Consider the following 42008-nt stretch of genomic DNA (forward strand, 5'->3'; position numbering starts at 1 on the left):
GGATCGACGGATGAGCGACACGAGCACCGACCGGCGCCCGGGCCTGCGGGACATCACCCGCGACGCCGTCCGGGCGCGCATCGCCGCCGTCGCCATCGCCCGGTTCGACGCCGACGGGTTCGACCGCGTGACCGTCGAGCAGGTCGCCGCAGAGGCCGGGATCTCCACACGGAGCTTCCACCGGTACTTCCCCGCGAAGGAGGACGCGGTGATCGGCGAGCCCGCGCGGCACCGCGAGGCACTGGCTGCGGCGTTCGGTTCCCGTCCGGCCGACGAACCGGTGTGGACCGCCCTGCGGGAGGCGTTCGTCGAGATGGTCGGACGCGGTGGGGACGATCGTGAGACCGACCGTCGCTCCATCCGTGTCATGACGAGTGCCCCGTCGCTCCGCGCCCGCAACCTCGAGAAGCACCAGGCGTGGGCAGAGGTGCTGGTGCCGCTCGTCGTGGACCGTCTCGGCGGGCACGACGTGGACCTCCGCGCGCGGACGATCGTGCAGGCGGCGCTGGGGTGCTTCGACGTCGCGATCACCGCGTGGGCGACCGGGCCCGAGCGGGACGTGAGCGGCCTCCTGCGTCGGTCGTTCGACGTGCTCGACGTCCGCTGACCGGAGCCGGTTAGCCTGGCATCGTGACTACCCTGACGATCGCAGCAGCACAGTTCGCCCCGGTCGACGACCCGACGGCGAACCTCGAGACGGTCCGTGCGGCGGCGGTCGACGCCGCGGCCCGCGGAGCCGACCTGCTCGTCACGCCCGAGTACACCTCGTACTTCACCGCCGAGATCGACGACCGGTTCGTCGCCGCAGCGCAGCCGCTCGACGGCCCGTTCGTGCAGGGCCTGCAGCAGGTCGCCCGCGAGACCGGCGTGGCCGTCGTCGTCGGGGTCGCGGAGCGCTCGGACCGGGTCGACCGGTTCCGGAACACGCTCGTCGCGATCGGCGCGGACGGCGCGGTGCTGCAGACCTACCGGAAGGTCCACCTCTACGACGCGTTCGGCTCCCGGGAGTCCGATCGGATCGAGCCCGGTGACCCCGCGCAGTTGCCGGTGTTCGAGGTCGCCGGCGTGCGCATCGGTCTGGAGACCTGTTACGACCTGCGGTTCCCCGAGGTGACGCGGCGGCTGGCGGTGGCCCCGGTCGACGTCGTCCTGCTGCCGGCGGAGTGGGTCCGCGGTCCCGGCAAGGAACACCACTGGCGCACGCTGCTGACCGCCCGCGCGATCGAGAACACGGTCTGGGTCGTCGGCGTCGGACAGGCTCCGCCGGTCGGGATCGGTGGCTCGGTCGTGCTCGATCCCTCCGGTGTCGCCACGGCGGCGCTCGGTGCCACACCCGGTCTGCTCGTGGCGACGATCGACACCGCCGTCACGGACGAGGTCAGGCGGGTCAACCCCTCGCTGGCGTTGCGCCGGTACGACGTGACGGCTCGCTGAAGCCCGCGAGCCGTTCGGCCGCGTCCTCGAGCACGCCGCGCCGCTTGCAGAACGCGAACCGCACGAGCGACCGGTAGCCGGCCGCGCGGTCGGGCCGCACGAACGCGGACACCGGGACGCCGACGACCCCGGCGAGTGCCGGGAGCTCCATGCAGAAGGCACGGGCGTCGTCGTACCCGAGCGGTGCGGTGTCCGCGATGACGAAGTACCCGCCGTCCGGGCGCATCACGTCGAAGCCGGCGGCCGTGAGCCCGGATGCGAGCACGCCGTGCTTCGCCGAGAGGTCAGCGGCGATCCCGGCGAAGACCGCGTCCGGCAGCCGGAGTCCGGCGGCGACCGCGGGTTGGAACGGGGCGCCGTTGACGAACGTCAGGAACTGCTTGACCGACGTGATCGCGTCGACGAGTGCCGGGGGAGCCGTGAGCCAGCCGATCTTCCAGCCCGTGGTGCTGAAGGTCTTCCCAGCGCTGGAGATCGTCACGGTGCGGTCCCGGGCGCCGTCGAGCGTCGCGATCGGGACGTGCGGGACGTCGAACGTCAGGTGCTCGTAGACCTCGTCCGTGACGATGACGGCGTCGTACCGCTCGGCGAGTTCGACGATCGTCTGCAGCACCTCGGTCGGGAGCACCCGTCCGGTCGGGTTGTGCGGCGTGTTCACCAGGACAGCCCTGGTCCGGTCGGAGAACGCGGCACGGAGCGTGTCCTCGTCCGGCAGGAAGTCCGGTGCGGTCAGGGGGACCGTGACGTGCGTGCCCCCGGCGAGCCCGATGAGCGCCCCGTACGCGTCGTAGAACGGCTCGAAGGTGATCACCTCGTCCCCGGGCTCGACCAGGGCGAGGAGCGTCGCGGCCAGTGCCTCCGTCGCCCCGGCGGTGACCAGGACCGCTCGGTCGGGGTCAACGTCGAGTCCGTACCAGCGCTGCTGGTGCTCGGCGATCGCCTGCCGGAGGTCCGGAGTCCCACGGCCCGGCGGGTACTGGTTGACGCCGTCGCGGATCGCCCGGACCGCGGCGTCGAGCACCTCGGCCGGACCGTCCTCGTCCGGGAACCCCTGCCCGAGGTTGATCGCTCCGGTGCTGGCGGCGAGGGCGCTCATCTCGGCGAAGACCGTCGGCGCCGGTGTGCCGTCCGGGCCGAGGAGCATGGCGCCCTCCGCTGCTCGCAACCATGGTCCTGAGTGCCGCATGGGGTTCCCTTCGACGCGCTGTGCCGCTGAACGGACCCCAACCTACTGCGTCCCCGAGGACCGCCCCGGGATCCTGCCCACAGCTGACGCATAAGATCGCCATAGGGCACTCGCAGCCCTGTCAGGATGACCGCCCAGGTGCGTGCGACAGACTGCACGAGCTTGAAAGGAGCACGTCCAGCATGACCGACACCACGCCCAACGGGCACGGCGACGACGACCGTCAGGACGACACGACCCCAGGGGTCGGCGCCGACGACGTCGCGCAGCAGGCGGGCGACGCTGGAGCGTCGACGCCGAGCGAAGCAGAGACCAGCGCGCACCGCGACGCGGACCACACCGAAGTGATCGAACCGGCCTCGACGGTGAGCGAGACGGAGCAGTTCCCCGCCTCGGAGCACCCGACGAGCCAGTACACCGCGCCGTACCCGACGACCCAGGACACCCAGCAGACGCCGGGTGGCTACGGGCAGGACCACTCGGCGTACGCGGCGCCCACGTCCCGGCAGTCGGACGGTGAGACCGGCCAGCAGCCGACGGCGGCGTACGGCGAGCAGGCTCCGTACGGTCAGCAGGCACCGTACGGCCAGGAGGCGCAGTACGGCCAGGAGGCGCAGTACGGCCAGGCAGGTCAGTACGGCCAGACGAGCCAGTACGGCCAGACGAGCCAGTACGGCCAGAACGCTCAGGATGGTCAGTACGGCCAGACAGGCCAGTACGGCCAGACAGGCCAGTACGGCCAGACGAGCCAGAACGCCCAGGATGGTCAGTACGGCCAGACGGGCCAGTACGGCCAGACGAGTCAGTACGGCCAGAACAGCCAGTACGGGCAGGCCGGTCAGTACGGCCAGCAGCCGCGGTACGGCGAGTACGCGCAGCAGGGCTCCGCGCAGGCGCCGACGTCCGCCTACGGCCAGCCGGCGGCGAACACCTCGGCTCCCGCGCCGACCTCGAGCTCCTTCGGCGACACCGACGGCGCGGAGCAGCGCACGAACGGCTACTACTTCGGCGGCGCTGCCGGCGGTGCAGCAGCGGCCGGTACCGACACCACCACGAAGCGGAAGTCGGGCCGTTCCAAGCTCGTCCTGCCGGTCGTCGGCGGCCTCATCGTCGGCGCGCTCGTCGGCGGTGCAGCCGGTGGCGGCTGGGTCGCAGCGACGTCGAACGGCGGCAGCACCACCTCCAGCTCGTCGAGCTCGAACGGCGGCGGCAACCTCACCGTCAACGACTACAACTCCGCGACGGTCGTCACCGCCGTGGCCGCGCAGGCGACGCCCTCCGTCGTGACGATCAACGTGTCGTCCTCGAGCGAGGCCGGCACCGGCTCGGGCGTCGTCCTCAGCAAGGACGGCTACATCGTCACGAACACCCACGTGGTGACCCTCGACGGCGACAGCTCCAGCGGGACCATCCAGGTGACGACGTCGGACGGCAAGATCTACCCCGGCAAGCTCATCGGCACCGACCCGACGGTCGACCTCGCGGTGATCAAGATCGACGCGAGCGGCCTCAAGCCGATGTCGTTCGCGGACTCGTCGAAGCTCAACGTGGGTGACACCGCGGTCGCGATCGGTGCGCCGCTCGGCCTGTCGAACACCGTCACGGACGGCATCGTCTCGACGCTGAACCGCAGCATCCAGGTGACTTCGAGCGACCCGAACGCCGGCGGCGACTCCAACGAGGGCCAGGGCAACAACGGCAGCGGCCCGTTCGACTTCTGGGGCAACGGCGACAACGGATCGAGCTCCGGGGCGAGCACCACGGTGTCCCTCCCGGTCATCCAGACCGACGCGTCGATCAACCCCGGGAACTCCGGCGGGGCGCTGCTCGACTCGAAGGGCAAGCTCATCGGGATCAACGTCGCGATCGCCAGCGCGGGCAGCACGGACTCGTCGAGCTCGCAGTCCGGCAGCATCGGCGTCGGGTTCTCGATCCCGTCGAACCTCGTGAAGCGCGTCGCGAACGAGATCATCGACAACGGATCGGCGACCCACGGGCTCCTCGGCGCGACCGTCGGTGACGCGAACGAGGACGCCAAGGCGACCCAGATGGGCGGACTCATCAAGTCCGTCTCGTCCGGTGGCGCCGCAGCAGCCGCCGGCCTGCAGAAGGGCGACGTCGTCACGAAGATCGGTGATGCGACCATCTCGGACGCGACCGACCTCACCGCGCAGGTTCGCTACTTCGCGGGTGGCGCGAAGACGACTATCACCTACGTCCGCAACGGGGAGACCCGCACGGCGGACGTGACGCTCGGGACCTACGACAGCAAGAGCTGACGCAGGAACGGACGGACGGGAGGCGCGGTGCCAGCTGGCACCGCGCCTCCCGTCCGTCCGTGGTCCGGCCACCGCTCGGCGCGCGTCGCGGGGGCGCGGAACGTCCGCATCCGGTCGAGCGGGCGAAATACCGGGGTGGTGCGCCCGGCGGGCCCGGGTATTTCGCCCGTTCGGTGTGTGCGCGGTCCGCGTTCGGTCGAGCGGGCGAAATACCGGGGTAGGGAGCGGGGTGGGCCCGGGTATTTCGCCCGCTCGGCGCCGGGGTGGTCCGCAGGTGCGCTGGTTGGGCAGTTGATAGGCTTCAGGTCGCTCACCGCCAGGACCCCGAGGAACGCATGCAGACAGACGGACAGCCCCTGCCGGGCGTCTCGTACGTGATGCCCGTCCTCAACGAGGTCACCGAGGTCCGTGCAGCCGTCGCGAGCCTCCTCGATCAGGACTACGAGGGGCCGTTCGAGGTCGTCCTGGCCCTCGGCCCGTCGATCGACGGCACGAACGAGCTCGTCGCCGAGATGAGCGCAGCCGACCCCCGGATCCGTGCGGTCGAGAACGCCGTCGGCTCCACCCCGGCCGGGCTGAACGTCGCCATCCGCGCCTCGGAGCACCCGATCGTCGTCCGGGTCGACGCGCACTCGGTCCTGCCCCGCGACTACACGCGGATCGCCGTGCGCACGCTGCAGGAGTCCGGCGCGGACAACGTCGGCGGCATCATGCGCGCCGAGGGACGGACGCCGTTCGAGAAGGCGGTCGCACTCGCCTACGGCAGCCGCGTCGGTCTCGGCGGGACCCCGCACCACGTCGGCGGCCAGGCGGGTCCGGCCGAGACCGCCTACCTCGGTGTCTTCAAGCGCGACCGGCTGTTCGCGGTGGGGCTCTTCGACGAGGGCATCAAGCGCGGGCAGGACTGGGAGCTCAACCGACGGTTGCGCACCACCGGGGGGACCGTCTGGTTCACGCCGGAGCTCGTCGTGACCTACCGTCCGCGGCCGAGCCTCAAGCGCCTGATCCGCCAGTTCGTCGCGACCGGGCTCTGGCGAGGCGAACTCGCACGCCGATTCCCGGCGGGCAACGGCATCCGCTACTTCGTGCCGCCGGCCATGGTCGCCGGCCTCGGGCTCGGCATCGTCGCCGGGATCGTCGGCATCATCGGCGCTGCGGTGCACAGCGGCGCCGCATGGGCACTGCTCGGGTTCGTCGTCCCCGCGGTCTACCTGCTGTTCGTCGTCGTGGGTGCCCTCGTGGTCGCACGACGCTCCGACGCGGCCACCCGGGCATGGCTGCTCGTCGTGCTGCCGTGCATCCACATCGGCTGGGGGGTCGGGTTCATCGTCGGGTTCCTGACGCGGACCTCCGAGCTGACGACCCACACCGGACGGTGACCCCATGACCGACCACCAGCCCGCCGAGCACGGCTACGCGCACCCGACCTCGATCACGGAACTGCGCGCGGTCGCCCAGCCGGACGAGGTCCGGTCGCGTGCGAACGCCGAGCACTGGACCGCCTCGCTGTACCTGCGTGACGTCTCGCCGTACCTGACCTGGGTGCTCCTCAAGACCCGGATCAGCGCGAACCAGGTCACCGGTCTGATGATCCTGGTCGGGTGGTCGGTCGCGGCCGCCCTGCTCATCCCCGGGATCTGGGGCGCAGCACTCGCGCTCGTACTCGGTCAGCTGCAGATGCTCGTCGACTGCTCGGACGGCGAGGTCGCACGGTGGCGCGGGACACGCTCGCCCGCCGGGGTGTTCCTCGACAAGGTCGGGCACTACACGACCGAGGGACTCATCCCGATCGCGCTCGGCGTCCGCGCTGCCACGTGGCCGATCCACGGCGCCGACTGGATGTGGACGACGATCGGCTGCGCGCTCGGGCTGGTCATCGTGCTCAACAAGGCGCTCAACGACATGGTGCACGTGGCCCGTGCCAACTCCGGGCTCGAGAAGCTCGTCGACCGCCGGGACGCCTCGACCGCTCCGTCCGGGCGTCGTCTCGCGTCGCTCCGCCGGGTCGCACGGTTCCTGCCGTTCCACCGGCTGTACCACTCGGTCGAGCTCTCGATGCTGGCGTTCGTGTTCGCGCTCATCGGTCTGGCCGTCGGGCACCCGCTCGTCGACCGGATCCTCGTTGGTGCGCTCCTGCCGCTCGCCGTCATCGCGACGTTCGGGCACTTCGTCGCGATCATCTCGTCGAAGCGGGTGCGCGCGTGACGCCCGGCACACTCCGACGCCACGCGGTGGCGCACCGCGAACGGCCGCGGGTCGCGGTGGTCAGCCTGTCGCAGGGCACCAGACCGGACGACCTGCGCCGTGGGCTGGAGAGCGTGCTCGCCCAGCAGGGGGTGGAGCTCGACGTCGTCTGCGTCGGCAACGGTTGGGAGCCGAACGGTCTTCCGGAGGGCGTCCGCGCGCTGGCGCTCCCCGAGAACGTCGGCATCCCGGCCGGACGCAACGCCGGTGCCGAGGTCGTCGACGGCGACTACGTGTTCTTCCTCGACGACGATGCGTCCATCCCCTCCGAGACCTTCCTGCGCGATGCGATCGGCCTGTTCGAACGCGACCCGTCGCTCGGCCTCGTGCAACCGCGCGTGGTCGACCCGACCGGGACGGCGAACCCGCGGCGCTGGGTGCCCCGGATCCGGAAGGGTGACCCCGCCGAGTCGTCGCCGGTGTTCTCGGTGTGGGAGGGCGCGGTGATCCTGCCGATGGACGTGTACCGCGTCGTCGGCGGATGGGGAGCGCCGTACTTCTACGCGCACGAGGGCATCGAGCTCGCGTGGCGGGTGTGGGACGCCGGCCGACGGACCTGGTACGCCGGGGACCTGGTCGCGAACCACCCCGCGATCGACCCGGCGCGGCACACCGAGTACTACCGCCTGAACGCCAGGAACCGCGTCTGGCTGGCCCGCCGCAACCTGCCCGCGCCGCTCCGCCCCCTGTACGTCGGGTCGTGGGCGGCGATCCAGGTGGCACGCTGGTGGCGACACCCCGCACGGCTCCGGGTGTGGTTCGGCGGCGTCCGCGAAGGCTGGGCGACCGACTGCGGTCCCGCACGCCCGATGGGATGGCTGACGATCGGCCGGATGACGCTCGCCGGCCGCCCGCCCGTCGTCTGACCCCGCCCGTCGTCTGACCCTGCCCGGCCGACGCGAAGCCCGAGGACCGACGAGACACGACAACCGACTCGACGAGAGAGGCAGCATGCCGATCATCAACGACGCCCGCACGGCCGTCCGACTCGCACGCCGGCTCCTGCGCGCCCGCGGGCACCGGCGGACGCTCGCCCGACGTCTGGCCGCAGAACCGCCGCTGGCGCCGGGGACCATCGAGATCGCGGTGTACTTCGCCGACGGGCCCGTGAACATGTACCAGGTCCGTCAGTGGTACGCCCCGCTCGAGGAGCTGTCGAAGACGCACCCGGTGGCGATCATCTCCCGGAACCCCGGGACGATGCTCACACTGCTCGACGAGGCGCCGGTGACCGCTGTCTACGCCCGACAGGTCGTGGACCTGGAACGCTTCGTCGACGAGCAGGCGCCGAAGGTGGTGCTGTACGTCAACCAGAACGCCCGCAACTTCCAGATGATGCGGTACGGGCGGATGTGGCATGTCTTCGTCAACCACGGCGAGAGCGACAAGATGTACATGACGACGAACCAGTTCAAGGCGTACGACTACGCCCTGATCGCCGGGGACGCCGCCCGTGACCGACTCGCCGAGGCCCTGTGGGACTACGACCTGGACAGCAGGGCGATCGCGATCGGCCGCCCTCAGGCCGACCACCTCGCGGGGAAGCCGCCGTACCCGTCCGACGACCGCACCGTCGTGCTCTACGCCCCGACCTGGGAAGGCGATCGTCCGGCAGCCGCGTACGGGTCGATCGCGAGCCACGGCACGACCATCGCCGATCGTGTGCTCGCATCGCCCCGCCACCGTCTGGTCTACCGACCGCACCCGCGGAGCGGCGTCCTGGACGCCGACTACAAGGCGGCGCACGAGCGGATCATCGCGGCCATCGCCGCCGCGAACACCGCTGACCCGGGCGCGCATCACGTGTACGACGACGGACCGGAGCTGGGCTGGCAGCTCGCGGACGCCGACGTCGCGATCACCGACATCAGCGCGATGATCTACGACCGGCTCGCCGTCGGCAAGCCCCTGATCGTCACGCGGCCCCGTTCCGCGGAAGCCGACGTCGACGAGCGCGGGTACCTGGCAGCGGCGAACTGGTTGACCACGACCGACGCGGAGGACATCGTGGCTCGCGTGGACGCCGCAGCACACGACGAATCGGAGCTCGCGGCCTTGCGGCACTGGGTCGCCCGGTACTTCGGCGACACCTCGCCCGGGACCGCGACCGCTCGGTTCCACGACGCGATCGAGCGGCTCATCGCTCGCTGGCACCGCGTCGCCGAGGAGCACGGCGCGCGCTGACCCGGTCCGGTTCACGGTGCGAGGCCGGGACCGACCAGCGACATCCGCCACAGGTACTCGCTGTGGTCCGGACGACGCCACCGGACGATCACGACGCCGGTCTCTTCCGGGCCGGCGCCGAACACCGCGATCCCGATGCTGCGACCGGGTTCGAGGCGGCGCACGACGAGCGGCGGGCAGTAGCCGGTGCCGAGGTGGGTGAGGCTCAGTCCGTCGACCGGTTCGTCGGACATGTTCGTGAGGTCGTACCGTCGGGGCGCATGCGTGCGGTCGACGACGAACGGGACAGCGTAGGCGGTTGGTGCGGGGTGCATGGGGGTGAGGTTAGGGGGAGGGTCCGACGCTGGGGGCGCCGGAGTGCCCTGTGGGCCCTTGGGTTGTGGAGCGGGGGCGGATCGGCCTGGTTGTTGGGGAGAGGGGGCCGTCGACCGGGCTCAGACGCCGTAGTCGGCGGAGTACTTCGCGAGTGCGTCCTCGATCGGGCCGTCGAGCTGCAGACGACCCTTGTCGAGGTACAGCCCTCGCTTGCAGAAGCGCCGGAGGTCCTTGTCGCTGTGGGACACGAAGAAGAGGGTCCGACCGCCGGCCAGGAGTTCCTCGATCCGCTTGTGGCACTTCTCGCGGAACGCCTTGTCGCCGACCGCCAGGACCTCGTCGACGAGGATCACGGGTTCGTCGAGGCGGGAGATCACCGCGAACGCGATGCGGACCTTCATGCCGCTCGACAGGTGCTTGTACGGGGTGTCGACGAAGTCGCCGATCTCCGCGAAGTCGATGATCTCGTCGAAGCCGTCGCGGATCTCGGCCCGGGACATCCCGTGCAGGCCTGCCGTGAGGTAGACGTTGTCGCGCACGGTCAGGTCACCGACGAACCCGCCGGTGATCTCGATGAGCGGGGCGACCCCGGCGCCGACGTGCACGCGGCCCTCGTCGGGGAGCATCACCTGTGCCACGAGCTTCAGGAGCGTGGACTTGCCCTGGCCGTTCCGCCCGACGACACCGATCGCCTCACCGGGACGGACGTCGAACGAGACGTGGCGGAGCGCCCAGAACTCGTCACCGCGCTTGCGTCGGTTGCTCCCGGCGAAGAGGTCCTTGAAGCTGCGGCTGGCCCGACGGTTCCGCTTGAAACGGATGCCGGCGTCACGGACGGAGATGACCGGCTTCCCGGTCGCAGTCTGGGTCGTGGACTCGGTCGCGGTCATCAGAGCTCCTTGAGGACGCGGTGTTCGCTGCGCCGGAACACGACGAGTCCGACGATGACCACGATCGCGGTGATCACGACGGACGCCAGGACCTCGAACCAGTCGAGCTGTTTCGGGAAGAACGCCGACCGGTAGATGCCGAAGATGCCCGTCAGCGGGTTGATCGCCGCGAGGGGGCGCAGGGCGTCCGGCAGGGCGTTCGTGCCGTAGATGATCGGTGAGGCGTAGAAGGCGAAGCGGAGGACGAGCTTGACGGCACGCTCGAGGTCGCGGAAGAACACCACGAGCGGCGCGACGATGAGCCCCAGGCCGTAGACGAGCGCGCACTGCAGCACGATCGCGAACGGGTAGAGCACGACCTGCCAGTGCACGTGGGCACCGGTCGCGATGACGAAGATCGCGAGCACCGGGATGCTCAGCAGGAACTCGATGCCCTTCGAGGCATCGATCCGCGCGACCCAGATGCTCCGCGGGATGGTCGTCGACCGGATGAGCTTGGCTTCCTTGATGAACGCCCTGGTGGAGTCGGAGACCGCACCGGTGAACCACATCCACGGCAGCAGGGCCGTGAGCAGGAAGACGATGTACGGCTCTTCACCGACGGAACCGCGGTGGAAGACCTGCGTGAAGACGAACCAGTAGATGCCCGACATCACGAGTGGGTCGAGGATCGACCAGACGTACCCGAGCGCGGACGTCGAGTACCGCACGCGGAGGTCGCGCTTGGTGAGCAACCACAGCGCCTGACGATAGCGCCGACCGGCACTGCGCGACGCTGCGGTGGCAGCTGTCACGGGCACGGTCGGCGCACTCGCTGACGTCATGGGGTCCTTCCGGCCGGGATCGCCGAGAGGAGGCTGGCGGCTCAGGCGAACAGGTTGTTCGCGCGCTCGAGGTCCTCGGCGAAGTCGATCTCGACCGCGTAGAGGTCGGAGATGTCGATGGGCGTCCAGCGTAGCCCGTCCTCGCCGATGGCAGCCTCGATGCCGCCCTCGAAGTACTCCTGGTCGTCGACGCGACCGAGGTGGTGGATGAGCGCCTGCTTGTCGGCGGCGGAGACGTAGTTGATGCCGACCGCTTCGCCGAGACCCCCGACGACCTGCTTCGAGAGCTTGTGGATGAAGCCCTCGGCGTCGACGGTGTACTTGACCTCTTCGTCGGACACCTTCTCGGTGTTGACGCTGACGAACGAACGGTCCTGGTCCATCATGTCCGCGGCACGGACGAGAGCGCGGGGGTCGAAGACGACGTCGCCGTTCATCCAGAGGACGCCGCTCTTGCCGGTGGCCTTGAGCGCACGGAGGAGGCTCTTCGAGGTGTTCGTGGAGTCGTACGATTCGTTGTAGACGAAGTTCGCCTCGGGGAAGGCCTCGACGATGTACTCCGACTTGTAGCCGACGACGACCGTGATCCTGGCGCTCGAACCGAAGGCCGCACGGATGTTCTCGAACTGCTGCTGCATGATGGTGCGGCCGTCGCTGAGCTCGGTGAGCGGCTTCGGCAGGCTGCGCCCGAGGCGGCTGCCCATCCCTGCTGCGAGGATGACGATCTGCGTGGTCATGGTGGTCCCTTCCGGTGTCCGCCCGCGCGCCCTGGGGCACGGGCGGGCCTCGTCGAGTCTGCTCGCAGTGCATCCGAGAACGCCGAGAGTCGCCGGCGACCGCATCCTTCGATGTGGCCGGGTGACCCGTCAGGTGTTCGGTCCGAGCAGGTTTCCAAGTGGTGAACACTCCGTCGTGCCCTGGTGAATGATACGGAACGCCCCTCCGTCGGGGTACGTGCTGTGCGTCTTCGTAGTCATTTCGTGACACTGCAGGACGCGGCCCGCCGATGTCCGGACCGCATTGGTACGGTGGGGCCGTGACGCCAGCAGCAGGGGACGACGAGGACGTGTACGCGACGTCCGACGCTGCCTGGCTGACCGAGACGACCGCGCTCGACGAGGACGCCGACAGGGCCGACGAGGACGCGGAAGACGACGACGAGACGGCCGGGGACGACGCGGCCGAGGACGACACGGGGGACAGCGATGCGCACCACCGCCCTGGACAGGACGGTATGAGCGACCACACGACGACGTCGGAGGGGGAGACGGCGGCGGACGAGCGCGTCGAGGAGACCGGCGTGCTGCCGGCCGCCGCCCCGACGAGCACGACGAGCACGTCGAAGAAGCCGCGCGTCAAGCGCCCAGGTCGCGCGACACGCCCGCAGGGCGCCGCGGCGACGAACGCGGCCGCGGCGAGGAACGCGTCCGCGGCGACGAACGCGGACGCGACGGACGCGACGACGAACGCGGCCGCCGCGCCGCAGGCGGACGCTGCCATCGCCTCCGAGCCGACCACGGACGCTCCGCAGGCCGACGACCGGACGGAGGACGAGCCTCCCGTCCGGACCAAGCCAGCACCGAAGAAGCGGACACCCGCTGCCAAGCGGGGTGCGGCCGCGACCGCCCAGCAGCCGGTCGTGCTCCGGGCCAGCGGCCTCGTGAAGCGGTACGGGCAGACGCTCGCCGTGGACGAGGTCGACCTCGAGATCCGCCAGGGCTCCCTGTTCGGCGTCGTCGGCCCGAACGGTGCCGGCAAGACCACCACCCTGTCGATGCTCACCGGACTCCTGCGTCCGGACGCCGGCACGGCGACCGTGCTGGACCACGACGTCTGGGCCGACCCGGCTGCCGCCAAACGCAGCATGGGAGTCCTGCCCGACCGACTGCGCCTGTTCGACCGGCTCACCGGCGCGCAGCTGCTCTTCTACTCGGCGACGCTCCGTGGACTCGACGGCAAGACCGCCCGGTCGAGGAGCGCCGACCTGGCGGAGGCGTTCGGCCTCGGCGACGCGCTCGGCCGGCCCGTCGCGGACTACTCGGTCGGCATGGCGAAGAAGATCGCGCTGGCCGCGACCCTGATCCACTCCCCGCGCGTGCTCGTGCTCGACGAACCGTTCGAGTCCGTCGACCCGGTGAGCGCGACCACCATCACGGAGATCCTCCGGCGCTACACGCAGGGCGGCGGCACCGTCGTGCTGTCGAGCCACTCGATGGAGCTCGTGCAGCGCACGTGCGACTCGGTGGCCATCATCGTCGGCGGCAAGGTGCTCGCATCGGGCACCATGGCGCAGGTCCGTGGGCGCAAGAGCCTCGAGGACAAGTTCGTCGAACTCGCGGGTGGCCGCGTCGTCGCGGAGAGCATGGAATGGTTGCACAGCTTCTCCGGCTGAGGGCCGACCTGCTCGCGGGGGAGATCCGCGGGGGAGCCCGACGCTCCGTGCTCGTCGTCCTCGGGAGCCTCGCCGGCCTCGTCGCTGCCGTCCTCGTCGCCGTGGCGATCACCGCGCTGCGCTCCGCCGATGCCGAGGCGGCGCGCGCCGTCATCGTGCCGGTGGGGACCCTCATCACCGTCGGCTTCACGATCATCCCGCTCGCGGTCGGCGGCGCGGACCAGTTCGACCCGCGGCGCTTCGCGGTGTTCGGCGTGACCAGGAAGGACCTGGCGATCGGCCTCGGCGTCGCCGGGCTCGTCGGGGTCCCGGTGGTCGGCGTCGCGATCGTCGCCGTCTCCCAGTCGGTCGCGTGGATGCGGGGCGCCGGCACCGGCGTGCTCGGTGTCCTCACCGCGCTGGTCGTCGTCGCCACGTGCGGGTTGCTCGTCCGCGTCGGCTGCACCGTGGGCTCGTGGCTGCTCGGATCGCACCGCCCGACCCGGGACGCCGGCTGGCTCGTGGCCCTCGTGGTCGTCGTGCTGCTCATCCCGACGGTGTCGCTCCTGGTGGGCGCCGACTGGCTCGACCCGGAGAGCGCCGAGCTGCAGCGCATCGCCGAAATCTCGGGGTGGACGCCGTGGGGCGCGGCGTGGGCGGTGCCGGCAGACGTCGCGACCGGCCACGTCGGCGCTGGCATCGCGAAGCTGGTGCTCGCGCTGGTGGTCCTCGGGCTCCTCGCATGGGCCTGGTGGGGACTCGTCGGCCGCATGCTCGTGACCGTCGACGACCGGACGACGGTGCGTCGCTACCGCACGCTCGGCTGGTTCGACCGGCTCGGCGCGACGCCCGCCGGCGCAGTGGCCGCCCGCGCGCTGACGTACTGGGGCCGCGACCCGCGCTACCGGACCTCGTACCTGATCCTCCTGTTCGTGCCGATCGTCGTCGTGCCGCTCGGCGTCGCCGGTGTCCCGTGGCACTGGACCGCGCTGATCCCGCTGCCGCTCATGGCGGTGATCGCCGGGTTCCTGCCGCACAACGACGTCTCGTACGACAACACCGCGGTGTGGTTGCACGTCGCGTCGGGGGCTCCTGGATGGAGCGACCGACTCGGCCGCCTCACCCCGGTGCTGGCGGTCGGCGTGCCGGTGATCGTCGCCGGTTCGGCGGTGTCGGCGTGGTTGTTCGGTGACTGGATGGCGTTCCCGGTGCTCGTCGGGGTCTGCGTGTCCGCGTTGTTCGCGGGACTCGGGATCTCCAGCGTGGTATCCGTGCTGCTGCCGTACCCGACCGTACGACCCGGGGACCGTCCGTTCCATCAGCCCCAGGCCGCCGGCGTCGTGTCGACGGTGTCGCAGTCGTCGACGATCATCGGCATCGTGCTGTGCTCGGTCCCGGCCGGACGGCTGGCGGTGCTCGCGCTGACGGACGGTGCGGAGCCGTGGGCGATGCTGACACTCGTCGTCGGAGCGGCGGTCGGCGTCGTGGTGCTCGGGGTCGGGGTGCTCCTCGGCGGGCGGTTGTTCGACCGGCACGGTCCGGACCTGCTGGCGGCGGCGCAGCGCAACTAGCGGCCGACGCGACGAATCGTCGCCCGGGCGACCATCGTCGCCCGCGCGACCACACGACGGCCTGGAGGCTCGTGGCGGCCCTGCAACGAGCCTCCAGGCCGTCGTGTGGTGAGCGGACCTGCGGAGTGAGCGGGAGACGTCTCGTGCGGACACGACGTACCCTTGTCCCATGAGCATGACGGAACCGGGTGGCGGCGGACTCGACGTGATGGACCGCGAGCTCGAGAAGCTCCTCGAAGAAGAGGCGATCGAGCCGGGCGACCACGAGCGGTTCTCGCACTACGTCAAGAAGGACAAGATCCTGCAGTCCGCCCTGAGCGGCAAGCCGGTCAAGGCACTCTGCGGCAAGAAGTGGATCCCCGGGCGCGACCCGGAGAAGTTCCCGGTCTGCCCGGACTGCAAGGCCATCTACGAGAAGATGAAGGACGAGTAGTCCTCAGACGATCAGCGTCGGGATCGCCGCGTCACCGCGACCGATCCTGGCCGCATCGGCCGGCAGCTCCGCCTTGGCACCTCGGTGGTGCGCCCGTGCCGCCTCGACCCCGCGGACCCCGAGGAAGGCAGGGTCGACCTCGCCGTTGGTGACGACCGGCACCATGAGCGCACGTTCGTCGGAGCCGACGGCACCGGAGGTGTGTACGACCTCGGCGGTCGCGATCCCGTTGCGGAGGCGTCGGCCGGCTTCCTTCCGGCCGCCGACGGACGCCTTGTCCGCGGACTTCTTCGCGACCGGCACCCATTCCTCGCCGCCGGTGCGGTGTGCGACGAGCTTGAACACCATGCTCGCCGCCGGGTGTCCCGACCCGGAGACGACCGACGTGCCGACGCCGTAGGAGTCGACGGGTGCGGCCCGGAGCGCGGCGATCGTGTACTCGTCGAGGTCGTTCGTCACCGTGATCTTGGTGTTCGTCGCCCCGAGGCGGTCGAGCTGCGCGCGGACGCTCGCCACGACCGAGGGCAGGTCGCCGCTGTCGATCCGGACGGCACCGAGCCGACCGTTCGTCAGGCGGACCGCCGTGTCGACCGCGGCCTCGATGTCGTACGTGTCGACGAGCAGGGTGGTGCCGTCGCCGAGCGCGTCGAGCTGCGAGCGGAACGCGGCCTCTTCGGAGTCGTGCAACAGCGTGAACGCGTGCGCCGCGGTGCCCATGGTCGGGATGCCCCAGGTGCGCCCCGCCTCGAGGTTGCTCGTCGCGCCGAACCCGGCGATGTAGGCGGCGCGGGCGGCTGCGACCGCGTTCCACTCGCCGGTCCGGCGGGAGCCCATCTCGGCGAGGGGCCGGTGGTCGGCGGCCGACACCATGCGGGCGGCCGCGGAGGCGATCGCGGAGTCGGCGTTGAACGTCGACAGCGCGAGGGTCTCCAGCACGACCGCCTCGGCGAAGGTGCCCTCGATCTGCAGCACGGGGGAGTTGGGGAAGAAGATCTCGCCTTCCCGGTACGCCCGGATGTCGCCTGTGAACCGGTAGCCGGCCAGCCAGCTCGCGGTGTCGCCGTCGATCACGCCGCGGTCCCGCAGGAACCCGATCTCCTCGTCGCCGAACCGGAAGTCCGCCAGCGCCGTGAGGAACCGCCCGAGCCCCGCCGCGACGCCGTACCGGCGCCCGTCCGGCAGTCGCCTGGTGAAGACCTCGAAGACGCAGCGTCGGTCGGCGGTGCCGTCCTTCAGGGCCGCGTCGACCATGGTGAGTTCGTACTGGTCCGTCAGGAGCGCGCTGGTCACCTCAACGACACTAGTCACCCTGTCGTCCGTGCCGGTCAGGAGGCTCGGATTGCGTCGAGCCGTCGGCTCGCGTCGGTACGCTGGTCCCGTGACGGATGCACCGATCGGAGTCTTCGACAGCGGCGTCGGTGGGCTGACGGTCGCCCGCGCGATCATCGACCAGCTGCCGCGGGAGAGCATCCGCTACGTCGGCGACACCGTGCACTCGCCGTACGGCCCGAAGCCGATCGCCGACGTCCGCCGGTACGCGCTCGAGGTGATGGACGACCTCGTCGCGCAGGGTGTGAAGGCCCTGGTCATCGCGTGCAACACCGCGTCCTCTGCGGTGCTCCGCGACGCCCGCGAGCGGTACGAGCAGGCGTACGGCATCCCCGTCGTCGAGGTGATCCAGCCCGCCGCCCGCGCCGCCGTCAAGCAGACCAGGACCGGTCGCATCGGCGTGATCGGGACGGTCGGCACCATCGCCTCCCGCTCGTACGAGGACGCCTTCGCCGTCGCGTCCGACATCACGCTCACCCTCGCCGCCTGCCCGCGCTTCGTCGAGTTCGTCGAGGCCGGCGACACCTCGTCCCCGGAGCTCCGCGACGTCGCTGCCGGGTACCTCGCGCCGATCCGCGCCGCCGACGTCGACACGCTCGTCCTCGGCTGCACGCACTACCCGCTGATGTCCGCGGCGATCCAGTACGTGATGGGGCCGGACGTCACCCTGGTGTCGAGCGCCGAGGAGACCGCGAACGACGTCTACCGTCGACTCGTCGAGCACGGACTCGAACGCACCACGACCGCTCCGCCGACGTACTCGTTCGAGGCGACGGGCGACGACCAGGCCGGGTTCATCCGGCTCGCACGCCGGTTCCTCGGACCAGAGGTATCCCGCGTCGGCCACCTCCAGACAGGGGCGATCACGCTGCCCCGCACCGAAAGGACACCATGACCACCCGCATCGACGGTCGCGCGACGACCGAACACCGCCCCGTCACGATCGAACGCGGCTGGAGCGCCCAGGCCGAGGGCAGCGCGCTCATCTCCTTCGGCAACACGAAGGTGCTGTGCACCGCGTCGTTCACGAACGGCGTCCCGCGGTGGATGGCCGGCAAGGGCACCGGCTGGGTCACCGCCGAGTACTCGATGCTGCCGCGCTCCACGAACGAGCGCATGCAGCGCGAGTCCATCAAGGGCAAGGTCGGCGGTCGCACGCACGAGATCTCCCGGCTCATCGGCCGGTCGCTCCGTGCCGTCGTGGACATGAAGGGCCTCGGCGAGAACACGCTCGTCCTGGACTGCGACGTGCTCCAGGCCGACGGCGGCACGCGCACCGCGTCGATCACGGGCGCCTACGTCGCGATGGCCGACGCGATCGAGTGGGGCCGTGACAAGGGCTTCATCGCGAAGAAGGCCACGCCCCTGACCGACAGCGTGCAGGCCATCTCCGTGGGGATCGTCAAGGGCGAGCCGATGCTCGACCTCGCCTACACCGAGGACTCGAACGCGGACACCGACATGAACATCGTCACGACCGGGTCCGGCAAGTTCATCGAGGTGCAGGGCACCGCCGAGCACGCGCCCTTCGACCGCGACGAGCTGAACGTCCTGCTCGACCTCGGTCTCGCGGGCAACGCGTCGCTCGCGGGCATCCAGCGGTCCGCCCTGGGGCTCGCATGACGGGCACCGTCGTCCTCGCGACCCACAACCAGGGCAAGGTCGTCGAGCTGCGTGAGATCCTCGGCGCGGCCCTCGGCGGCGTCGAGCTCGTCGGGTACGACGGGCCGGAGCCGGTCGAGGACGGCGACACGTACGCCGCGAACGCGCTGATCAAGGCGCGGGCGGCCGTCGCGCACACCGGGCTGCCGGCGCTCGCCGACGACTCGGGCATCGCTGTCGACGTGCTCGACGGCGCCCCCGGCATCCACTCGGCGCGGTACGCCGGAACCCGGGTGGACGCCGACAACATCGCGTTGCTGCTGACGAACCTCGAGGGCGTCGTGGAGCGGACCGCGGCGTTCGTCTGCGCCGCCGCGTTCGTGACGCCCGACGGCCAGGAGCACGTCGTCGAGGCGGTCTGGAACGGGGAGGTGCTGACGTCGCCTCAGGGCTCCGGCGGCCACGGGTACGACCCGATCTTCAAGCCGGACGACGCGGATCGATCGTCCGCACAGCTCACGCGCGAGGAGAAGAACGCGCTGAGCCACCGGTCGAAGGCGTTCCGCGGGATCGCCCCGATCGTGCGCGAGTACTTCGGCGCGTAGCCCGGGCAGCGGGCAGCGGGCAGCGGGCGGGGCTACTCCGCGGTCGGCTGCTCCTGCTCGGCCTTCTTCGCCTTGCGGGCGTTGCGGATGTAGGTCAGCGCCATCGGCACCACGGTGACGAGCACCGCCGCGATGAGGATCAGGTCGATGTAGTTCCGCACGAGGTCGGCGACGAACGGGATGTACCCGAGGAAGTACCCGAGGAACGTCACCCCGACGCCCCAGATGACGGCACCGATCGCGTTGTACAGCGAGTACTTCTTGTAGTTCATGCGCCCGACGCCCGCGGCGATCGGCAGGAAGGTCCGCACGACCGGCACGAAGCGCGCCAGGATGACCGCGAGGGGCCCGAAGCGGTGGAAGAACGCGTTGGTGCGGTCGACGTTCTCTTTCGAGAACAGACCGCTCTCCTTGCGCTCGAAGATCGGTGGCCCGGCCTTCTTGCCGATGTAGTAGCCGAGCTCGCCACCGAGGAACGCCGCCGCGCCGATCATCAGCGCCGCCACCCAGATCGGGATGCCGCCGATGGCGCCGCCGCGGTCGAAGGCGAAGAGCCCGGTAATGACGAGCAGGCTGTCGCCGGGGAAGATGAACCCGATCAGCAGGCCGGTCTCGGCGAAGATGATGGCGCACACGACGAGCACGGCGACGGCCCCGAAGTGGTCGAGGATGTACTGCGGATCCAGCCAGGGGATCAGGGCGAGTGCGACGGAGTGCATGCTTCTTCCGGTCGTGCGTGCGCGAGGACGGGAAGGTCACCCGCACGACGAGGGTACCGTGCGGGTGTGACGGGGACGTCCCTCTGCGGATGGAGATGCGCGGGCGCGCATCGGACGGTGCGGAAGGAGGGACTCGAACCCTCACGCCTGGGGCACAGGAACCTAAATCCTGCGTGTCTACCGATTCCACCACTCCCGCGAGCAACCGACAGCGTACCCGGCCCCGTGCGCACCGGCCCCGTGCGGACCGGCCCCGCTCAACGCAGGCGTCGGGGCAGGTACCGCGGGACGTACCGCAGCAGGACGCCGGCGCCGACGAGCCCGAGCACGCCCATCACCCCGCTGGCGATCGCGATCGACGCCACCGCGGTGATCCCGGAGATGAGGAGCGGTGCCGCCGCCTGCCCGAAGTCGCCGGTGAAGCGCCACGCGCCGAGGAACGGCGCCGGGTGGTCCCGCGGCGCCAGGTCCGCGCCGAGTGTCATCAGGATCCCGGAGCCCACCCCGTTCGCCAGGGACATCGCCATCGCGACCGCGACGAACCAGCCGACCCTGGCGTCGAGGTGGTCGCTCCACGCGAGGAGGAAGTAGCAGATGCTCAGGCCGAGCATGCAGGGGAGTGCGCTCGCGAGCCGCCCCCAGCGGTCCATGATCTGGCCGCTCGTGTAGAAGAGTGCGAAGTCGACGGCCCCCGCGATGCCGATGACGAGCGCTGCCGTGGAGTCGTTCAACCCGACGCTGACCGCCCAGAGCGGCAGGATCACCTGGCGCCCGGCGCGCATCGCCCCGATCAGCCCGGCGCCGCTACCGAGTCGCAGCAGGACGCGGTGGTGCTCGCGGATGGTCCGGAACAGTCCGTGGGACTCCTCCTTGACGAACTCCTCGCCTTCGAGCGTGGCCGGTTCGTCCGCACGGGAGGCTCGGCTCGGCCTGCGCAGACCGCGCACGCCCGTCGCGGGGTCGCGGAGGACGAGGAGGGTCACCGCCGCCGCGAGGCAGCAGACGATGTGGATCCAGAAGGCGCTCTGGGTGGTGCCGGTGAGGTGGACGACGCCGGCGGCGATGAACGGCCCGACGAAGTAGCCGAAGCGGAAGACCCCGCCGAGGCTGGACAGGGCTCGTGCCCGGATCGCCAGAGGGATCGCCGTGGTCATGTAGGCGTGCCTGGCCAGGGCGAACACGGCAGTCGAGACCCCGACGAGGAAGACGCCGACGGCCAGCACGACGGGGTTCGGCGCGACGACGCACACGGTCAGCCCGAGCATCGAGACGACCGCGGCGCCGATCATCGCGTTCCGCTCACCGATGCGCGCGACGACCACGCCGGACGGCACGTCGCCGATGAGCTCGCCGACGAGGATGAGGGACGCCACGAACCCGGCGATCGCCAGGCTCGCACCGAGGGAGTTCGCGGCGATCGGGATGATCGGGATGATCGCGCCCTCACCGATCGCGAAGAGCGCAGCGGGGAGGAACCCGGACAGCAGCACGGCCCGGAAGTCGAAGGGCGGGGGCTCTGGGGTGGTCGTCATCGCGACTCCAACGCTACGCCCGGGGCGGAGTTACCCTTGACGCATGCGTGTTCTGGCGGCGATGAGTGGTGGAGTCGACTCGGCGGTGGCCGCCGCCAGGGCGGTCGACGCCGGGCACGACGTCGTCGGGGTCCACCTGGCCCTGAGCCGGATGCCGGGGACCTTGCGGACCGGGAGTCGCGGCTGCTGCACCATCGAGGACTCGATGGACGCCCAGCGTGCCGCGTCCGCACTCGGGATCCCGTACTACGTGTGGGACTTCTCGGCGCGGTTCAAGGAGGACGTGGTCGACGACTTCGTGGCCGAGTACCAGGCCGGTCGCACGCCGAACCCCTGCATGCGGTGCAACGAGCGGATCAAGTTCGCGGCGCTCCTCGAGAAGGCGCTCGCGCTCGGGTTCGACGCCGTCTGCACCGGCCACTACGCGTCGATCGTGACGGGTGCCGACGGCGCGCGTGAGCTGCACCGCTCGGCCGCGTGGGCGAAGGACCAGTCGTACGTGCTCGGCGTCCTCACCGCCGAGCAGCTCCAGCACGCGATGTTCCCACTCGGGGCGACCCCGTCGAAGGACGAGGTCCGGGCCGAGGCCGCTGCACGCGGACTCACGGTCGCGCAGAAGCCGGACTCGTACGACATCTGCTTCATCCCGGACGGCGACACGCGCGGCTGGCTCGCCGACCGCGTGGGGACCGCCCCCGGCGACGTCGTCGAGCGGGACGGCACGGTCGTCGGTTCCCACGACGGAGCGACCGGGTTCACCGTCGGGCAGCGGCGCGGGCTGGCGCTCGGGCGTCCGGCGCCGGACGGCAAGCCGCGGTTCGTGCTGGAGATCCGTCCGAAGGACAACACCGTCGTCGTCGGGCCCAAGGAGGCGCTCGACGTCACCTCGATGTCGGGCTCCCGCTTCACGTGGGCAGGGACGGCTCCCGCCGACCCGTCCGTGCCGTTCGCGTGCGACGTGCAGATCCGCGCGCACGCCGACCCGGTGCCCGCGACCGCACGGGTCTCCGACGGGGTGCTGGTCATCGACGTCGACGAGCCGCTCTCGGGTGTGGCACCCGGGCAGACCGCTGTGGTCTACGTCGGGACCCGGGTGCTCGGCCAGTGCACGATCGACGAGACGGTCAGCGCCGTCCCCGTCGACGCCTGACGCCTGACTCCGGGGGTCGGTGGTCCACGGTAGAACTGTGGGTATGAGCGAGACCGACGCCACGTTCGAGACCATCGACCCTGCCGCGCTGGACGCCGCCCAGGCGGGGCGAGAGGTGGACCGGCTGCGCTCGACGATCAACGAGCTCCGCCACGGCTACTACGAGGAGAACGGCTCCACCGCCTCGGACGCCGAGTACGACGCACTGGTGCACCGGCTGGACGCGATCGAGCGGCGCTTCCCCGAACTCCTCACCGAGGACAGCCCGACGCAGACCGTCGGCGGCCAGGCGGAGACGACGCAGTTCGCGCCGGTCGAGCACGCCGAGCGGATGCTGAGCCTCGACAACGTCTTCAGCCCCGAAGAACTCACCGACTGGGCGATCAAGGTCCAGCGTGACGCCGGGTCCGAGCGCGTGCGGTTCCTGACCGAGCTGAAGATCGACGGCCTCGCGATCAACCTCCGCTACGAGAACGGGCGGCTCGTGACCGCTGCGACGCGTGGCGACGGCGTCGTCGGGGAAGACGTCACGGGCAACGTCCGCACGATGGGCACCATCCCGGATCGGTTGACGGGTACCGGTCACCCGCCCCTGGTGGAGGTCCGCGGCGAGATCTTCTTCCCGGTGGAGCAGTTCGACGAGCTGAACGCCAAGCAGCGCGATGCGGGCGAGCGCGTCTTCGCCAACCCGCGCAACGCCGCTGCCGGTTCCCTCCGCCAGAAGGAAGAGGGCAAGTCACCGGCGAAGCGCGAGCTCATGGTGGACCGGCTCCGACGGCTCCGGATGCTCGTGCACGGCATCGGCGCGTGGCCCGTGGGTGAGCTCGAGCGCGACACCGACGTCCGTTCCCAGTCCGAGGTCTACGAGCTGCTGCACTCGTGGGGGCTGCCGACGGGGACGCACCACCGGGTGTTCGACTCCATCGACGAGGTCCTGGGGTTCGTCAAGGACTACGGCGAGCGTCGAGCGTCGGTGGAACACCAGATCGACGGCATCGTCATCAAGGTCGACGACCTCGGCCTGCACGAGGAACTGGGGTCGACGTCCCGTGCGCCCCGGTGGGCCATCGCGTACAAGTACCCGCCCGAAGAAGTGCACACGAAGCTCCTCGACGTGGTCGTCAGCGTCGGACGCACCGGCCGCGCCACGCCGTTCGCGGTGATGGCCCCGGCCGAGGTCGCCGGATCCGTCGTCCGGCAGGCCACGCTGCACAACCAGCAGGTGGTCAAGGCGAAGGGCGTCCTGATCGGCGACACCGTCGTCCTCCGCAAGGCCGGTGACGTCATCCCCGAGGTGCTCGGCCCGGTCGTGGAACTCCGCGACGGCTCCGAGCGCGAGTTCGTGATGCCGACGGCCTGCCCCGAGTGCGGCACCACGCTCGCCCCGGCGAAGGAAGGCGACATCGACCTCCGGTGCCCGAACGCCGAGAGCTGCCCAGCGCAGGTCCGGGGGCGGGTCGAGCACATCGCGTCCCGTGGCTCGCTCGACATCGAGGGCCTCGGCGAGGTCGCGGCGGCAGCCCTGACGCAGCCGCTGGTCCCGGAGACGCCGCCCCTCGTGACCGAGGCCGGTCTGTTCGACCTGACGATGGAGGACATCGTCCCGATCGAGGTGATCGTCCGCGACGCCGAGACCGGCATGGAGAAGACGGAGGAAGACGCCGACGCTCCCGGAGGGTTCAGCCCGAAGCGTGTGACGCCGTTCAGCCGTGCCCGCAAGAAGACCGACCCGCCGTTCGACCCGGATGCCCGCGGCGCGGACTACACCGGCGAGCCCAGCCGGTACCCGTCGAAGAACGCGTTCGAGATGCTCGCGAACATCGACGCCGCCAAGACCAAGCCGCTCTGGCGGATCATGGTCGGCCTGAGCATCCGGCACGTCGGTCCGGTCGCCGCCCGGGCACTGGCGAACCACTTCGGGTCGCTCGACGCCATCCGGAACGCCTCCCGCGAGGAACTGGCAGCGGTGGACGGCGTCGGCGGCATCATCGCCGACGCCTTGCTCGCCTGGTTCGAGGTCGACTGGCACCGTGAGGTCATCGACCGGTGGACCGCCGCCGGCGTGCAGTTCACGACGCCCGGGCACCCGGGACCGGGTGCCGCCGACACCGAGGGCGGGGTGCTGAGCGGGCTGACGGTGGTCGCGACCGGATCGCTGGAGGGGTACAGCCGGGAAGGCGCGCAGGAAGCGATCATCGCCGCCGGAGGCAAGGCCGCGTCGAGCGTGAGCAAGAAGACGGACTTCGTGGCAGCTGGTCCCGGTGCCGGCTCGAAGCTGACGAAGGCCGAGCAGCTCGGCGTGCGGATCATCGACGCCGAGCAGTTCAAAGTCCTCGTGACCGAGGGGCCCGCGGCGCTCCCGGAACCGCAGGAGGCAGCAGCCGAGGACTGACCCGTGCACGTGAGCACGTGTGCGGTCCGCACGCACGGCACGCCGCGCCGTCGGTCTGAACCCAGTTCAGGGGGCAAGTTGCAGCGGACATGACCGGTTCCCGGCCGTTTTCCTTACACTCGACAGAGCATCACCTGTCGTCTGCAGGGGGACGATGGGATGGCCTTCCCGGGGGAGACCGGTATTGCTGCTCCTCGCCGCCGCACTGCTCACCGCCTCGATGCACTCCCTCGGAGTGGTCGAGTCGCCCGTCGCGCCCGCGGCCTCGAGTGCCGTCGCCGTCTCGACCGCCGCAGTCGTCCACGACACGGGGCAGACCGCAGCACCGGTCATGACCGGGGGACAGATCGGGATCGGCGACCTGCGTTCGGACCGTGGTCGCGCCTTCCTCGACGACCTCGCCACGGCGTCTCCGGCCGTGCTCGCGACGGCCGATCGTGACGACCGGGTCGTGGCGACCGCGATGGACGCCCCGCCGACGGCCGCTGAGGTCCACACCTGGTGGTCCGGCCTCGACACCGCCGAGCAGGTGCGGCTGCTGCACGGTGCGCCCGTCGTCGTCGGCAACCTCGACGGGGTGCCGTACGCCGTCCGTGACCGGGCGAACCGGGCGGTGCTCGCGGCGGAGAGCGCGGACCGCCGGACCCCGTCAGGCGAAGCCGCGATGCTCGGGCAGGTCCGCGAGTCGCTGGCCCGCGACGCCGACGGACCCCGCAAGTCCCTCATCACGCTCGACACGCGGGGTTCCGGGCGTGCGGCCATCGCGCTCGGCGACCTCGCCACCGCTGCGGACGTCACCGTGGTGGTCCCCGGGATGTTCTTCACCGTCACCGGACAGATGGTCGACTTCACCGCGACCGCCGGGGACCTGTACGACGAGCAGGCGACGCTGTCGCCGGTCGCGGCACCGGCGCCGGGGACCGGGATCGCGGTCGTGGCGTGGATGGGGTACCGGACGCCGGACCTGTCGAACATCCTGTCCCTGGACCTCGCGAGGACCGGCGCCGGGCGACTCGAGCGGACCGTCGACGGCATCCGCCAGATCCGCGACGGCGCAGAACCACGGCTCGGCATCGTCGCCCACTCCTACGGCTCGACGACCGCGCTGATGGCACTGTCCTCCGGTCGGATGCACGCCGACAGCCTGACGGTGCTGGGGTCCCCGGGGAGCGACGTGACGAGCGCCTCGGAACTGGCGGTCGCCGCGGGCGAGGTGTTCGTCGGGGGAGCGCACTGGGATCCCATCGCCGGGTCCGGCTACTTCGGCACCGACCCCGGCGCCGCCGACTTCGGCTCGACCGTGCTCGACCTCGCCGGCGGGATCGACCCGGCGGACGCGGACGACGTGTTCCGGCGACCGGTCGGGCACAACGACTACCTGAAGCCCGGGACGGCGTCGTTGCACGACGTCGCGCTCATCGCCGTGGGACGCGGCGACCTGGTGCGCGACCAGGTGCAGCGCGGCAACGGCCGCGGGGAGGGCACCGTGCGGGCGTCGCCGGACATGTTCCTCGTCCGCCCGCAGGACCTGCAGCCCCGCGACTGACGCGAGCGGGCGGTGATGCCGCCCACGGTGGTGGACGTGACCCGATCGTGACCGGACGTGCGGGGCGGACGCGATCCGAGCCTCCAGGCCGATCCAGGCCGATCCGGGCCGCACCTGCTGGACAACCTGAGCAGCGGTGCAGGTTCTGCGGGGATCGGAGCAGTCTCGCCCCAGGGCGGGTCCCTACCGTGCAGTGCATGCGTGTGATGCGGTGGCCGGGAGCCCTCCTGATGTTCGTCGTGATGTCGGCACTCGCGGGCATGCTCGTCGCGGTCGCCGTCACGCCGGCCGTCGCCGTGGCCGGAGAAGGCGCCTCCGGCGCTGCCGCGTTCTTCGAGGACCTGCCGAGCTACCTCGACGTGCAGACGCCCCAGCAGGTGTCGTCCGTGTACGCGAAGCAGGGCGGCCAGGACGTCAAGATCGCGTCGTTCTACGCCGAGAACCGCACCACCGTGAAGTCCGACGCGATCGCGACGACCCTCAAGCAGGCCGCGATCGACACCGAGGACCCGCGGTTCTACGACGAAGGCGGCATCGACGTGCTCGGGACCGTCCGCGGTGTCGCCGCGACCGTCGTCGGCGGAGACGTGCAGGGCGGATCGAGCATCACCCAGCAGTACGTCAAGAACGTGCTCGTGCAGCAGTGCGAGCAGCTCACCGGCAAGGACGCTGCGGACACGCAGAAGAAGATCGACGCGTGCTACGAGGACGCCGCCGGTGTCACGCCGCAGCGGAAGCTGCAGGAGATGCGGTACGCGATCGCCGTGAACAAGAAGTACTCCAAGCAGGACATCCTCACCGGGTACCTCAACATCGTCGGCCTCGGCGGCCGGGTGTACGGCGCAGAGGCCGGGGCCCAGTACTACTTCGGCGTCTCGGCGAAGGACCTGTCCCTCGTGCAGTCCGCCACCCTCGTCGCGATCCTGAACAACCCGTCGAACCTGCGCATCGACCAGCCGGACTCGACGGCGAACGGGTCGGCGAACGGCTACAAGGCCACGAAGGCGCGCCGCGACTACGTGCTCCAGCGGATGTACGCGCACCACTCGATCTCGAAGGCCGACGAGCAGGCGGCGATCGCGACGCCCGTGCAGCCGAAGATCACCGCGACCGCGAACGGCTGCTCGTCAGCGGCGACGAACTACGACGCCGGCTACTTCTGCGACTACGTGCGTGACCAGGTCCTCCAGGACCCGGCGTTCGGGAAGACCGCATCAGAGCGCATCGAGACCCTCGACACCAAGGGCCTGCAGATCCACACCTCGCTCGACCTCGACCTGCAGGGGCAGGCGCAGAGCGCCCTGTCGTCGTACGTCCCGACGACGATGGCCGGGGTCGACGCCGGCGGGTCGAACGTGACCGTCGAGCCAGGGACCGGCCGGATCGTCTCGATGGTGCAGAACACCGCGTACACGCAGGGTGACAGTGCGGCTGCCGGGTCGACGGCGGTGAACTACAGCGCGGACACCGCCTACGGCAACTCCGGCGGGTTCCAGACCGGCTCCACGTTCAAGGTGTTCACGCTCGCGGAGTGGCTCGCGCAGGGGCACACCCTGAACGAGAGCGTCAACACCACGCAGCACACGTACAACGCGTCGGAGTTCACGAACTCGTGCGAGGGCATCGGCGGGACGTGGAACGTCGCCAACGCCGAGAACGCCCCGGCGTCGATGAGCGTGCTGAGCGCCACCGCCGAGTCGATCAACACCGCGTTCGCCGCGATGGGCAAGCAGCTCGACCTCTGCAAGATCGCGAACCTGGCGGAGTCGATGGGCATCCACACCGCGAACGGCGGGAAGCTCAGCTCCGTGCCGTCGATGATCCTCGGCACGAACAACCTGTCGCCCGTCGACCTCGCCGAGGCGTACGCGGGCTTCGCGAACGGCGGCGTCGTCTGCACGCCGACCGCGATCGACTCCGTGACCGAGTCGGACGGCACGAAGATCACGCCGACCCCGTCGTCCTGCACGCAGGGCGTCTCCGCCGAGGTCGCGGGGACCGTCGACTACGCACTGCAGTCGGTGCTCACCGGAGCAGGGACCGCTGCGAGCGCGAACCCGGGTGACGCGACGCCGAAGTTCGCCAAGACCGGCACCACCGACGGCGACGTGCAGAACTGGCTGGTGGCATCGAGCACGAAGTACACGAACGCGACCTGGATCGGCAACGTGCAGGGCAACGTCAAGCTCGCGAACTGGCCGTTCCTGCAGGGGACGACCGGGTACAGCGCGAAGTTCGGGGTCGGGAAGTCGATGATGCAGTACCTCGACGCGCACTACGGCGGGGACGCCCTGCCGGCACCGAGCCAGTCGATGATCGGCGCGGCGAAGGCCCCGGCGAAGTCGGCGCAGTCCTCGCAGTCTGCGCAGCCCGGGGCGCAGTCCTCCCCAGGGGCCTCGAACGGGCAGCCGTCCACCGGCGGGACGCCCGATCAGCAGTCGGGCGGGCAGTAGACCAATAGACTGGTTCGCATTCCACGAACCGATCGACGGAGCACCATGCCTGACATCACGAGCGAGCAGGTCGCCCACCTGGCGAACCTCGCACGTATCGCACTCACGCCCGAAGAGATCGAGAAGCTGACCGGGGAGCTGTCGCACATCGTCGACAGCGTCGCGAAGGTGACCGAGGTCGCCACGCCGGACGTCCCCGCGACGAGCCACCCGGTCACGCTGCCGAACGTCCTCCGGCCCGACGTGGTCGGCGAGACGCTCACCCAGCAGCAGGCGCTCTCCGGAGCCCCCGACACCGACGGCGAACGGTTCCGCGTGACGGCGATCCTCGGCGAAGAACAGTAGGCGGTAGAACAGTGACCGACGACATCACGAAGCTCAGCGCCGCGGCGCTCGCCGACGCCCTGGTGGCGCGCGACGTCTCCAGCGTCGAGGCGACCCAGGCACACCTCGACCGCATCGCCGCGGTCGACGGGGACGTGCACGCGTTCCTGCACGTCAACGAGAACGCCCTCGGCGTCGCGAAGTCCATCGACTCGCGCCGCGCCGCCGGCGACGACCTCGGCGCCCTCGCGGGTGTGCCGGTGGCCATCAAGGACGTGCTCTGCACCCTCGACATGCCGTCCACCTCCGGGTCGAAGATCCTCGAAGGCTGGGCGCCGCCCTACGACGCCACCCCGGTCGCGAAGCTCCGTCGCGCCGGCCTGGTGCCCCTCGGCAAGACCAACATGGACGAGTTCGCGATGGGCTCGACGACCGAGTTCTCGGCGTACGGCCCGACGCACAACCCGTGGGACCTCGACCGCATCCCCGGCGGGTCCGGTGGCGGTTCGGCCGCTGCGGTCGCCGCCCACGAAGCGCCCCTCGCGCTCGGCTCGGACACCGGTGGGTCGATCCGCCAGCCGGGCGCCGTCACCGGCACCGTCGGCGTGAAGCCCACCTACGGTGGCGTCAGCCGGTACGGCTCGATCGCCCTGGCGTCGAGCCTCGACCAGGTCGGCCCCGTCGCCCGCACCGTCCTCGACGCCGCGCTCCTGCACGACGTCATCGGCGGGCACGACCCGCGCGACTCCACGTCGATCCGTGACGAGTGGCCGTCGTTCGCGGCCGCCGCCCGTGACGGGCTGCAGGCGGACACGCTCAAGGGCCTCCGCGTGGGCGTCGTGAAGGAGCTCGCCGGTGGCGAGGGCTTCCAGGCCGGCGTCACGCAGCGCTTCCAGGAGACCGTCGCGATCCTCGAAGCCGCCGGTGCGGTCGTCGTCGAGATCGACGCACCGAGCTTCGCGTACGCCATCAGCGCCTACTACCTGATCCTGCCGGCGGAAGCGTCGTCGAACCTCGCGAAGTTCGACTCGGTGCGGTTCGGCCTGCGGGTCACACCAGAGGGCGGCGCCACGGTCGAGGACGTGATGGCAGCCACGCGTGAGGCCGGCTTCGGGCCAGAGGTCAAGCGTCGCATCATCCTCGGCACCTACGCGCTCAGCGCCGGGTACTACGACGCCTACTACGGCAGCGCGCAGAAGGTCCGCACCCTCGTGCAGCGCGACTTCGACAAGGCGTTCGAGCAGGTCGACCTGCTCGTCAGTCCGTCGGCGCCGACGACCGCGTTCCCGCTGGGCGAGCGCCTCGACGACCCGCTGTCGATGTACCTCAACGACCTCACCACGATCCCGGCGAACCTGGCGGGCGTCCCCGGCATGAGCATCCCGAACGGTCTGGCTCCGGAAGACGGCCTGCCGACCGGCGTGCAGCTGATGGCCCCGCAGCGTGAGGACGCCCGGCTGTACCGCTACGGCGCGGCACTCGAGCGGCTGCTCGAGCAGCAGTGGGGTGCGCCGCTCATCGACCGGATCCCCGACCTCGACTTCAGTCAGCAGTCGGCAGCAGAGGAAGGCGTGGTCTGATGGCCGCCAAGGACGCACTCATGGACTTCGACGAGGCGATCGAGCGCTTCGAGCCGGTCCTCGGCTTCGAGGTGCACGTCGAGCTCGCCACGAAGACCAAGATGTTCTCCGACGCCCCGAACTTCTTCGGCGGCGAACCGAACACCAACGTGACGCCGGTGGACCTCGGGCTCCCCGGCTCGCTCCCCGTCGTGAACGAGCAGGCCGTCCGGTTCTCGATCAACCTCGGGCTCGCGCTCGGGTGTTCGATCGCCGAGTCGTCGCGGTTCTCCCGGAAGAACTACTTCTACCCGGACAACCCGAAGAACTACCAGATCTCGCAGTACGACGAGCCGATCGCCTTCGAGGGCGAGGTCGAGGTCGAACTCGCCGACGGCACGCTCTTCCAGGTGCCGATCGAGCGCGCCCACATGGAAGAGGACGCGGGTAAGCTGACGCACGTCGGTGGCGCGACCGGTCGGATCCAGGGCGCCGAGTACTCGCTCGTCGACTACAACCGTGCCGGTGTGCCGCTCGTCGAGATCGTCACGAAGCCGATCTTCGGTGCCGCCCACCGGGCCCCGGAGCTCGGCGCCGCGTACGTGCAGGTCATCCGTGACCTCGTTCGTGCGCTCGGCGTCTCCGAGGCCCGCATGGAGCGCGGGAACCTGCGCTGCGACGCCAACATCTCGCTGCGTCCGTGGGGCCAGGAGAAGCTCGGCACCCGGACCGAGACGAAGAACGTCAACTCGTTCCGCGCCGTCGAGCGCGCCATCCGCTACGAGATCCAGCGGCAGGCTGCGATCCTCGCGGACGGCGGCACGATCACGCAGGAGACCCGGCACTGGCACGAGGACACCGGACGCACCTCCGCGGGGCGCCCCAAGTCCGACGCGGACGACTACCGCTACTTCCCGGAGCCCGACCTGCTCCCCGTCGTGCCGGACCCGGCGATGATCGAGGAACTCCGCGCATCCCTGCCGGAGGCACCCGTCGCCCGCCGACGTCGCCTCAAGGGGGAGTGGGGCTTCGCCGACCTCGAGTTCCAGGACGTGGTGAACGGCGGCCTCCTCGACGAGGTCGAAGCCACCGTCGCCGCCGGTGCACCAGCCCAGGCCGCCCGCAAGTGGTGGACCGGTGAGATCAGCCGCGTCGCGAACACGCAGGACGCCGCCGCCGGGGACCTCGTGTCGCCCGCGCACGTCGCCGAGCTCATCACGCTCGTCGAGTCCGGCGACCTGACCGATCGCCTGGCACGCCAGGTGCTCGAGGGCGTCATCGCCGGCGAGGGCTCGCCGTCCGCGGTCGTCGAGTCGCGCGGGCTCAAGGTCGTCTCCGACGACTCGGCGCTCACCGCCGCCGTCGACGAGGCACTCGCCGCGCAGCCGGACGTCCTCGCCAAGATCAAGGACGGCAAGGTCCAGGCCGCCGGCGCGATCATCGGTGCCGTCATGAAGTCGATGCAGGGCCAGGCCGACGCGGCCCGCGTCCGCGAGCTCGTGTTGGAGCGCGCGCAGGCCTGACGCCGCCGCACCGAACTGCAGAACGGACACAGCACCGCGCATCGGCGTGGTGCTGTGTCCGTTCCGCCGTTCCGGGCCGTCCTGGTCGTACCTGGGGACACGTCCACGACCCGGTGACATGATGAGGAGTGTCCGCAACGATCCGCGCCATCGGTACCGCCGTCCCCGAGACGACACTCGACCAGGTGGCGGTGCGCGAGCTCTTCGCCGCGCAGCCAGGGCTCGGTCGCCTCGGTCGTCGTCTGGTCCCCGCCGCGTTCGACGCATCAGCCGTCGCGCACCGGCACACCGTCCTGGAGGAGCTCGACCTCGCCGGCCGGCCCGGACGCTTCCGCGACGCCGACGGCACGCTGCAGTCGCCGTCGACGGGCACGCGGAACGACCGGTACCGGGAGCTCGCTCCAGCCCTGTTCGTCGAGTCCGCGCGGGACGCCCTGCACCGGTCCGGCATCGGCCCGGCGGACGTCACGCACCTCGTCACGGTGTCGTGCACGGGGTTCACCCAGCCGGGGCCTGACCTGGCGATCGTCGAGGGACTCGGGCTCCGCCGTACGGTCTTCCGGCAGCACATCGGGTTCATGGGGTGCTGCGCGGCGTTCCCGGCGCTCCGGATCGCCGACGCGTTCGTCGCCGCTGATCCGTCCGCCGTCGTGCTCGTCGTGTGCGCCGAGCTCTGCACGCTGCACGTCCGGGCATCGGACGACCCGGACCAGATCGTCGCGAACAGCGTCTTCGGGGACGGTGCCGCCGCTGCCGTCGTGACGGCCGACGGTCCCGGGCTGCGGCTCGACGCGTTCGCCACCACGGTCGTGCCGGAGGGTGCGCCGGAGATGGCGTGGAACATCGGTGACGAGGGCTTCGAGATGGTCCTCAGCACGGCGGTGCCGAAGCTCGTCGGGGCGACCGTCGCCGAGGCGGTCGCGCCCCTGCTGGACGGACCAGCGGCGGACGTCCCCGTGTGGGCGGTGCACCCCGGCGGCCGGGCGATCCTCGACCGGACGCAGGATGCCCTCGGGTTGTCCGACAATGCCATGGCGAGCAGCAGGGCGGTGCTGCGCGAGCACGGGAACATGTCGAGCGCGACGGTGCTGTTCGTGCTGCGGGACGCGTTCGATGCCGGGATCACGGACGGTGCGCCCGTCATCGCGCTGGCGTTCGGCCCGGGCCTGACCGTCGAGAGTGCACGCCTCACCGCAGTCGGGACCGGCGTGACGGACACGACCCGGACGACGGACGCGACCCGGACGACGGACGCGACCCGGACGACGGACGCGACCCGGACGACGGACGCGGTCGATGCGGTGGCACTCGCCACGGGGCGGGCGTGAGCAGGCGGGCCGGAGGTGAGCAGGGCCTCCCGGCAGTGGACCTGCGCCTGCGCGACCTGGAGCTCCGCGAACTCATGGACGACCCGGACTGCGACCCGCGGGCACTGGCGCGGACGTTCCGGCGGTTCGCCGTCGTGAACTCGCTGGTCAGCGGGTGGCGCGCCGCGTGGCGGACCCACGTCGTGCCGGCGTTGCCGGCCAGCGGCCGCGGACGGGTGCTCGATCTCGGGTGCGGCGGCGGCGACCTCGCGAGGGCGCTCGTGCGCTGGGCGGCGAGCGACGGGTTCGACATCGAGGTCGTCGGGGTGGACCCGGATCCACGGGCGATCGCCGCGGCGACGCGCTCGGTCCCTCGTGGCGTGTCCTTCCGCGAGCAGTCGAGCGGTGACCTGGTGGCAGCGGGGGAGCGCTTCGACGTCGTCGTGTCGAACCACGTGCTGCACCACCTCGGGGACGAGGAGCGTGCCGGCTTCCTCGGCGACTCGGAGCGGCTCGCGGCGACCAGGAGCCTGCACTCGGACATCCGGCGGTCGGCGTCGGCGTACCGGGCGTACGCGCTCGGATCGGTGCTCGTCGCTGCCGGGACGTTCGTGCGCGTGGACGGGCTGCGCTCCATCCGTCGGAGCTTCACGCTGCCGGAACTCCGGACGGCGCTGCCGACGGGGTGGCGGGCGGAGTCGGCGGCTCCGCACCGGGTGCTCGCCATCCACGACGCCTGACGCTGGGTCCGGTCCGCGAAAGCGACAGAATCCGCCCGAACTTGGGATGGATTCTGTCGCTTTCGCGGCAAGGACCGGAGTCGCTCGGGTGGGACTGTCGCTTTCGCGGAACAGCCACCAGCCCGCAGGCCCGCCACCAGCCCGCAGGCCAGCCACCAGCCCGCAGGCATGCCACCAGCCCGCAAGCCCGCCGCTACGCCAGCGGCAGCGCCGCCGTGCTCGCGAACGAACGGGACAGCACCGCGGCCCGGTACCGCTCGAGCGCAGGAGCCCCCGCCCCGACGGACTCGAGCGCCGCGAACCCGGCACCGAGCACCGGGGGAGCGGTGACCCACGTCGGCACGGCACCCGGCACCCGCGCCGCGAGCCCGGACACCACCGCGTCGACGAGGAGCGGGTGCCGGGCAGCGAGCACCCCGCCACCGAGCACGACGGGCACCGGCGACGATGCCGATCCGCCGAGGCCGAGCCGCCCGAGCGCCACCGACGCGAGCAGCACGATCTCCTCCGCCTGCCGCGCGACGACCCCGGCAGCGACGACGTCCCCGGCACCGGCGACCTCGAACAGCACGGGGCAGAGCCGGTTGAACACGCGGTCGTCGAGCCGGCCGAAGTGGATCGCCTCGGTGACCTCGCGGACGGACCCGAGCCTGAGTGCAGCAGGCACCGCGTCCACGAGCGCCGTGGCCGGTCCACGCCCGTCGTCCGCACGGGCCGCGTGCCAGAGCGCCCGGTTGCCGAGGTACGCCCCGCCGCCCCAGTCGCCGGACACGTCGCCGATCGCCGGGAAGCGCGAGGTCTCCCCGTCGGCACGGACCGCGAGCGCGTTGATGCCGGTGCCGCACACCACGGCGGCTGCGTCCGGCGACAGCGTGCCGGCCCGCAGCAGCGCGAACAGGTCGTTGTCGAGGACGTCCGGCGCGCCGCCGTCCTCGCCCCAGTGCGCGAGCGCCGCGGTCGCCGCGACGAGTTCGTCGTGCAGGTCGAGTCCGGCGAGGTACACGTGCGTCGTCCGGATCCGCCGGTCACCGAGCTCCCGGAGCACCCGTGCGCGGACCCCGTCGATGATCGGGCCTGCGAGGTCCCATCCGCGGGTCTGCGGGTTCGAGCCGGGCCCACGTGCGTGCGCGACGAGCGAACCGTCGAGTCCGATCGCGACGACGTCGGTCTTGCTGCCGCCGCCGTCGACCGCGAGCACCACGTCCGTCGCGCGGCCCACGTCCGGCAGACCGGTCACCGGACTGGAGGCTCGGCCCGGCTCTGCCTCGCCGGTCCGGCTCAGCCCGCCCACGTCACCTGCTCCGATCGCGTCCACGGCAGGTGTTCCGCGTTCGCGGCCAGGAGCAGGTCGGTGAGCTTCTCGGCCTTGTCGACCTGCCCCACGAGGGGGTGCGCCCACATCGCCCGGAGCACCCGGTCGCGGCCGCCGTGCACGGCCGCGTCGAGCGCCAGGCGTTCGTACCCGGCGACGTGCGACACCAGCCCGACCATGTCCGCGTCGAGCGGTGCGACCGGCAGCGGCGTGATCGCCTGACGGGTGACGCGCGCAGGGACCTCGATGACGTGGTCGTCGGGGAGGAACGGGAACGTGCCGTCGTTCCGCACGTTGAGCACCTGCACGTCGCCGCGGTCCCCGAGGATCGAGGACAGCACGTCGATCGCCGCCTCGGAGTAGTACGCGCCGCCGCGCTGCTCGAGCTCGACGGGCTTCGTGACCACGGAGGGGTCGGCGTACTTCGCGAGGAGCGCGTGCTCGGTCGCCATCACGGCCTCGGCGCGGGTGGGCTCGTGGAGCTGTTCCTCGAGCACGATGTCGTGGCTGTAGAAGTAGCGCAGGTAGTAGGACGGGATCGCGTGCTGCAGGCGGAGCAGGTCCGGGTGCATGTGGACGCTGTCGGCGGTCCGGTCGAGGGCGTCCCCGGCGAGCAGCTCGTCGAGCACGTCGCGCGTGGTGCCGTCGGCGCCGGTGACGTGCACGCCACGCTCCCACGTCAGGTGGTTCAGCCCGACGTGGTCCAGCCGGACCGCCGTCGGGGCGACCTGGAACTCCCGGGCGAAGCGGCGCTGGAAGCCGATCGCCACGTTGCACAGGCCCACGGCGCGGTGCCCGGCCTCGAGCAGCGCACGGGTGACGATGCCGACCGGGTTCGTGAAGTCCACGATCCAGGCGTCCGGCTTCGCGTGCCTCCGGACGAGCTCGGCGTACTCGAGCACGACCGGCACGGTGCGGAGCGCCTTCGCGAAGCCGCCGGGGCCGGTCGTCTCCTGCCCGATGCAGCACGCCTCGTGCGGCCAGGTCTCGTCCTGCTGCCTGGCGGCCTGGCCGCCGATGCGGAGCTGGAACATGACCGCGTCGGCGTCGGACACCCCGGCGACGACGTCGTCGGTGACGTGCACGGTGCCCGGGTGCCCGGCGTGCGCGAACATCCGCTTCGCGACACCGCCGACGAGTTCCCGGCGTTCGGGATCGGGGTCGACGAGCCAGAGCTCGTCGATGGGGAGCTGGTCTCGGAGCCGGGCGAAGCCGTCCACGAGTTCGGGGGTGTAGGTGGAACCGCCACCGATGACTGCGAGTTTCACTGTGGTGCTATCCCTTCACGCCGGTGAGCGCGATGCCCTCGACGAATGCCTTCTGTGCGAAGAAGAAGATGACGACGACGGGGACCATGACGACGACGGTCATCGCCATCGTCATGGACCAGTCGGTGCCGTGTTGGCCGCGGAACGTGGCGAGTCCGTACGCGACCGGCCAGGCTGCCTGGTTCTCGGACGCGTAGAGGAGCGGGCCGTAGTAGTCGTTCCACGAGTTGAAGAACATGAAGATCGCCGCTGACGCGATGCCGGGTCGGGCCATCGGGACGACGACCCGCATCAGGACACCCCACTCGCTGCAGCCGTCCATGCGCGCGGCGTCCCCGTACTCCTTCGGGATCGTCATGAAGAACTGCCGGAGCAGGAAGATGCTGAACGCGTCGCCGAGCAGGTTCGGCAGGATCAGCGGCCAGAGCGTGCCGGTCAGGTGCAGGTGCGACCACATCACGTAGACCGGCACGGCGGTGACCTGCGGGGGCAGGAGCATCGCCACGATGATCACCGTGAAGATGAGGTTCGCGCCCTTGAACTTGATCTGCGCGAGCGCGTACGCGGCGGGCACCGAGCTCAGGAGCATGAACGCGGTGGCGAGCACGGCGTAGAGCGCGGAGTTCCCGAACCACTGGGCGAGCGGCAGTTCGCTGAACACCCTGGCGTAGTTCGAGAAGTCGAACGGCTTCGGGATGATCGACGCCGTCAGCGCCTGGTTGCTCGACATCAGCGAGGTCAGGACGACGAAGACGATCGGGGCGAGGGTGAGGACACCGAGCGCGACGAGTGCGGCGTGCTCGGCGATCCAGAGCAGCAGGCTCCGACGGGGCTTGCCCGTGCGGGGTGCCGCGCCACGGGGTGCCCGGGCGAGCGGGGACTGGGAGACGGCGGTCATCAGGACTCCTCCGGCCGGGCAGTGTTCATTGGTCGGCCTCCGGCCTGAATACGGAAATTCGTCGCATGGTGAACACGAGCACGATCGCGGTGACCACGAACAGCACGACGGCCATCGCGGACGCGTACCCGAACTGGAAGTTCGCGAACCCGTGCTGGTAGAGCAGCTCGGTGTAGGTCAGCAGCGAGGTGCCCGGGTACCCGAGCTGCGCCGCCGTGCCACCACCGATCGTCGCCTTGCCCGACGCCACCCCGGATGCGACCGCGGCCTCGGTGAAGTACTGCAGGGCCGCGATCACCCCCGTCACGGCGGCGAACCCGATCACCGGGGCGATCGTCGGCAGCGTGATGTGCCGCACCTGCTGGACGCCGTTCGCCCCGTCGAGCGACGCGGCCTCGTACAGGTCGCGCGGCACGTCGAGGAGCGACGCCAGGAAGATGATCATGATGTCGCCCATCACCCAGACGCCCATGATCACGAGCGACGGCTTCGACCACGCCGGGTCGTTGAACCACAGCGGCCCGTCGATCCCGAAGAACTTCAGGATCTGGTTGACGGGGCCGGTGCCGGGGTTGAAGAGGAACACGAAGGCCACGACGCTCGCGACCGGCGGGACCAGGGCGGGCAGGTAGAACAGCGTCCGCCAGAACCCGGTTGCGGTCTTCGCACGACTGAGGAGCCCGGCGACGAGCAGCCCGCAGACGATCCGGATCGGCACCAGGATGACGACGAACCACGCGGTGTTGACGACGGCGGGCCAGATCTGCGGGTCCTGCGTGAACAGGAACCGGTAGTTCAGCAGCCCGACGAACTGGGGTTCCTGCAGCTGGTTGTAGCGCGTGAACGAGTAGAAGACGCTCGCGACGAGCGGGTAGGCGAAGAAGACCACGAGGCCCAGAAGGGCCGGGGCGAGCATGGTCAGCGCGACGAGTCGACGGCGCGACTCGGCGGAGCGGCGCCGGCGTGGCCGGCTTCCAGGGGCCGTCGAACCGGGCCCTGCTGGGGCCGACGGCCGGGAGGCGCGGGTGGGCCGCGCCTCCAGGCTGCCGGTTTCCGGGGTGGTGAGGTCCGTCATGGTCACGGACCAGCCAGCTGGTTGGCGTTGTCGATGTCGGAGTCCAGCTTCTTGAGCTTGGCGTCGAGGTCGCCGCCGTTCTCCTGGTACGCCTGCCAGAACTTCGTGAAGGTACCGATGTAGGCGGCGCCGTCCGCGGTCCCGGGCGAGGTCATCGTGTCCTTGTTGCCCGCGACGTCGACGAAGGTCTTGTAGTTCTCGTCGACCTCGAGCTTCGGCGACTGCAGTGCCGAGGTGAGCGTCGGGATGTTCTTCAGGCCGTTGCCCATCGTGACCTGCGCGTCGGTGTTCGTCGACAGGTACTTCAGCAGCGCCCAGGCGAGCTCCGGGTTCTTCGAGCCCTTCGCGATGCCGGCGACGTTGCCCGCGATGTAGGTCGAGCCGTAGTTGCCGACGCCGTCCATCACCGGGGTCGGCGCAGTGCCGTAGTCGAGGTCCGGCTTCTGGTCCTTGATGAACGCCGTGCGGTACTCACCGTCGATCTGCATCGCGACCTGGCCGGTCTGGAACGCGTTGTCGGCGGCGAACTCCTGGCCGAGGCCCGACGTGAAGGCCTTGAGCTTGTCGTAGCCGATCTCGTCGACGAAGTCCTTCTGCCACTGGATGAGCTTCTTCCAGTTCGCGGAGGTGCCGATCTCGCTGTTGCCCTTGCTGTCGAGCCACGTGCCGTCGATCATCGGCGCCCAGTGCTCCGGGGAGTTCTCGTAGAAGTCGATGAGCGGGTTGAACCCGAGCTGCTTGATCGAGCCGTCGGCGTTGTACGTCGTCATCTTGAGCGCGTCGGCCTTGAGCTCGTCGAGCGTCTTCGGCGGGGTGGTGATGCCGGCGGCGGCCATCGCGGGCTTGTTGTACATGAGCGCACTGACGTCGGCCAGGGCGGGCAGCGTGCACCGCGTGCCCTTGTACTCGGTGTACGAGCGCACGGCCTTCGGGATGTCGGACAGGTCCACCTTGTCGCGCTTGATGTACGGCGACAGGTCGCGGAAGGCGCCGGACGAGCAGAAGCTGCCGACGATCGCCGTCGAGTACGACAAGCCCACGTCGATGTTCTGGCCGGACGAGATCGCCTTCTGCAGCTTCTCGTCGTCCTGACCGGCGTGGATGTCGACCGTGACGCCGGGGTTGGCCTTCTCGAATCCGGCGACGGCGCTCTTCACGACACCGGCTTCGCGGCCCGTGAAGAAGTGCCACAGGGACACGGTGCCCTTGAGCTCCTTCGGGGCGGTCTTGTCGATCGAGGACGCGCTGCTGCCGGAGCTGCAGCCGGCGACGACGAGTGCGCCGGTGGTCGCGACCGCGGTCGCGGTGAGGATGCGGCGGATGACCCGCCGGTTCGGTGAGTGGGACACTGCGGAACTCGCTCTCTGCTCTCGCTCCGGCGGTCCGGTCGGCGTCACACGGTTGTGTGGTGCCGGATCCGGGCGCGCCGAAGAGCCCTCGGACAGGGCTGGGGATGTGGTGCCTCGAGTGGTGCGGGTGGGTGGTGCGGTTCAGGCGTGCTCGGCGGTGGCCGCCTCGGCCGCATCGTCGCTGATGCGATCGAGTCGGTCGCCGAGCGCGGTGCGCACGACGTCGATGAGGACGTGTCGTGCGCCGTGCAGGACGGGGGTGTCGGGGACGCCCGGTGCCACCACGGCGGTGGACCAGCGGGTGCGGGTCCTGAGCCAGGCGGTCACGGCGGCGGCCAGAGCGGGACCGCCCGCGATCCCGGTCGGGCCGTGCAGGACGACCGTCTCGGGATCGGCGACGGCGAGGGCGGGGAGCACGTTGTGCCCCACGCGCTCGCCGAGGGCGATCGTGAACGGGTGCTGCTCGGGGAGCCCCGGCAGCTGCGGGAGCACCTGGCGCCAGTCGGCAGCACTGCCGTCCGGAGCCGTGATCCCGTGTTCGGCGGCGAGGGCGATGATCGCGGACTCGGAGATGAGGTCCGCGACGATCGTCGCCGTCGGGTCGAGGGGGAGCGCGTCGGCGGGCACGCTCAGGTAGCCGAGCTCGCCGGCGGCTCCGGAGGCGCCGGTGTGCAGGCGGCCGTCGAGGTCGAGCGCCATGCCGAGGCCCTCCGCCATCCAGAACAGCGCGAAGCTCTCCGGGGTGCGGCCGGCACCCATGTTCCGCTCGGCGATGGCGGCGAGGTTCGCGTCGTTCTCGACGAGTACCTGCACGCCGAGCTGCTTCGACAGCGTCTCGGAGACCTGCTCGCGGGGCCAGCCGGGCAGGCCGTCGGTGAAGATGAGGGTGTCGGTGGCGTGGTCGACGGAGGCCTGCACGCCCACCGCGACGGCGGTGACGAGGTCGGGGTCCACGCCGGCGGCTGCTGCGGCACGACCGACGGCTGCGGCGACGATCTCCTCGCCGGGGTCCTGCATCTCGGTCTCCGACATCCGGTGCTCGGCGACGGGGTAGGTGCGGCCGGTGGCGTCGACCACGGTGGATCGGACGTCGACGAGCTGGACGTCCACGGCGACGGCGAGGTCGCGGTCGGTGATCGCCTGGTAGACGACGGCGCTCGGGCCACGACGGCCGGCCTGCGACTCGGTGCCCGCTTCGCGGATGAGGCCGGCTGCCTCGAGTCGGCGGATGATCTCGGCCGCGGTGGGCTTGCTGAGCCCGGTGCGCTGGGCGATCTCGTTCCGGGTCATCGGGCCGTCGTCGAGGAGCAGCGCGAGGGCGGCGCGGTCGTTCAGCACGCGCAGCAGTGCCGGCTGCCCTGGAGTGCGTCCGCGTGTGCTCATGTCGAGGACAGTAACGGACAACCTTCTTTACTGAAAGGTTTGTTTACCGATTCGAAACACGCGTTCTGCTCGCGGAAACACCGGGGGGGGGGGGGGGCGGCGGCTCGTTTCGCGCGTCGGGCGCCGAAACGCGCGTAGGAGGCCGAATCGCCCCCCCCCCCCCCCCCGCGACGGGGGCCGCACCACCGGGGTCGCGCGCGGCGCGGCCCAC

At 70.8% G+C, this 42008-nt stretch carries 36 protein-coding genes and 1 tRNA gene; 22 read left to right on the plus strand and 15 right to left on the minus strand.

The window, feature by feature from the left end; genetic code table 11:
• Positions 1-10 precede the first annotated feature (10 nt).
• Positions 11-607 carry a TetR family transcriptional regulator gene (locus tag ACIPJ2_RS12680; protein WP_402729114.1) on the plus strand — a complete coding sequence of 199 codons (597 nt, stop codon included), beginning with the start codon at positions 11-13 and terminating at the stop codon, positions 605-607.
• 23 nt (positions 608-630) lie between these two features.
• The gene (locus tag ACIPJ2_RS12685) at positions 631-1434 is read left to right on the plus strand and encodes a carbon-nitrogen hydrolase family protein (protein ID WP_402729115.1); all 804 of its coding nucleotides are present in this window, start codon (positions 631-633) and stop codon (positions 1432-1434) included.
• Here ACIPJ2_RS12685 and ACIPJ2_RS12690 read toward each other — a convergent pair.
• Positions 1388-2620: an aminotransferase class I/II-fold pyridoxal phosphate-dependent enzyme gene (locus ACIPJ2_RS12690; RefSeq protein ID WP_402729116.1), complete on the minus strand. Its 1233-nt coding sequence runs from the start codon at positions 2618-2620 to the stop codon at positions 1388-1390. The two genes, ACIPJ2_RS12685 and ACIPJ2_RS12690, sit on opposite strands and share 47 nt — an antisense overlap.
• Before the next feature lie 182 nt (positions 2621-2802).
• On the opposite strand from ACIPJ2_RS12690, the gene ACIPJ2_RS12695 reads away from it, so the two are divergent.
• The 5 genes from ACIPJ2_RS12695 (at position 2803) to ACIPJ2_RS12715 (ending at position 9327) form a co-directional block, all read left to right on the plus strand.
• Positions 2803-4899 (plus strand): trypsin-like peptidase domain-containing protein, encoded by a 2097-nt coding sequence (locus ACIPJ2_RS12695; protein WP_402729117.1) that lies wholly within the window; start codon positions 2803-2805, stop codon positions 4897-4899.
• A gap of 335 nt (positions 4900-5234) precedes the next feature.
• Positions 5235-6278 carry a glycosyltransferase family 2 protein gene (locus tag ACIPJ2_RS12700; RefSeq protein WP_402729118.1) on the plus strand — a complete coding sequence of 348 codons (1044 nt, stop codon included), beginning with the start codon at positions 5235-5237 and terminating at the stop codon, positions 6276-6278.
• 4 nt (positions 6279-6282) lie between these two features.
• Complete coding sequence (locus ACIPJ2_RS12705; protein ID WP_402729119.1) at positions 6283-7104, plus strand: CDP-alcohol phosphatidyltransferase family protein; 822 nt, start codon at positions 6283-6285, stop codon at positions 7102-7104.
• The gene (locus ACIPJ2_RS12710; protein WP_402729120.1) at positions 7101-8009 is read left to right on the plus strand and encodes a glycosyltransferase family 2 protein; all 909 of its coding nucleotides are present in this window, start codon (positions 7101-7103) and stop codon (positions 8007-8009) included. The genes ACIPJ2_RS12705 and ACIPJ2_RS12710 overlap by 4 nt, the downstream gene beginning before the upstream one ends.
• A gap of 85 nt (positions 8010-8094) precedes the next feature.
• Complete coding sequence (locus ACIPJ2_RS12715) at positions 8095-9327, plus strand: CDP-glycerol glycerophosphotransferase family protein (protein ID WP_402729121.1); 1233 nt, start codon at positions 8095-8097, stop codon at positions 9325-9327.
• Between the two features lie 11 nt (positions 9328-9338).
• On the opposite strand, the gene ACIPJ2_RS12720 is transcribed toward ACIPJ2_RS12715, so the two are convergent.
• From ACIPJ2_RS12720 to ACIPJ2_RS12735, 4 genes are all read right to left on the minus strand, one after another.
• Complete coding sequence (locus ACIPJ2_RS12720; RefSeq protein WP_281267238.1) at positions 9339-9641, minus strand: hypothetical protein; 303 nt, start codon at positions 9639-9641, stop codon at positions 9339-9341.
• Between the two features lie 120 nt (positions 9642-9761).
• Complete coding sequence (locus tag ACIPJ2_RS12725; RefSeq protein ID WP_402729122.1) at positions 9762-10532, minus strand: ABC transporter ATP-binding protein; 771 nt, start codon at positions 10530-10532, stop codon at positions 9762-9764.
• Positions 10532-11356, minus strand: a complete 825-nt coding sequence (locus tag ACIPJ2_RS12730; RefSeq protein WP_402729123.1) for an ABC transporter permease — start codon at positions 11354-11356, stop codon at positions 10532-10534. Before ACIPJ2_RS12730 ends, ACIPJ2_RS12725 begins: the two co-directional genes overlap by 1 nt.
• A gap of 41 nt (positions 11357-11397) precedes the next feature.
• On the minus strand, positions 11398-12093 hold the full coding sequence (locus ACIPJ2_RS12735; protein ID WP_281267241.1) for a phosphocholine cytidylyltransferase family protein: 696 nt from the start codon (positions 12091-12093) through the stop codon (positions 11398-11400).
• A gap of 299 nt (positions 12094-12392) precedes the next feature.
• On the opposite strand from ACIPJ2_RS12735, the gene ACIPJ2_RS12740 reads away from it, so the two are divergent.
• The 3 genes from ACIPJ2_RS12740 to ACIPJ2_RS12750 all read left to right on the plus strand — a co-directional run bounded on the left by ACIPJ2_RS12740 (position 12393) and on the right by ACIPJ2_RS12750 (position 15731).
• A complete protein-coding gene (locus ACIPJ2_RS12740) occupies positions 12393-13748 on the plus strand; it encodes an ABC transporter ATP-binding protein (RefSeq protein WP_402729124.1) in 1356 nt (451 codons plus the stop codon).
• A complete protein-coding gene (locus ACIPJ2_RS12745) occupies positions 13724-15298 on the plus strand; it encodes an ABC transporter permease (protein WP_402729125.1) in 1575 nt (524 codons plus the stop codon). The genes ACIPJ2_RS12740 and ACIPJ2_RS12745 overlap by 25 nt, the downstream gene beginning before the upstream one ends.
• A gap of 169 nt (positions 15299-15467) precedes the next feature.
• A complete protein-coding gene (locus ACIPJ2_RS12750) occupies positions 15468-15731 on the plus strand; it encodes a DUF3039 domain-containing protein (protein ID WP_281267244.1) in 264 nt (87 codons plus the stop codon).
• 3 nt (positions 15732-15734) lie between these two features.
• Here the strand turns inward: ACIPJ2_RS12750 and ACIPJ2_RS12755 are convergent, their stop codons facing one another.
• Entirely contained in the window at positions 15735-17021 is a 1287-nt protein-coding gene (locus ACIPJ2_RS12755) for a nicotinate phosphoribosyltransferase (protein ID WP_402729126.1), read from the minus strand.
• Positions 17022-17109: 88 nt separating this feature from the next.
• Between ACIPJ2_RS12755 and murI the strand changes: the two genes are divergently transcribed.
• The 3 genes from murI to rdgB are packed head-to-tail and all read left to right on the plus strand — an operon-like array spanning position 17110 to position 19267.
• The gene (gene murI / locus ACIPJ2_RS12760; protein WP_402729127.1) at positions 17110-17955 is read left to right on the plus strand and encodes a glutamate racemase; all 846 of its coding nucleotides are present in this window, start codon (positions 17110-17112) and stop codon (positions 17953-17955) included.
• Positions 17952-18683: a ribonuclease PH gene (rph, locus tag ACIPJ2_RS12765; protein WP_281267247.1), complete on the plus strand. Its 732-nt coding sequence runs from the start codon at positions 17952-17954 to the stop codon at positions 18681-18683. Before murI ends, rph begins: the two co-directional genes overlap by 4 nt.
• On the plus strand, positions 18680-19267 hold the full coding sequence (gene rdgB, locus ACIPJ2_RS12770) for an RdgB/HAM1 family non-canonical purine NTP pyrophosphatase (RefSeq protein ID WP_402729128.1): 588 nt from the start codon (positions 18680-18682) through the stop codon (positions 19265-19267). The genes rph and rdgB overlap by 4 nt, the downstream gene beginning before the upstream one ends.
• Positions 19268-19299: 32 nt before the next feature.
• Here the strand turns inward: rdgB and ACIPJ2_RS12775 are convergent, their stop codons facing one another.
• From ACIPJ2_RS12775 to ACIPJ2_RS12785, 3 genes are all read right to left on the minus strand, one after another.
• Positions 19300-19986 (minus strand): DedA family protein, encoded by a 687-nt coding sequence (locus ACIPJ2_RS12775; RefSeq protein WP_281267249.1) that lies wholly within the window; start codon positions 19984-19986, stop codon positions 19300-19302.
• Positions 19987-20104: 118 nt separating this feature from the next.
• Positions 20105-20185, minus strand: a tRNA-Leu gene (locus tag ACIPJ2_RS12780).
• Positions 20186-20243: 58 nt separating this feature from the next.
• A complete protein-coding gene (locus ACIPJ2_RS12785) occupies positions 20244-21518 on the minus strand; it encodes an MFS transporter (protein ID WP_402729129.1) in 1275 nt (424 codons plus the stop codon).
• A 43-nt stretch (positions 21519-21561) separates the two neighbouring features.
• Here ACIPJ2_RS12785 and mnmA point away from each other — a divergent pair, with 43 nt between their 5' ends.
• From mnmA to ACIPJ2_RS12830, 9 genes are all read left to right on the plus strand, one after another.
• On the plus strand, positions 21562-22668 hold the full coding sequence (mnmA, locus tag ACIPJ2_RS12790; protein WP_402729130.1) for a tRNA 2-thiouridine(34) synthase MnmA: 1107 nt from the start codon (positions 21562-21564) through the stop codon (positions 22666-22668).
• 43 nt (positions 22669-22711) lie between these two features.
• Positions 22712-25060 (plus strand): NAD-dependent DNA ligase LigA, encoded by a 2349-nt coding sequence (ligA, locus tag ACIPJ2_RS12795; protein WP_402729131.1) that lies wholly within the window; start codon positions 22712-22714, stop codon positions 25058-25060.
• A gap of 184 nt (positions 25061-25244) precedes the next feature.
• Positions 25245-26606, plus strand: coding sequence for an alpha/beta hydrolase (locus tag ACIPJ2_RS12800; protein ID WP_402729132.1), 1362 nt, complete (start codon positions 25245-25247; stop codon positions 26604-26606).
• Between the two features lie 197 nt (positions 26607-26803).
• Positions 26804-29059 carry a transglycosylase domain-containing protein gene (locus ACIPJ2_RS12805; RefSeq protein WP_402729133.1) on the plus strand — a complete coding sequence of 752 codons (2256 nt, stop codon included), beginning with the start codon at positions 26804-26806 and terminating at the stop codon, positions 29057-29059.
• Positions 29060-29104: 45 nt separating this feature from the next.
• Entirely contained in the window at positions 29105-29404 is a 300-nt protein-coding gene (gene gatC / locus ACIPJ2_RS12810) for an Asp-tRNA(Asn)/Glu-tRNA(Gln) amidotransferase subunit GatC (protein ID WP_402729134.1), read from the plus strand.
• 11 nt (positions 29405-29415) lie between these two features.
• Entirely contained in the window at positions 29416-30963 is a 1548-nt protein-coding gene (gatA, locus tag ACIPJ2_RS12815; protein ID WP_402729135.1) for an Asp-tRNA(Asn)/Glu-tRNA(Gln) amidotransferase subunit GatA, read from the plus strand.
• Positions 30963-32465 (plus strand): Asp-tRNA(Asn)/Glu-tRNA(Gln) amidotransferase subunit GatB, encoded by a 1503-nt coding sequence (gene gatB, locus ACIPJ2_RS12820; RefSeq protein ID WP_281267257.1) that lies wholly within the window; start codon positions 30963-30965, stop codon positions 32463-32465. Before gatA ends, gatB begins: the two co-directional genes overlap by 1 nt.
• A gap of 128 nt (positions 32466-32593) precedes the next feature.
• The gene (locus ACIPJ2_RS12825; protein WP_402729136.1) at positions 32594-33793 is read left to right on the plus strand and encodes a type III polyketide synthase; all 1200 of its coding nucleotides are present in this window, start codon (positions 32594-32596) and stop codon (positions 33791-33793) included.
• Entirely contained in the window at positions 33790-34512 is a 723-nt protein-coding gene (locus tag ACIPJ2_RS12830) for a methyltransferase domain-containing protein (protein ID WP_402729137.1), read from the plus strand. The genes ACIPJ2_RS12825 and ACIPJ2_RS12830 overlap by 4 nt, the downstream gene beginning before the upstream one ends.
• A 193-nt stretch (positions 34513-34705) precedes the next feature.
• On the opposite strand, the gene ACIPJ2_RS12835 is transcribed toward ACIPJ2_RS12830, so the two are convergent.
• From ACIPJ2_RS12835 to ACIPJ2_RS12860, 6 genes are all read right to left on the minus strand, one after another.
• Positions 34706-35749 (minus strand): N-acetylglucosamine kinase, encoded by a 1044-nt coding sequence (locus ACIPJ2_RS12835; protein ID WP_402729138.1) that lies wholly within the window; start codon positions 35747-35749, stop codon positions 34706-34708.
• 41 nt (positions 35750-35790) lie between these two features.
• Positions 35791-37092, minus strand: a complete 1302-nt coding sequence (locus ACIPJ2_RS12840; RefSeq protein WP_402729139.1) for a 6-phospho-beta-glucosidase — start codon at positions 37090-37092, stop codon at positions 35791-35793.
• A gap of 7 nt (positions 37093-37099) precedes the next feature.
• Complete coding sequence (locus tag ACIPJ2_RS12845) at positions 37100-37990, minus strand: carbohydrate ABC transporter permease (RefSeq protein WP_281267261.1); 891 nt, start codon at positions 37988-37990, stop codon at positions 37100-37102.
• A 25-nt stretch (positions 37991-38015) separates the two neighbouring features.
• Positions 38016-39065 (minus strand): carbohydrate ABC transporter permease, encoded by a 1050-nt coding sequence (locus ACIPJ2_RS12850; RefSeq protein ID WP_402729349.1) that lies wholly within the window; start codon positions 39063-39065, stop codon positions 38016-38018.
• 2 nt (positions 39066-39067) lie between these two features.
• Positions 39068-40414 (minus strand): extracellular solute-binding protein, encoded by a 1347-nt coding sequence (locus ACIPJ2_RS12855; RefSeq protein ID WP_402729140.1) that lies wholly within the window; start codon positions 40412-40414, stop codon positions 39068-39070.
• Positions 40415-40555: 141 nt separating this feature from the next.
• On the minus strand, positions 40556-41797 hold the full coding sequence (locus ACIPJ2_RS12860; protein WP_402729141.1) for an ROK family protein: 1242 nt from the start codon (positions 41795-41797) through the stop codon (positions 40556-40558).
• Between the last annotated feature and the right edge of the window lie 211 nt (positions 41798-42008).

The organism is Curtobacterium sp. NPDC090217 (assembly GCF_044746705.1).
Taxonomy (GTDB): domain Bacteria; phylum Actinomycetota; class Actinomycetes; order Actinomycetales; family Microbacteriaceae; genus Curtobacterium.

Excerpts from the sequence above, each read along its gene's own strand:
- ACIPJ2_RS12680 (WP_402729114.1), top strand. The coding sequence starts at position 11 with ATGAGCGACACGAGCACCGACCGGCGCCCGGGCCTGCGGGACATCACC.
- ACIPJ2_RS12690 (WP_402729116.1), bottom strand. The coding sequence starts at position 2,620 with ATGCGGCACTCAGGACCATGGTTGCGAGCAGCGGAGGGCGCCATGCTC.
- ACIPJ2_RS12695 (WP_402729117.1), top strand. The coding sequence starts at position 2,803 with ATGACCGACACCACGCCCAACGGGCACGGCGACGACGACCGTCAGGAC.
- ACIPJ2_RS12700 (WP_402729118.1), top strand. The coding sequence starts at position 5,235 with ATGCAGACAGACGGACAGCCCCTGCCGGGCGTCTCGTACGTGATGCCC.
- ACIPJ2_RS12705 (WP_402729119.1), top strand. The coding sequence starts at position 6,283 with ATGACCGACCACCAGCCCGCCGAGCACGGCTACGCGCACCCGACCTCG.
- ACIPJ2_RS12715 (WP_402729121.1), top strand. The coding sequence starts at position 8,095 with ATGCCGATCATCAACGACGCCCGCACGGCCGTCCGACTCGCACGCCGG.
- ACIPJ2_RS12720 (WP_281267238.1), bottom strand. The coding sequence starts at position 9,641 with ATGCACCCCGCACCAACCGCCTACGCTGTCCCGTTCGTCGTCGACCGC.
- ACIPJ2_RS12725 (WP_402729122.1), bottom strand. The coding sequence starts at position 10,532 with ATGACCGCGACCGAGTCCACGACCCAGACTGCGACCGGGAAGCCGGTC.
- ACIPJ2_RS12730 (WP_402729123.1), bottom strand. The coding sequence starts at position 11,356 with ATGACGTCAGCGAGTGCGCCGACCGTGCCCGTGACAGCTGCCACCGCA.
- ACIPJ2_RS12735 (WP_281267241.1), bottom strand. The coding sequence starts at position 12,093 with ATGACCACGCAGATCGTCATCCTCGCAGCAGGGATGGGCAGCCGCCTC.
- ACIPJ2_RS12745 (WP_402729125.1), top strand. The coding sequence starts at position 13,724 with ATGGTTGCACAGCTTCTCCGGCTGAGGGCCGACCTGCTCGCGGGGGAG.
- ACIPJ2_RS12750 (WP_281267244.1), top strand. The coding sequence starts at position 15,468 with ATGAGCATGACGGAACCGGGTGGCGGCGGACTCGACGTGATGGACCGC.
- rph (WP_281267247.1), top strand. The coding sequence starts at position 17,952 with ATGACCACCCGCATCGACGGTCGCGCGACGACCGAACACCGCCCCGTC.
- rdgB (WP_402729128.1), top strand. The coding sequence starts at position 18,680 with ATGACGGGCACCGTCGTCCTCGCGACCCACAACCAGGGCAAGGTCGTC.
- ACIPJ2_RS12775 (WP_281267249.1), bottom strand. The coding sequence starts at position 19,986 with ATGCACTCCGTCGCACTCGCCCTGATCCCCTGGCTGGATCCGCAGTAC.
- ACIPJ2_RS12785 (WP_402729129.1), bottom strand. The coding sequence starts at position 21,518 with ATGACGACCACCCCAGAGCCCCCGCCCTTCGACTTCCGGGCCGTGCTG.
- mnmA (WP_402729130.1), top strand. The coding sequence starts at position 21,562 with ATGCGTGTTCTGGCGGCGATGAGTGGTGGAGTCGACTCGGCGGTGGCC.
- ligA (WP_402729131.1), top strand. The coding sequence starts at position 22,712 with ATGAGCGAGACCGACGCCACGTTCGAGACCATCGACCCTGCCGCGCTG.
- ACIPJ2_RS12805 (WP_402729133.1), top strand. The coding sequence starts at position 26,804 with ATGCGTGTGATGCGGTGGCCGGGAGCCCTCCTGATGTTCGTCGTGATG.
- gatC (WP_402729134.1), top strand. The coding sequence starts at position 29,105 with ATGCCTGACATCACGAGCGAGCAGGTCGCCCACCTGGCGAACCTCGCA.
- gatB (WP_281267257.1), top strand. The coding sequence starts at position 30,963 with ATGGCCGCCAAGGACGCACTCATGGACTTCGACGAGGCGATCGAGCGC.
- ACIPJ2_RS12845 (WP_281267261.1), bottom strand. The coding sequence starts at position 37,990 with ATGACCGCCGTCTCCCAGTCCCCGCTCGCCCGGGCACCCCGTGGCGCG.
- ACIPJ2_RS12850 (WP_402729349.1), bottom strand. The coding sequence starts at position 39,065 with ATGACGGACCTCACCACCCCGGAAACCGGCAGCCTGGAGGCGCGGCCC.
- ACIPJ2_RS12860 (WP_402729141.1), bottom strand. The coding sequence starts at position 41,797 with ATGAGCACACGCGGACGCACTCCAGGGCAGCCGGCACTGCTGCGCGTG.